Source organism: Streptomyces sp. NPDC030021 (assembly GCF_055574035.1).
Genome location: NZ_JBVIAH010000003.1, coordinates 421,913 through 478,120, shown reverse-complemented (window position 1 = coordinate 478,120; position 56,208 = coordinate 421,913). Strand labels below are relative to the sequence as shown.

Genomic DNA, 56,208 nt, shown 5'->3' with positions numbered 1-56,208 from the left:
GGGGACGGGGGCACCGGCTGGTCGGGGCCGTACTCGGCGACCAGCCCGGCGGCCGCCATGCCGAACTCCTCCAGCGACTTGGCCTCCAGCGCCTCGATGCGCAGCCGCTGCTCGGCCCCGAGCACCTCGCCCCGGTGGACCGAGTCGGTGAGCTTGTCCAGCTCCCCCTTCAGCTCCCGGCCGCGATTGCGCGCCTCGCCGAGCTCCCGCTCCCGCAGGCCCTTCGCCCGTTCGGCCGCCACCCGCTCCTCGTCGGCCCTGCCGAGCGACACCTCCACGTGCGCGAGGAGCTGCCGGGAACCGTCGGCCACCGCCCGGGCCACCTCCGCCTCATAGCGCAGCCGGGCCCGGCGGCGCTCGGCGCGGGTCCGGGCCTCGCGTTCCGCACGGGCCCCGCGGTCGAGTGAATCCGCCCGTCCGGCCAGCCCCTTGACCCGCTCCTCAAGGGTCCTCAGCTGCAGCCGGGCCTCCATCTCGGTCTGCCGGGCGTTGGCCCCGTCGGCGGCGAGCCGGTCCCGCCGGGAGCCGTCCGGCTCCTCGTCCACCGGCATCTCCTCGGCGGTCGCGAGGCGCTCCGCGCACTCCTCCACCTCGGCCAGCGCCTGTTCCAGGGCGTCCTGGGCCCTGGCCGCGGCGGCGGCGCTGCGTTCGGCCTCGCCGGCCGCGCCCTTCGCCTGCCCGGCGAGCCGCCCGAGCTGCTGGGCGACCCCGGCCCGGGCCGCTTCCGCGGCGCGCCGCCGCTCGGCGAGCTCCTCGACCAGGGCGGCCGCGTCCTGCCGGCGCGCCTGGGCGGCCGCCCGGGCGTCGGCGAGCTCCTCGCACCGGACGCCCAGCCGGGCCAGCTCGCCCGCGGCCTCGTCCACGGCCGCCTGCACCTCGATCAGACTGGGGGCTCCGGCGGAGCCCCCGTGCGCGAGGTGCGCCCCGAGCACATCACCGTCGAGGGTCACGGCCACCGCGTCGGGCCGCTCCGCGACCAGCGCCTCGGCCTCGTCGAGGGTCCCGACCACGACGTGGTCCCGCAGCACCCACTCCACGGCCCGCCGCACCTCCGCGTCCCCGCCGACCAGCCCGGCGGCCGGTACGGGAGCGCCCGCCGGTGCGCCGCCCGCGAGCGGCTCCGGGGCCGGCGCCGAGGCGGACGTACCGACGCTCGTCGGCAGGTGTGGTGCGTGCGCGGGCAGATCTCCGTCCCGGGAGGGGGCCGGACGGGGGACCGCTCCCGGGGATCCGGCGCCCCCGGCAGCCGCTCCCCCGGCCCCGTCCCCCTCCGCGGGTCCGGCCGAGGCCTGGCCCGGGAGGGCGGGTGCCGCCGGGGCGATCAGCAGGGTGGCGCGGCCCGCGTCCGCCTCACGGAGGTGACGGATCGCCTCGGCCGCCGCCCCGGGGGAGGCCACCGCCAGCGCGTCCGCGGCCGAACCCAGTGCGGCGGCCACGGCGACCTCGTACCCGGGGGCAACCGACAGCCGCTGCGCCGCCGGTCCCAGCAGCCCGGCCAGCCGCTCCCGCGCCGCGAGCAGTGCGCCCGTACCGTCCTTGCGGCGCAGCCCCAGCGCCAGCGCGTCCCGGCGCGCCGAGACGGCCGCCCGTGAGCGCTCCGCCCCGGACAGGTCCTCCCGGGCGGCGGACAGTTCCGCCTCCGCCCGCACCAGCCCTTCCCGCGCGCTCTCGTGGTCGGTGTCGGCCGACGGGTCGTCGAGGCCGCCGACCTCCTCCGCCAGTGCCTCGTACTCCTCCTGCGCGGCGGCGGCCCGGGACTGCGCCTGGTCCCGCGCCGCGACGAGCCGGTCGATCTCGGCCTGCGCCGCCCCCGCACGGGAGCGGGCCGCGCCGAGCCGCCCGGTCAGCCGGGCCAGTCCCTCGCGCCGGTCGGCGATGGCCCGCGCGGCGTCCCGCAGCCGGCGTTCCTCCTCGGCCAGCGCCCGCTCCAGCTCCGCCCGGTGCTCGGCCGTGTCCTCCAGCGCCCGCGAGGCCGCCTCCAGAGCCGCCGTCAGTTCCGCCTCCTGCTCACGGATCCGCGCCGCCTCCCGCTCCATCTCCTCGGGATCGCGGCCGCGCCGCTCCTCCTCGGCCGGAGCCGAGGCGCTCTTGACCCGCGCGTCCGCCAAGGAGGCGGTCCCCCGGACGCGTTCGGCGAGCTGCGACAGGTCGTACCAGGTCTGCTGCGCCCGCTGCAGCCGCGGTGCGAGCTCCCGTACCGTCTCCTCCAGCTCCGCCTCGCGCCGCACGGCGCCCGCGAGCTGGGCCTCGGCGGCCTCCTTGCGCTCCTTGAGCGCCGCCTCGTCCGCGATCTCCGCGTCGAGGGCGCGCCGCAGCACGACCAGGTCGTCGGCGAGCAGCCGCAGCCGCGCGTCGCGCAGGTCCGCCTGGATCACGGCCGCCCGCCGGGCGACCGCCGCCTGCCGCCCCAGGGGCTTGAGCTGGCGCCGCAGCTCGTCGCCCAGATCCTGGACGCGCGCGAGATTGGCCTGCATCGCGTCCAGCTTCCGCAGCGCCTTCTCCTTGCGCTTGCGGTGCTTGAGTACGCCGGCCGCCTCCTCGATGAAGGCGCGGCGGCCCATGGGATCGGCGTGCAGTACGGAGTCCAGCTGGCCCTGTCCGACGATGACGTGCATCTCGCGGCCGATGCCGGAGTCGGAGAGCAGTTCCTGGATGTCGAGCAGGCGGCAGGTGTCACCGTTGATCTGGTACTCGCTGCTGCCGCCGCGGAACATGATCCGGGTGATGGTGACTTCGGCGTAGTCGATGGGGAGCGCGCCGTCGGAGTTGTCGATCGTCAGGGACACCTCGGCCCGTCCGAGCGGCGGGCGCCCGGTGGTCCCGGCGAAGATGACGTCTTCCATCTTCCCGCCGCGCAGGGACTTGGCCCCCTGTTCGCCCATGACCCAGGACAGCGCGTCCACCACGTTGGACTTGCCGGAGCCGTTCGGGCCCACGACACAGGTGATTCCGGGCTCGAAGCGCAAGGTGGTGGCGGACGCGAAGGATTTGAAGCCACGCAGGGTCAGGGACTTGAGGTGCACGCCGCCGGACTCTACCTTTCGCGTTCGGTTTCACCCATGAAGGTGCTGGGCACAACTGACGCCAATGGGATCAGGCCCCCCACCTGGCCCTGTGGTACGTGGCACGGCGGTCGGGGAAAGCGGGCGGGGAAGAGGACGAGGAAAGAAAGAAGGGACGCCGGAGCGTCCCTTGCAGATCATGCGGGGCTGGAGTCGAGCGACGAGTGAAGCACGGGTCAGGTGAGCGCAGGCTCCGCCTGGGGTACGTCGATGTCGATGCTGCCGAGCAGCGAGTCTCCGTCGTGCTGAGCGGCGGCCGCGTTCAGCGCGTCATTTTCGGACTGAATCCGTACGAGCTCGGACTCGAGGTCCTGGACGCGCTGCTGAAGCCGTCGCATCTCGGCGAGGAGTCGCGGGTCAGAACCGCCGACGTAACCGAGAAGCGCCTTTGCCATGATGGATGGTCCTCCACACTGAGTGACCGACCGAAGCGGTGTGGGTCGTGAGGGAATCGCACCCGCGGATGTCCGACAGCGACTGACAGTCACTGCGCTTGCTACTGCCAACACTGCCAAACAGCTCAGGTGCGCGGGGCTTCCAGCGTCTCACCAAAAAGTTTGACGGTCAACACGATCACGCCCCGTATCGGCGCGCGCCCCGGTCCCCGCAAGGGGTGTGGAGATCATCCTCATCTTCGAGCGTTCCACGGATCGCCCTCGTCGGCAACGCGTCGACGACGAATGCGCAGTTCCGACCGTGTGCGGACGATCAGAGATGTGATGAGTGCATGATCAGTCGATCGGTCACCGCATCCCGAATCCGTCGTAGCCACCGCGTGGTGTGCCCCAGATCTCTGTCACCCCGTCCACTTGGCCGGGCGTGTCGGAGGAGCGCAACCAGTCGAGCAGCCGGTGGCAATTCTCACGTTGACCTTCGGCGACCACCTGCACTCGCCCGTCGTCGAGGTTGAGCGCGAAGCCGACGACCCCGCCGATCTCCAGGGCGTTCTCCCTGGTGAACCAGCGGAAGCCCACTCCCTGCACACGGCCGCGCACCCAGGCGGTCAGACGGACATCTTCATTCATGCGTGAACGCTAACCGGGCGGGCACTTTCGGGACACATCGCCCCCCTGGCCCCATGGCGTACAGTCGCGCACCAATGAACTCACCCATTTGGGTGGGTAAGGGATGATCTTGACCCGGCAAGGAAGGCACGCTCCGATGGGCCGTCACCGACTCCCCGCCCCGCCGCACAGCGGCGGCAAGCGCGGCACCGCCCTGCGCACCGGCCTGCTGGGCGTCTCGGTGGCCGTCGCACTCGGCACCGCGGCCGTCACCACCGGCATGATGCCGGTCGGCGGCTCCTTCCCCTATGTGGGTGTCAGCGGTACGCACGCCCCCACCACGGAGGCCCAGGCGAAGGCCAAGGCCTCGACCGGCCCCGATGCGGCACTGCAGCAGCAGAACGGCCTCGTGAACCTGTCCGGCCGCGCCTCCGCCGGCACCGGGTCGGGCAGCGCGTCTCCGAAGCCGTCGGCCCCGGCCTCCCCGTCGGCATCCGCCTCCCCGACCCCCTCGCCGAGCGCCTCGCCGAGCGCCTCGCCCTCGCCGAGCGCCTCCCCGTCGGCCACGCCGGCCCCGTCCACCAAGGCCCCGTCCCCCAAGGCCCCGCGTACGAGCCCGGCCGCGCCGGTCGCACCGACCGCCCCGGCACCCGCCACGAGCCGGGCCCCGGCCCCGGCACCCTCGAAGTCGGCCACCCCCGAGCCCCGCCCGCCCCTGGACGGCCACTCCGCGGAGGAGTCCGCCGTCGTCGAGCTGGTGAACCAGGAGCGCGCGCTGGCCGGGTGCGGCCCGGTCCGGGCCAATCCGCCGCTCGCGGCGCTGGCCGGGGCCTTCAGCCTGGACATGGCCACCCGCGGCTTCTTCAGTCACGAGGACCCCGAGGGCAACAGCCCCTGGGACCGCGCCACCAAGGCCGGCATCTCAGGCCTCGGCGGCGAGAACATAGCCCGCGGCCAGGGTGACGCCGAGGCCGTGATGAAGGCCTGGATGAACAGCCCGGACCACAAGGCGAACATCCTCAACTGCGAGTTCCGCACCCTGGGCGTCGGCGTCCAGGTCGCCGCCGGCGGCCCCTGGTGGACCCAGGACTTCGGCTTCTGAGACGAGCCCCGGGGCTCAGACCGCGGCGGCGGCCAGGGCCGCGCGGCCCGCGATGACGATGCGGGTCTGCTCGGTGACGCGGCGGCCCAGGTGCTCGGCGGTCGCGATGTCGGCCTTGTGGACCGCGTCCGCACCCTCGTCGGAGTTGGTCTGGGCGGCGGCTCCGGAGAAGAAGCCGAGACGGTTCAGGTCGTTCTCGGAAGCCGTGCTGGAGTTCCAGCCCGGCTTCAGGCCCAGGTTGATCCAGCTCATGCCGTGCTGCGCGGCCAGGATCTGGAAGAACTGCAGGGTGTGCAGCTTGTCGCCGCTCTTGGACGCGGAGTTCGTGAAGCCGGCCGCCACCTTGTCCTGCCAGGCGTCGCCGAACCAGCGCTTCGAGGAGGCCTCGGCGAAGACGTGGAAGGCGCCGGAGGCGGTGCCCATGTACGTCGGGGAGCCGAAGACGATCGCGTCGGAGGCGTCGAGGAGCTCCCACTGGGCGTCGTCGATCTCGTCGACCTTGATCAGGTGAACGGTCGCCCCGGCGTCCACGGCGCCGCTGCGGACCGCCTCGGCGACGACGGCGGTGTGGCCGTAGCCGGAGTGGTAGGCGATCGAGACGACGGGGGTGTGCGTGATTGCGGACAAGGCTGATCTCTCCCTCGGGAAAACTCTCGTCGCGGCACAGGACGTGGTGCGACGAGAGAAAGAGAATCACTAACTTTTAGAAAGCGCAACCCCCGGGTTAGCGCTGCGGGCGAGTACGCTGGCGGTATGGAGACCCCTGCCTGTACCGAAGCGGCCGAGACGGCACAACCGTTCGATGTCTTCGCGCGCGCCTGCCCGTCCCGGGAAACCCTCGAACACGTCACCGGCCGCTGGGGCAGCCTCACCGTCGGCGCCCTGCGCGAAGGCCCGTGCCGTTTCAACGAGCTCCGCCGCCGGGTGGAGGGCGTCAGCGAGAAGATGCTCTCCCAGACCCTGCACGCACTGGAGCGCGACGGCATAGTCAATCGCGAGGCGCAGCCCACGAACCCGCCGCGCGTCGACTACGAGCTGACCCCGCTCGGCGTCGAGGTCGCGGACCGGCTGCTCGCACTCATCCAGTGCCTGGAGGGGAACATGCCGGCGGTGCTGGGCGCCCGGCAGTCCTACGACGCCACGCGCGGCGGCCTCTGACAGCGCGGGCAGAAGTAGCTCGACCGGTTCATCCACGGCCGGCGGCGTATCGGCGTACCGCAGCGCCGGCAGGGTTCGTCCTCGCGCCCGTAGGCGTCGAGCGAACGGTCGAAGTAGCCCGACTCCCCGTTCACGTTGACGTACAGGCTGTCGAAGCTGGTGCCGCCGACCGCGAGGGCGGCGTTCATGACGTCCCGGGCATGGCCGAGAAGTTCCGCGCTCCGGGGGCGCGTGAGGTTGGCGGTGGGGCGCTCGTAGTGCAGCTTGGCGCGCCACAGCGCCTCGTCCGCGTAGATGTTGCCGACCCCGCTGATCAGGGACTGGTCCAGCAGCGCCCGCTTGACGGTGGTCCGCTTGGCGCGCAGCGCGAGATGGTAGGCACCCTCGTCGAACAGCGGGTCCAGGGGGTCACGCGCGATGTGCGCGATCACGTCGGGCAGCCCGTCGGTGCTGCCGGCGGCGACCTCGTGCAGCGAGAGGCCGCCGAAGGTCCGCTGGTCCACGAAGCGCAGCTCCGTCCCGGCGTCGTCGTCGAAGCGCACCCGGATCCGCAGGTGCTTCTCGTCGGGGGCGTCCTGCGGCTGCACCAGCAGCTGCCCGCTCATCCCGAGGTGTCCGAGCACGGACAGGTCCCGGCCCTCCAGCGGCAGCCACAGGTACTTCCCGCGCCGCTGCGGCACCCCGACGGTCTCCCCGCGCAGCCGCGCCGCGAAGTCGGCCCCGCCACCCGGATGGCGCCGGACGGCCCGCGGATGCAGGACCTCGACGGCCTCGACGGTCCGCCCCGCCACCCAGCGCTCCAGCCCCCGCCGCACGACTTCGACTTCGGGCAACTCGGGCACGGGGCACCTCCGGTGGGAGTGGATCTGACGCTCCCGGCGAGCGTACCGGCCGCCCGGAAACGGAACCGCCCGCCCCTGCGAGGCAGGGGCGGGCGGGTACATCCCGAAGGAAGGGTCAGGCGTCCGGCGCCGAGTCGGCGGGCGTCGGCACCCCGCCGTTCTCGGTCCCGGCCGAAGCCGGAACCTCCGCCGGACCGGCGGTTGCGGCAGCTGCCGCGGCCGCTGTCCGCTCGTCCGCGGCGGCACGGATCCCGCGCCATGCGGACTCCGCGGCCTGCTGTTCCGCTTCCTTCTTGCTGCGGCCGGTACCGGTGCCGTACGAGACACCACCGACGCGAGCGGCAGCAGTGAAGGTCTTCTCGTGGTCCGGACCGGTCTCGGAGACCAGGTACTCGGGCACGCCAAGGCCTTCGGCCGCCGTGAGTTCCTGGAGACTGGTCTTCCAGTCCAGGCCGGCCCCGAGGTTCGAGGACTTCTCGATGAGCGGGTCGAAGAGCCGGTGAACCAGCTCCGAGGCCGCGTCGAGGCCCTGATCGAGGTAAACCGCGCCGATCACCGCTTCAAGGGTGTCGGCGAGGATGGAGGCCTTGTCCCGGCCCCCCGTGCCCTCTTCGCCCCGGCCGAGCCGGATGAAGGAGCCGAGTTCGAGGCCGCGTCCGACCTCCGCCAGTGCGCGCGAGTTGACCACCGCGGCCCGAAGCTTGGCCAGCTGGCCTTCGGGGAGATCCGGGTGGGTCGTGTACAGCGTGTCCGTGACCACCAGGCCCAGCACGGAGTCCCCGAGGAACTCCAGGCGTTCGTTGGTGGGCAGACCGCCGTTCTCGTACGCGTACGAGCGGTGGGTCAGCGCACGCACCAGAAGGGCGGACTCGAGTTGATACCCGAGCCGCCCTTCCAGAAGCGTGTGGGACGAGGCCGCGTTGTTACTGTCTGCCTGCTTCTCAGCGTTGGACAGCTCAGACATTGCGCCTCTCACCAGCCGCTCAGACCTCGAGGACCTGGCGCTTGTTGTAGGTGCCGCAGCTCGGGCACGCAATGTGCTGGAGCTTCGGCTCCTGGCAACGCTCGCACGAAACCAGGGTGGGGACCGCAGCCTTCCACTGCGACCGGCGGTGGCGCGTGTTGCTGCGCGACATCTTCCGCTTCGGAACAGCCACGGCTACTTCTCCTGCTTCTCGGCGGCGCCCTGAACTCCGTCAGAGGCAGTGCCGCTCATGTTGTCCTTCTCGCCGTCCTGATCGGTCACGACGAGTCCCTGCAATGCCGCCCAACGGATGTCGACGGCGTCATGGTGGTGGTCCGGGTCGTCGTTCAGGCTGAGCCCGCAATCGGGGCACAGTCCGAGACAGTCCTCCCGGCACACCGGCTGCATGGGCAGTGCGAGCACCACCACATCCCGCAGCACGGGTTCGAGGTCGAACAAACCGTCCTCGAGGAAGAGCGTGTCCTCGTCGTCCTCGGCGTCGTCGGCCGGTTCCGCCTTGGAGCGGCTCCGGTCGTCGGCGTCAGGGTACGAGAACATCTCCTGGAAGTCCGCCTTGAGCTCGCGCTCGACGGACTCCAGACACCTTACGCACTCCCCTACGGCCGACGCACGGGCGGTGCCTGTGACAAGCACCCCTTCCATGACCGACTCCAGGCGGAGGCTGAGCTTCACCGGGGCGCCTTCCGGCACTCCGATGACGCCGGCGAGACCGAAGTCCGCCGGTGCCGCGATCTCACGGGACAGCCGCTGCATGGCACCAGGACGCCGGCCCAGCTCGTGCGTGTCGAACACGAGGGGGTTGTGGTGGTCGAGGCGGGTATTCAGGGCCGTTCCTGCTTTCACAGATCGCTGAAGATCAAAGATTCCGCCGCACTAGGGCAGCATGGATCGCGGTGCATACGCGCGACCGAACAGCCAGGATACCCGCAGCGGCGCCCAGCGCCCAATCCGGTCTAGCGCCCCTGTTCGTACTGACGCAGCTGGTCCAGGTTGATCATGCTCGTGTCGAAGAGGCTGGTCTCGTCGAGCGAGGGCTGCTGGGCCTGCGGCTGGTACGCGGCATAGGGGTCGGGCTGCTGCGCGTCGTAGTGCGCCGCGTAGGCCGCTCCGGTGGAGCCGCCCGCGGTGGAGTACGGGTCCGGCTGCTGCTGGTAGCCGCCGTACGGGGCCTGGTAGGAGTACGCGTCCTGCTGCTGGGCGGCGGGCTGGGCGGGCTGCTGGTAGCCGTACGTGTCGTACACGGGCTCCGCCTGCGCCGGGATCGGTGCCTGCGCGTGCAGCGGCTCCGGCTCCGCCAGTCCCGCCAGGAAGTCCGAGTCGCTCGCCGAGCGGGACTGCTGTCCGCCCACCGCGTCCTGGGCGGCCATGTGCACACCCAGGTCGTCCGTGGGGACTCGGCCCAGGAGCTTCTGGCGGCCGCGGCCCACGGCCTCCAGGGTCTTGGAGAGCACCGCCTCGAAGGTCGCCAGCTTGGTGTCCACGTAGGCGTCCGCCTGCTGCCGCTGCGTCTCGGGGTCGTGGCTGCGCTCGGGTGCGTCCATGTCCGGGTAGCCGAGCTCGTCCAGGCCCGGGCCGCGGCCCAGGAGCTTGTCCCGGCCGCGGTCCACCGAGCCGATGGTCTTGGTCAGCACGACCTCGAAGTTCGCGAGCTTGCTGTCGACGTAGTCGTCGGCCTCGGCCCGGATCTCCTCGGCCTCCCGGCGGGCCTCCTCCAGGATCCGGTCCGCCTCGGCCTGGGAGCGCCGCGCGATCTCGGTGTCGGAGATCAGCGAACCGCGCTGGTTGTGGGCCGCGTCGATGATCCGCTCCGCCTCCCGGCGGGCCTCCTCGACCATCTGCTCCCGGCCGCCGATGAGCTCCTGAGCCTGCGCGAGCGAGCCGGGCAGCGCCTGGCGCACCTCTTCGAGCTGCTCCAGCAGCTCGGCGCGGTTGATCACGCAGGAGGCCGACATGGGCATGGACCGGGCGCCGCCGACGGCCGCGACGATCTCGTCGAGCTTCTTCTGCACGTCCATGGGGGCTCGCACTCTCTCGGCCTCAGGCGGTTCCTGAGACGGACGGGACGACTGTAAGGCCACCGGGCGGGCCCCCGACACCGCCTGACGCCCTGTCAGTCGGTCAGCGGTTGCGCAGCCGCTCCAGGAGCGCCGCGTGGACGTGCGCCGGCAGCAGGTGGGCCACGTCGCCACCCCAGGCCGCGACCTCCTTGACCAGCGAGGAGGACAGGAAGCTGTAGGTGGGGTTGGTCGGGACGAACAGCGTCTCGACGCCCGACAGGCCCATGTTCATCTGGGCCATCTGGAGCTCGTAGTCGAAGTCGCTGACCGCGCGCAGGCCCTTGACGATGGCCGGGATGTCCCGCTGCTTGCAGAAGTCGACGAGCAGGCCGTGGAAGGCCTCGACCTGGATGTTGCCGTAGTCGGCCGTCGCCTCGCGGATCAGCTCGATCCGCTCCTCGACGGTGAACAGGCCCTGCTTCGACTGGTTGATCATCACGGCGACGTGCACGACGTCGTAGAGCCTGGAGGCGCGTCCGATGATGTCGAGGTGTCCGTTGGTGATGGGATCGAAGGATCCCGGACAGACGGCGCGGCGCAACTGAACTCCCTCGTTCATGAGTCTTCGCTGGTGAAAGCGGCGCGGCCGTACCAAAGGGTGCCCTCGCCGTACTTGCGCGACCGGAGCGGCTCGAAGCCCTCGGGCCACGGGAAGGCGCCGCTCCTGGTGCTGCGCTCCACGGTGACGAGCGCATCGTCCGTGATCCAGCCATTGGACCGGAGTGTGAGGAGGATCTCCCGCAGTTCCGCGCTGTCCACGGCGTACGGCGGATCCAGGAAGACGATGTCGTACGGGTCCCCCGCGGCCCTGGCCGCCACGATCTGCTCGGCCTTGCCCGCGCGGAACTCCGCGCCGGGCAGGCCCAGCGTCCGGATGTTGTCCCGGATCGCCTTGGCGGCCTTGGCGTCGGCCTCGACGAGCAGGGTGTGGGCGGCGCCGCGGGAGAGCGACTCCAGGCCGACGGCGCCGGAGCCGCCGTACAGGTCGAGCACCCGGGCCCCTCCGACGCCGTGCAGCGACTCCCAGGTCGAGAAGAGGCCTTCGCGCATCCGGTCCGAGGTCGGACGGGTGCCGGTGCCGGGGGGCACGGCCAGCCGTCGCCCGCCGGCGCTGCCGGCGATCACGCGGGTCATCTGGGGTCCTTCGGTACGGCGGTAGGGGGGTGCCCCGGCGCTGCCGCGGCACTCCAACGATAGGTCGTGCCGCTCAGCCCTTCTCCAGGTACTGCTCGCGCTCGGTGTCGAGCAGGGCGTCCAGCGCGGTCCGCAGGCCCGGCAGGTGTTCCAGCGCGGGGTCCTCGGCGACGACGCGGGTGGCCTCCTCCCGCGCCTGGGCGATGACCTCCTCGTCCTCGATGACGGCGAGCATGCGCAGCGAGGAGCGGACTCCGGACTGGGCCTGGCCGAGCACATCGCCCTCGCGGCGCTGTTCCAGGTCGATCCGGGAGAGTTCGAAGCCGTCCAGGGTGGCGGCGACGGCGGCCAGCCGGGCCCGGGCGGGGCTGGCCTCGTGCATCTCGCTGACCAGCAGGCACAGACCGGGCGCGGTGCCTCGGCCGACGCGGCCGCGCAGCTGGTGGAGCTGGGAGACGCCGAACCGGTCCGCGTCCATGATCACCATGACGGTGGAGTTGGGGACGTTCACCCCGACCTCGATGACGGTGGTGGCGACCAGCACCTTGACCTCGCCGGCGGCGAACCGGCGCATGACGTCGTCCTTGTCGGCCGGGTCCATCCGGCCGTGCAGCACCTCGACGGCCATCCCGGCCAGCGGTCCGCGCGTGAGCTGCTCGGCGATCTCCACGACCGCGAGCGGCGGCCGCCTGTCGCCGTCGTCCTCGGCGGACTTCTTCTTCGGATCGTCCTCCCCGTCGCCGATGCGGGGGCAGACCACATACGCCTGGTGCCCCTTCTCGACCTCCTCGCGGACCCGTTCCCAGGCCCGCGCGAGGAAGTGCGGCTTGTCCTTCGAGGGCACCACGTGCGTCGCGATCGGGGAGCGCCCGGCCGGCAGCTGGTCGAGGACGGAGGTCTCCAGGTCGCCGAAGACGGTCATGGCGACCGTGCGCGGGATCGGGGTCGCCGTCATCACCAGCAGGTGCGGGGGCTGCTTCCCCTTGGACCGCAGCGCGTCGCGCTGCTCCACCCCGAAGCGGTGCTGCTCGTCCACGACGACCAGGCCGAGGTCGTGGAACTGCACCTTGTCCTCGATCAGCGCGTGCGTGCCGATCACGATCCCGGCCTCGCCGGTGACCAGGTCGAGCAGGGCCTGGCGGCGCGCGGGCATCCCCATGGAGCCGGTGAGCAGCACCACCTTGGTGCCGTGGTCGGAGCCGCCGAGCATGCCCCCCTCGGCCAGTTCGCCCATCATCTCGGTGATGGAGCGGTGGTGCTGCTGGGCGAGCACCTCGGTGGGCGCGAGCATGGCCGCCTGCCCGCCGCTGTCCACGACGGCGAGCATCGCCCGCAGCGCCACCATGGTGTTGTGCGTCACGGTGAAGTTGTCGGTCACATAGGCGTGGCTCGGATGCTCGACCCTGATGCACTGGACCGGCTTGGGGCCGACGTGCTCCACCGTCCTAATGCCGCGCCGGAAGGTGTTGTATTTCGGCCTCGGCCGCATCCGTGCCACCTTGCGCGGCAGCCGGAACGGCTCGAACTCCTCGGGCAGCGCGACGGACACGTTGAAGGCCGTTTTCTTGGGCAGCACACGAGCACGTCCACCGAGAGACCGCACGAGCCAAGCCACGTCCTGCGCCAACCGGAGGGAGGCGGAGCAGAACGAAATACTCATTCCGTTCGCGTGAAGCGTCCCGTCCGTGTCCATGAGCCCTTGAAGGACCGCCAAGCGGTCCTTGACCGGTGCGTTCTTGTAGATGTCCGGAACGAACTTGTCATGTGAGGTCGCACCCCACAGCCCCAGATCGCGCAGCGCCTGGATGACGGGATTCCGTCGGCCGCCGACCCTCGGCCCGCTCATCCGGATCGTGTAGTCGCAGGCGGATCCGGGCACACCGGCCATCTCGCAGTGCGGGGCGACCGCTGCCTCGACCGCAGACAGGATCTCGTCGTCCGCGGTGGACAGTCTCAGGTTGTGCCGGAAGGAGCCGTCGCCGATGAGCACGCCCATCAGGTAGGGATCAAGTGGTTGACGGTCACCGGTCCCTAGGTCCACGGGGACCGCTACCGGCAGGTACCACTTGGAAGATCCATTGGCCTTGTACAGGTCCGACCTGATCTCCCGTGTGGTCATTACCTTGGGCTCCTGGCCACGGTGCCATCCGCAGCTCGTGCCTACGATCCACAGGTGTTCGTCATCGCACTCGACAGCGCTCCCGTCCGAGAGAACGACCCGCCACACATCGCGCTCTCCTTGCGGGAAGACGCCCCCCACGAGTGCGATCTCGCCGGATGGCACCACCACCTCGTCCCCCACCTCGATGTCTCCCATGGGTCGGAAACCCGTGGGTGTCAGCACCAGTGAATCGAGAGGCTGAGCCTTGCCCGAGCCGACCTCTCCCTGGAGGAGGCGGTGCATGGGGTGTTCGGTGGCCAGGTCGTCGAAGATCTCCTTCGAGACGGTCTGCTGGCCCTGGGTGAGGGTGAAGGGCAGTTTCGCGTCGAAGGAGTCGAGCAGGCCGCCGGGGACCGGGCGGCGCGGGACGGCCGGGAGCTGGGAGTCGGCGTGCCGGCGGCGGGCCAGGGCGACCTGGAGGACGAAGGCCTCGTCCCACTTGAGGCGCTGGCGGGCGTCCTCGATGTCGGCCTTGGTGCCCGGGCGGTGGATCTTCAGCAGGGCCTCGGTGAGCGGGACCAGTCCACGGCCCTCGCGCAGGGCGGGCGGCAGCGGGTCCACGGCGTCCTGGGCGCTGGGCAGCACCGCGTCCACGCACTTGGCGATCTTCCAGGACTCCAGCTTGGCGCAGGCCGGGTAGATCGGGATGAGCTGACCGGCGAAGGCGGCCGCGGCGTCCCGGTCGGAGGCATCGCCGCCGAGCGGCTCGTAGGCCGGGTGCGCGAGCTGGAGCTTGTGGTTGAACTTGGAGACCTTGCCGGCGAACATCGCGCGGCTGCCGGGCAGCAGGTCCTTGTGCGGCTTGTGGACGCCGGCGCCGAAGAAGACCAGCTGGAGGCGGCCGCTGCCGTCGGTGATGGTCACCTCCAGGCGCTTGCCGCGGCCCCCGTTGAAGGTCAGGATCCGGGCGTCGGCGACCTGTGCGACGACGGTCACGTGCTCGTCGATCTGGTCGGCGAGCTCGGCCAGGGAGGTCAGCTCACCGCGCTCGGCGTACCGCCGCGGGTAGTGGTGGAGCAGGTCCAGGGCCGTGTGCAGGCCGAGCTGCTCGGCCAGCACCTTGGCGGTGGCGGGACCGAGCGTCTTCTTGAGGTCTTCGTCGAGCGCGGGCACGTGTTCCATTGCACACCATGGCGCTGACAAGCCCGCTATTCCACCCCGACGAGGAGCGGCGCCGAGTACCGGCCGCCCCGGTAGGTGACGGTGTCCACGGCGAGGTGGCCCTGCTGGACGTAGGCCTCCAGGCGCTCGGCGACGGCGTCCGGTACGTCGGGTCCCAGGACCAGGGTGACGAGTTCGCCGCCGGAGCCCAGCATCCGGTCCAGGACGGCCTCGGCGGTCTCGGCCAGGCCGGAGCCGATCACCGCGACGTCCCCGTCGATGAGGCCGAGCACGTCGCCGGCCTGGCAGATGCCGGCCGAGGTGAAGGACTGCCGTTCGGCGACGGCCAGTTCCCCGTACCGGGTGGCGCCGGCCGCCGCCGTCATGGCGACCACGTCCTCGTCGAAGCTGCCCTCGGGGTCGTGCACGGCGAGGGCGGCCAGGCCCTGGACCGCGGAGCGGGTGGGGATCACGGCCACCCGTACGCCCTCGGCGCGGGCCTGTTCGGCCGCCGCGGCCGCGGCGGCGCGCAGTTCGGCGCCGCCCGGCAGCAGCACCACCTCACGGGCGTGCGCGCGGCGGACGGCGTCGAGCAGTTCGGCCACGGCCGGCGGCTCCCCGGGGCGTACGAGCACGGTGGTCGCTCCCGCCTCCCCGCACAGCCCGGCCAGTCCCTCGCCGGGGACGACGGCGACCACGGCCCGCTGGGCGCGCTCGCCCCGCGCCCGGCGGCGCTCGTCCCCGAAGTGGGTGATCCGTATCCGGTAGGGCCGTCCGGCCACGACTCCGGCCTCCACGGCCGCGCCGGGGTCGTCGACGTGGACGTGGACGTTCCACAGTCCGTCGCCGCCGACCACGACCAGTGAGTCGCCGAGTCCGTCGAGACGTTCGCGCAGTTCGCCGACGGCCGCCTCGGAGGCCTCCAGTAGGTAGATCACCTCGTACGCGGGCCCGTCCTCCTCCTGCGCGCAGGGGTCCGGCGACTGCGGTACGGGCACCGCGCGGCCGCGTACGGGTTCGGCGGCCGCCTCCTGGCCGGACAGTGCCTGCCACAGGGCGCCGAAGACGACGACCAGCCCGCAGCCCCCGGCGTCGACCACTCCGGCCCGGCCCAGCGCGGCGAGCTGCCCGGGGGTCTCGGCCAGGGCGGCGCGGGCCCCGTCGTAGGCGGCCCGGGCCACCTCGGCCGCGGTCCCGGCGGCGGCTCCGGCCGCCTCGCCGGCCCGGGCGGCGGCGCCGGCGACGGTGAGCATGGTGCCCTCCACCGGGTGCGCGACGGCCGCGTACGCCTCCTCCGCGGCCCGGGTGAGCGCGCGGGCCAGCAGCCCGCCGGGGCCCTGTCCGGCCTGCTGTGCCCGCTCGGCCGGCCCGGCCTGCTCGCCGCCGAGTACGTCGGCCACTCCGCGCAGCAGCTGCGCCAGGATCGTCCCGGAGTTCCCGCGGGCTCCCACCAGGGCTCCGTGCGCCCAGGCCCGTACGGCCTCGGCCAGGGAGATCCGCCCTGTGCCGTCGGTCACCTCGGGGAAGGCCTCGGCAAGGCCGCGGTCGGCCGATTCGGCGGTGAGGTAGAGGTTGGTGCCGGTGTCCGCGTCGGCGACCGGGTAGACGTTGATCGCGTCGATGTCCTCGCGGGCCCGGCCCAGTGCGGCCAGGGCCAGGGAGCTCCAGGTGCGCACCGCTTCGGCGTCGAGCTCGTCAGGGTGCTGCGGCTGCGACTCGTGCGGCACCGGGCGTTCCTCCTTGTGCGGGCCAGGGTTCACCGCAGGGTAACGAAGGACCGCCCGGGCGGCGGGACCGCGGGGCGGGGGCAGCGGCGGCCATGGTAGTTTTCTTGGACGGACGCAGTCGTTGTATGCTGCTCCGGTTGCCCGGCGAGAGTCGGGCCATTTCCCCCGGCAAACCACTTCAGACCTCTGAATCCGGTGCGCCGGTTTCACTGTAATTGCATCTGAAGTCTTGGAGTGACCTGTGGCTGCCAACTGCGACGTTTGCGCCAAGGGGCCGAGCTTCGGCAACAACATCTCCCACTCGCACCGCCGCACCTCGCGTCGCTGGAACCCGAACATCCAGCGCGTCCGTGCCGTGGTCAATGGGACGCCGAAGCGCCTCAACGCCTGCACCTCGTGCATCAAGGCCGGCAAGGTCTCGCGCTGACGCCTCCCGTCGTAGCGCAGCCCTTTCCGGTTGCCAAAAAGGCCGGTTCACCTCTGGTGAACCGGCCTTTTGCCTTGTCCGGGGGCCCGGCCGGAGGGCCGGCCGGGCTGTCGCAGCGGGTTCAGCGCCACTGCCAGGCGTGATCCACCGGGCCGATGCCCCCGCCGAGCGCGAAGCCGGCGGCGATGGCGCCCGTGACGTACTCCTTGGCCGCCGTGACGGCCTCCGGGACGGCCAGTCCCCTGGCCAGGCCCGCCGCGATCGCGCTGGCGAGGGTGCAGCCGGTGCCGTGAGTGTGCCGGTTGTCGTGACGCGGGGCGCGCAGCCACCGCTCCTCGGTGCCGTCGGTGAGCAGGTCCACCGCCTCGTGGCCGTGCGCCGCGAGGTGTCCGCCCTTGATCAGCGCCCACCGCGGCCCGTGGCCGAGGATCGCGTCGGCGGCCCGCCGCATGTCGTCCTCGGTCTCCACCACCACACCCGTGAGCTGGGCCACCTCGTCCAGGTTGGGGGTGGCCACCGTGGCCCGCGGCAGCAGCTCCTTGCGTACGGCGTCCAGCGCCGAGGCGGCGAGCAGCGCGTCCCCGTGCTTGGAGACCCCGACGGGGTCCACGACGGCCGGGGCCCGGGTGTCCGCCAGCAGTGCGGCCACCGTCTCCACCAGGGCGGCGGAGGAGAGCATCCCGGTCTTCACGGCCTGGACCCCGATGTCGTCCACGACGGCCCGGTACTGGGCCGTGACGGCCTCGGCGGGCAGTTCCCAGACTCCCCGTACCCCGAGCGAGTTCTGCGCCGTCACGGCGGTCACCACGCTCATGCCGTGGACCCCGAGCGCCAGCATGGTCTTGAGGTCGGCCTGGATGCCCGCGCCGCCGCCGGAGTCGGATCCGGCGACGGTCAGGCACAGCGGCGGGGCGGAGCTCACAGCGCGCCGTCCTGGGCGGTCGGGTCGGCCCCGAAGTGGTCCCAGCCGCCGGTGCTGGTCCAGGGCGCGCCGTCGACGGTCACCTGGGGCAGCGCGGAGCGGTTGAGCACCTCGCCGATGACCTTCCAGCGGGCGGGGAGCTTCACGTCGGGCGGGAAGGTCGCCACGATCGCGTGGTCCTCTCCCCCGGTGAGCACCCACTGCAGCGGGTCCACGCCGACGGCCTGCCCGATGTCGTGCATCTGGGTCGGGATGTCGACGGCCGCCGAGCGCAGGTCGATCCGTACCTTGCTGGCGTCGGCGATGTGCCCGAGGTCGGCGATCAGGCCGTCGCTGACGTCGGTCATGGCGGTGGCGCCGAGTCCGGCGGCGGCGGGGCCCGCGTGGTACGGCGGCTCGGGGCGCCGGTGCGCCTCGACGAAGGCCCGCGGGGAGCGGAAGCCGCGCGAGAGCACGGCGAAGCCGGCCGCGGACCAGCCGAGCCAGCCGGTGACGGCGACGACGTCGCCGGGCTGGGCGCCGGAGCGCAGGACGGGCTCGTGGTTGCGCAGATCGCCGAGGGCGGTGATGGCGACGGTGATGACGTCCCCGCGGACGACGTCCCCGCCGACCACGGCCGCGCCGGCGACCTGGCACTCGTCGCGGATCCCGTCCATCAGCTCGGTGGGCCAGGTGACCGGCAGTTCGGCGGGGACGACGAGGCCGAGCAGCAGCGCGGTCGGCACCGCGCCCATGGCGGCGATGTCGGCGAGGTTCTGCGCGGCGGCCTTGCGGCCGACGTCGTAGGCCGTGGACCAGTCGCGCCGGAAGTGCCGGCCCTCCAGCAGGATGTCGGTGCTCGCCACGACCCGCCGGTCGGGGGCGGACACCACCGCGGCGTCGTCGCCCGGCCCGAGCCGGACCGCCGGGGTGGTGGTGAGCCGTGAGGTGAGCTCCCTGATCAGCCCGAACTCCCCCAGCTCGCCGACAGTGCCCTTCATCGCTGTGCCCCTTCTTGCCCAGTCCGCTTGCGGTCGCGAGCCGTCTCAGCTCTGGGTACCGTCAACAGATACGTCAACTTCTGCTCTCCGTACGCCCCGCTGTGCGTGGCGCCGGGCCCGCGGGTCTCCCCGCGGCGCACGGCGACGCGGTACCGTGGCGTCCCTTCTTCCCCCGGCCCGTTCAATCGTGTGGGGCCCACCCGAAGGTTAGGGGAAATGATCCTCGTGGCCGCCCTGGAGGTTCCGTGGTACAGGCGTACATCCTTATCCAGACCGAAGTGGGCAAGGCGTCGTTCGTCGCCGAGTCCATCGGCCAGATCCCGGGGGTGATCCAGGCCGAAGACGTGACGGGCCCGTACGACGTGATCGTGCGTGCCCAGGCCGACACCGTGGACGACCTCGGCCGTATGGTCGTCGCCAAGGTCCAGCAGGTGGAGGGGATCACCCGCACCTTGACCTGCCCGGTGGTCCATCTGTAGCCCCCGTCTACTCTTGGCCGGTGATGTCCCTCCACCACCGGCCCCTGCGTGTCCGCGCCCTGTCCGCCCTGCCCGCCTCGATGGCCGTCCTGGCCGCCGCGGCGTGCTCCCCGGGCGGATCCGAAGCCCGGGTGGACCCACCGCTCACGCCGCCCGCCGCCGTCGCGGGACTCTGTGCGGCACTGCACAAGGAGCTCCCGGAGACGGTGGCCGGCCTGGCGCGGACCAGAACCGAACCGGAGTCCGATCTGACCGCCGCGTGGGGCGGTTCGGCGATCGTACTGCGGTGCGGTATCCCCAAGCCCCCCAAGATGCTCGATCCGAAGCAGGAGGGCGTCCACGTGAACGGAGTGGCCTGGCTGCTGGAGAAGCTCGACGACGGTTCCGGCGGGGGGTTCCGGTTCACCACCGGGCTGCGGCTGGCCTACACCGAGGTCCAGGTCGACAAGGAGCATGCCACGGATGCGGGGATGCTGGTCGGTCTGTCCACGGCCATCACCGCGACCGTGCCCGAGGGCATCGCCTCCTACTGAGTACCCCGCTCCGCGTAGCGCGCACGCGGTACCGGGCACACCGCCGCCCGCCGACCGCCTTCGAAGGCGGTCGGCGGGCGGTCGGCTTTTCGGACGACTGTCAGCGCAGGCCGGTGGAGCGGCGCAGGGCCGCCTGGATCAGGCTGTCCACCAGCTCCGGGTACTCGATGCCCGTCTTCTGCCACATCAGCGGGTACATGGAGATCGGCGTGAAGCCCGGCATCGTGTTGATCTCGTTGATGACGAAGGTGCCGTCCTCGGTGAGGAAGAAGTCGGCGCGCACCAGACCCTCGCAGGACGCGGCCTCGAACGCCTCGATCGCGAGCCGCTGCACCTCGGCGGTCTGCTCCGGGGTGAGCGGGGCGGGCACGATCCCGGAGGCGGAGTCGATGTACTTCGCCTCGAAGTCGTAGAAGTCGTGGCTGGACACCGGCGGGATCTCGGCGGGGACGCTCGCGCGCGGCCCGTCCTCGAACTCCAGGACCCCGCACTCGATCTCGCGGCCGCGCAGCAGCGCCTCCACGATGATCTTCGGGTCGTGGCGCCGGGCCTCCTTGACCGCGGCGTCCAGGCCGGAGGCGTCGTCGACCTTGGTGATGCCGATGGAGGAGCCGGCCCGGGCGGGCTTGATGAACAGCGGCCAGCCGTGCTCGGCGGCGAAGTCCAGGATCTTGCCCGTGGCCGCGTCCCGGTCGGCCTCCCACTCGCGGGGGCGGATGGTCACGTACGGGCCGACGCGCAGCCCGAAGGACGTGAACACCCGCTTCATGTAGTCCTTGTCCTGACCGACGGCCGAGGCGAGGACGCCGGAGCCGACGTACGGGATGCCGGAGAGCTCCAGGAGGCCCTGGAGGGTGCCGTCCTCGCCGTACGGGCCGTGCAGGACGGGGAAGACGACGTCGACCTCGCCCAGGGCCTTGGGGACGGCGCCCGGTTCGGTGTAGACGACCTGGCGGCTGGCGGGGTCGACCGAGAGCACGACGGCGCCGTCCTCGGAGTCGGCGAGCTCCTCGACACTCGGGAGCCTGCGGTCGGCGATGGCCATCCGCTCGGGCTCGTCGGCGGTCAGCGCCCATCGGCCGTCCGTGGTGATGCCGATGGGCAGCACCTCGTACTTGGAGCGGTCGATGGAGCGCAGCACGGCGCCCGCCGTGACGACCGAGATGGCGTGTTCCGAGCTGCGGCCGCCGAACACGACGGCCACGCGGGGCTTGCGGCCCTGCTGCTCAGGGGTCTGGGGGAGGTTCTCGCTGCTCATATCGCCACGAGAGTACCCGCTCATGCGTCCGGAAAGGAGCTAGCGACGTTCCGGTTTGGCGCTGCGGCCCATCAGGTCCTTGAGTGCGACCAGGGTCGGCTTGCCGTGGTGGACGATGTCCACCACCGTGTCGGTGATCGGCATGTCCACCCCGTGGCGGCGGGCCAGATCCGCCACGGACTGGCAGGACTTGACCCCCTCGGCGGTCTGCTTGGTGACCGCGATGGTCTCTTCCAGGGTCATCCCGCGGCCGAGGTTGGTGCCGAAGGTGTGGTTCCGGGAGAGCGGCGAGGAACAGGTGGCGACCAGGTCGCCGAGGCCCGCGAGGCCGGAGAAGGTGAGCGGGTCGGCGCCCATCGCCACGCCGAGGCGGGTCGCTTCGGCGAGTCCGCGGGTGATGAGCGAGCCCTTGGTGTTGTCGCCCAGGCCCATGCCGTCCGCGATGCCGACGGCGAGGCCGATGACGTTCTTGACGGCGCCGCCGAGCTCGCAGCCGGTGACGTCGGTGCTCGTGTACGGGCGGAAGTACGCGGTGTGGCAGGCGGCCTGGAGGCGCTGGGCCACGCTCTCGTCCACGCAGGCGACGACGGAGGCGGCCGGCTGGCGCGCGGCGATCTCGGCGGCCAGGTTGGGGCCGGTGACCACGGCGATGCGCTCGGCGGGGACCTTGGCCACCTCCTCGATGACCTCGCTCATCCGCTTGGCGGTGCCGAGTTCGATGCCCTTCATCAGAGAGACGAGCACCGTGTCGGGGGCCAGCAGGGGCGCCCACGCGGCGAGGTTCTCGCGCAGGGTCTGGGACGGGACGGCCAGGACGGTGAAGTCCGCGCCGGCCGCGGCCTCGGCCGGGTCGGTGGTGGCCCGGAGGTTCGCGGGGAGTTCGACGCCGGGGAAGTAGTCCGGGTTGGTCCGGCCGGTGTTGATGGCGTCGACCACCTCCTGGCGGCGGCCCCACAGCGTCACCTCGCAGCCGGCGTCGGCGAGGACGATGGCGAAGGCCGTGCCCCAGGAGCCTGTTCCGAAGACGGTCGCCTTCACGGGACGTGTCACTTGTTGCCCTCCCCTGCGGCCTTGCGCCGCTGTTCCGCCCTGGCGTTGCGATGGTCGTACGGCTGCTCGGGCGCGGTCTCGCCGCGCACCTCCTCCAGCAGCGCGGTGATGGCCGCCATGATGACCTCGGTGACCTCCCGGAGGGCCTCCGGGGTGGGTTCCCGGTCGTAGAAGGCGGAGAGGTCCACCGGCGGTCCGGCGAGCACCTGGAGGGTCTTGCGCGGGAAGAGCCGGACCTTGTTCTCCTTGGCGTAGGGCGGCATCGCCAGGTTCGCGCCCCACTGGGCCACGGGGATGACGGGCGCCCTGGTGATCAGCGCCACGCGGGCGGCGCCGGTCTTGCCGGCCATGGGCCACATGTCGGGGTCGCGGGTGAGGGTGCCCTCCGGGTAAAAGGCCACGCATTCGCCCCGCTCGATGGCGTCCACGGCGGCCCGGAATGCGTCCAGGGCGTTGGTGGACTCCCGGTAGACGGGGATCTGTCCGCTGCCGTGCAGGATCGACCCGACAATAGGGACCTTGAAGAGGGCGGCCTTGGCGAGCAATCGGGGCACCCGGCCGGTGTTGTACTGGAAGTGCGCGTACGAGAGCGGGTCCAGATACGAGTTGTGATTGACGGCGGTGATAAAGCCGCCCTCGGCCGGAATGTGCTCCATTCCCCGCCAGTCCCGCTTGAAGAGCACTACCAGCGGCGGTTTTGCGATGACCGCCGCCAGGCGGTACCAGAAGCCGATTCTGCGGCGGGACACTCGGACACCTTCCTCTAGGACCGGTGCGCGGCTTGGGCACCTCGTCGGCCGGACAAGTGTCACCCCACGCCCGGTCTCTGTCGAGAACACCGTACGCCCCGCTCACCCCGCCGGACTCCCGGGTTGCCCGGGCGGAGGTGACAATGGGCCGACGCATGACCCGGCCGTGACCCGACCATGGCCGAAGGATGTGCCGGAGCGCACCGGAGGGAAGGGGTCCGTCACGAACGCCGTCTGGAGTCTGGTGGTCCCGCTGAAGCCTCTGGCGGTGGCGAAGAGCCGTCTCGCGCGGGCCGTGGGCGCCTCTCGTCCGGGTCTTGCCCTGGCCTTCGCCCAGGACACCGTCGCGGGGGCCCTGGCCTGCGCGGCGGTCGCCGATGTGGTGGTCGTCACGGACGACGCCGCGGCCGGTGCGGAACTGGCGCGGCTCGGGGCGCGGATCGTCCCGGACGCCCCGGCGGCCGGGCTCAACGCGGCCCTGGACCACGGGGCACGGGCGGTGCGGTCGGGTCGGCCGGGCGCTGCGGTGGCCGCGCTGAACGCCGATCTTCCGGCGCTCCGGCCCCCGGAATTGCAACGCGTGCTCGAAAACGCTTCGGTATTTCCGCGGGCATTTCTGGCGGATGCGGCCGGAATCGGGACGACCTTGCTTTCCGCCGCGCCGGACGTGGAATTGGCCCCCTCCTTCGGCGGGCCGTCACGGGCCAGACATTCGGCCTCGGGAGCGGTGGAAATCGCCCTGCCGGACGTCGACAGCGTGCGCCGGGACGTGGACACGGCGGCCGATCTGCGCACCGCGCTCACCCTCGGCGTGGGGCGCCACACCGCCCGATACAGTGCCCGTATGCAGGCGACCGCGTACACGTACGACTCCGAGACCCGCAGCGGCAGTGTGCTGCTGGACGACGGCACTCCGGTGCCCTTCGAGGCCCCGGCCTTCGACGCGGGCGGCCTGCGGCTGCTGCGGCCCGGGCAGCGGGTCCGGATCGAGACGGACGGCGCGGGCGCGAGCCTGCGGATCACCCTGGTGACGCTGCAGACGTTCTGACACACGGCCGCCGCGGCCCCCGCGCGGGGCTCGCCGGCGCGCCGAACGCACCGCGGGCCGGCTCCCCCACATGGGGAAAGCCGGCCCGGCCTGTGTGACGCGTGCCCCTACTTCTTGCGGGCGGTGGTCTTCTTCGCGGTGGCCTTGCGCGTCGCCGTCTTCTTGGCGGGCGCCTTCGTCGCTGCGGTGACCTTCTTGGCCGCCGGCGCGGTCTTCTTCGCCGCGGCGGTGGTCTTCTTCGCGGCGGCCGTGGTCTTCTTGGCCGCGGTGGTGGTCTTCTTGGCGGCCGCGGTGGCCTTCTTGGCCGTGGCGGTGCTCTTCACCGCCGCCTTCTTGGCGGTCGCCGTGGCCTTCTTGGCCACGACCTTCTTTGCGACCGCGGTCTTTGCCGCGGCCTTCTTGGCGGTGGTGGCCTTCTTCGCCACGGCCTTCTTGACCGTCGCGGAGGCACCACCCGTAAGGCTGCCCTTGGGCGCCTTCTTCACGGAGACCTCGCCGCCCTTGGGGAGCTTCTTGGTGCCGCTGACCAGGTCTTTGAAGCCCTGGCCGGCACGGAAGCGGGGCACAGAGGTCTTCTTGACCCGGACGCGCTCCCCCGTCTGCGGGTTGCGGGCGTAACGGGCCGGACGGTCGACCTTCTCGAACGAGCCGAAGCCCGTGACCGAGACCCGGTCGCCCGCGACGGTAGCGCGGACGATCGCGTCCAGTACCGCGTCGACAGCATCCGCGGCCTGCTGGCGGCCGCCCAGCTTGTCGGCAATCGCTTCTACGAGCTGCGCCTTGTTCACGTCTTCCCCTTCGGAGACTTCGCCAGAACGAATGTGTTCAAGCTTATTTCGCACGTTAGGCGGATATATACCGCAAATCAAACACGAAACGGGCTAATCACCCTAGTGCCGCAACGCTGTAGGCCGTTACGGAGTTCCTTCGCATCAGTCGCCTTCAGGGAATCGACCCTCGTCGAGGTCCTTCATCAACCTGTCCAGGCGCCTTGCCGCATCGGCGAGATCATGCTTCGCCGCGGCCGTGACGACCAACAGCTTCCGGGACAGCGCCATCCTTACGCCCTCCGGGACTTGCAGTGAGCGCACCCGTGTGTGTGCTTCTTTCAACCGGTCCGCGACGAGTTCGTAGAGCTCGAGTTGACTGTCGCGTTCCATGCACAGATTGTGCCATCTGGGGCGAGTTGTCGCCTCACGGGGCCTCAACAAACGGCTGTGCCCCCCGCCGGAGGGCGGGGGGCACAGTGTTGTCGATGTGATCACCCGAAGGTGAATAAGCGCTGATCAGGCAGGAATCAGGCCTGAATCGTGCGCGGCTTGAAGGTGGGTCGGGCGCTTTCGTACGTGGCGATGTCCGCTTCGTTCTGAAGGGTGAGCGAGATGTCGTCCAGGCCCTCCAGCAGACGCCAGCGGGCGTTGTCGTCGAGTTCGAACTCCGCGACGACGCCTTCCGCTCGCACCTGGCGGTCGACCAGGTCGACCGTGATCTCGGCGGTCGGGTCGGCCTCCGTCAGCTTCCACAGCTGCTCGACGGTCTCCTGCGGGAGGACGACGGTCAGCAGACCGTTCTTCAGCGAGTTCCCGCGGAAGATGTCGGCGAAGCGGGAGGAGATGACCGTCTTGAAGCCGAAGTTCTGCAGGGCCCAGACGGCGTGCTCGCGCGAGGAACCCGTACCGAAGTCGGGGCCGGCGACCAGGACGGTCGCGCCGGCGCGCTCCGGGCGGTTCGTGACGAACTCCGGGTCCTTGCGCCAGGCCTCGAAGAGCCCGTCCTCGAACCCGTCGCGGGTGATCTTCTTCAGCCAGTGGGCCGGGATGATCTGGTCGGTGTCGACGTTGCTGCGGCGCAGCGGGACGGCCCGGCCGGTGTGGGTGGTGAAGGCTTCCATGGTTCAGACTCCGGCGGTCGCGTCGGCGGCGGACAGGTCGGCGGGCGAGGCCAGATGGCCCAGCACCGCGGTGGCGGCGGCCACCTGCGGGGAGACCAGGTGGGTGCGCCCGCCCTTGCCCTGCCGGCCCTCGAAGTTGCGGTTGGAGGTGGACGCGGAGCGTTCACCGGGAGCCAGTTGGTCGGGGTTCATGCCCAGACACATCGAACAGCCCGCGTGCCGCCACTCGGCGCCGGCCTCCTTGAAGACCTTGTCCAGACCCTCTTCCACGGCCTGGAGGGCGACCCGGACCGAGCCCGGGACGACCAGCATCCGTACGCCGTCGGCGACTTTGCGGCCCTCGATGATGCCGGCGACGGCGCGCAGGTCCTCGATGCGGCCGTTGGTGCAGGAACCTACGAAGACGGTGTCGACCTTGATGTCCCGCAGCGGCTGTCCGGCGGTCAACCCCATGTACTCCAGGGCCTTTTCGGCGGCCAGGCGCTCCGAAGCGTCCTCGTACGAAGCCGGGTCGGGGACGTGGGCCGAGAGCGGTGCACCCTGGCCCGGGTTGGTGCCCCAGGTGACGAAGGGGGACAGCGCGGCGGCGTCGATGACGACCTCCGCGTCGAAGACCGCGTCGTCGTCCGTGCGCAGGGTCTTCCAGTACTCGACCGCCGCGTCCCAGTCCTTGTCCGTGGGGGCGTGGTCACGGCCCTGGAGGTAGTCGAAGGTGGTCTGATCAGGGGCGATCATGCCCGCGCGGGCACCGGCCTCGATGGACATGTTGCAGATGGTCATGCGGGCTTCCATCGACAGCTTCTCGATGGCCTCGCCCCGGTACTCCAGGATGTAGCCCTGGCCGCCGCCGGTGCCGATCCTGGCGATGATCGCCAGGATCAGGTCCTTCGCGGTGACGCCCTCGGCCAGCGCGCCGGTGACGGTGATCGCCATCGTCTTCGGGCGGGCCAGCGGCAGCGTCTGGGTGGCCAGCACGTGCTCGACCTGGCTCGTACCGATGCCGAAGGCCAGCGCGCCGAAGGCGCCGTGCGTGGAGGTGTGCGAGTCGCCGCAGACCACGGTGGTGCCGGGCTGGGTCAGACCCAGCTGCGGTCCCACGACGTGGACGACGCCCTGCTCGACGTCACCCAGCGAGTGCAGGCGCACGCCGAACTCGGCGCAGTTCGCCCGCAGCGTCTCCAGCTGGGCGCGGGAGACCGGGTCGGCGATCGGCTTGTCGATGTCGATGGTGGGGGTGTTGTGGTCCTCGGTCGCGATGGTGAGGTCGAGGCGTCGGACCTTGCGGCCGGCCTGACGCAGTCCTTCGAAGGCCTGCGGGCTGGTCACCTCGTGCAGCAGGTGCAGATCGATGAAGAGGAGGTCGGGCTCGCCTTCGGCGCGCCGGACGACATGGTCGTCCCAGACCTTCTCCGCGAGTGTCCTACCCATCGCTTTCCCTCCGGCCGGCCGGTTGTGCCGGCGCTTCATAGAGATCTTGTGCGCCGTGCCGCCCGTACCCCACGTCCCGGACGACGGCTCGGACCCAGTGGTTCGTGGACCCGCACATACAGACTCGCTGGTTCTTGGAAAAATTGAACTTGCGTTTCACAGTGTGAGACGCGAATATCGTTTCATGGACAACTCTAGCGGCGTCGGCGTTCTCGACAAGGCAGCTCTGGTATTGAGCGCACTGGAGTCCGGTCCGGCCACCCTCGCCGGGCTGGTCGCGGCGACAGGGCTCGCACGACCCACGGCACATCGCCTTGCCGTGGCACTGGAACACCACCGGATGGTGGCGAGGGACATGCAGGGCCGGTTCATCCTCGGACCGCGGCTGGCGGAGCTCGCCGCCGCGGCCGGCGAGGACCGCCTGCTGGCTACGGCGGGACCGGTACTCACCCACCTCCGTGACGTGACGGGAGAGAGCGCGCAGCTCTACCGCCGTCAGGGAGACATGCGCATCTGCGTGGCGGCCGCGGAGCGGCTGTCGGGTCTTCGGGACACCGTCCCGGTGGGCTCGACGCTTCCGATGAAGGCCGGGTCGGCCGCGCAGATCCTGATGGCCTGGGAGGAGCCCGAGCGGCTCCACCGCGGTCTTCAGGGCGCGCGCTTCACGGCGACGGCGCTCTCGGGCGTCCGGCGTCGCGGCTGGGCGCAGTCGATCGGCGAGCGGGAGCCCGGCGTGGCCTCCGTGTCGGCGCCGGTGCGCGGGCCGTCGAACCGCGTGGTGGCCTCCGTATCGGTCTCCGGACCGATCGAGCGGCTGACCCGTCACCCGGGGCGGATGCACGCCCAGGCCGTCATCGACGCGGCCGCAAGGCTCACGGAGGCCCTGCGCCGCTCCGGCTGAGCCCCTTTCGGCCCACAGGGTCCTCTTCCCCCGCCCATCCCCCGGGTCCGGGGGCGCGTACGACGCCGCACACGTCCTGACACGCGCCTTCGGGCCCGCACTTATCTGCGCGTCGGCACATACGAAAGAGGCCCTCCGCGATGAACGCGGAGGGCCTCTTCGATGCGTACCCCCGACCGGATTCGAACCGGCGCTACCGCCTTGAGAGGGCGGCGTGCTAGGCCGCTACACAACGGGGGCTAGCTGGTGCTGCTGTTACTGCGCTGGGCTACCAGGACTCGAACCTAGAATAAGGGAACCAGAAACCCTCGTGTTGCCAATTACACTATAGCCCAAAGTGGTCTAGACCAGACCCACAGTACCCCCGACCGGATTCGAACCGGCGCTACCGCCTTGAGAGGGCGGCGTGCTAGGCCGCTACACAACGGGGGCCCTAGCGATCCTGCTTCGAGACGTCCGGGTGCGACCCAAGAGATCTCGCGGGAAGGATCTGTACCCCCGACCGGATTCGAACCGGCGCTACCGCCTTGAGAGGGCGGCGTGCTAGGCCGCTACACAACGGGGGCAAAGCACTGCGTTACTGCTGCACTGCGCTGGGGTACCAGGACTCGAACCTAGAATAAGGGAACCAGAAACCCTCGTGTTGCCAATTACACTATACCCCACCAAAAGTCAACCCCTTGCGGGGGCTTTTCTTTGGGTGGCGCCTCCGTTCGGCCTCTCGGCCCGCTCCGGCGGCGCAGAAAGAACATTACCGGATGCCTGACCGTGCTCCAAAACGGGTATCCCGTGCCAGCAGCTGAGGGAGCTGGTCAAGGCCCTCGATGCGGTGCGCGCCGCCGGGCCCGGGGCCGCGGCCGCCGTCGCGGTCGATCCAGACGGCCGTCAATCCGGCGTCACGCGCTCCCCGTGCGTCGATCTCCGGCTGGTCCCCCACGTACGCCACCTCGCCGGGCGGCAGCCCGAGCGCCTCGCACGCGGCCAGGAAGGCCCCCGCCTCGGGCTTGCTGATCCCGAGTTCGACGGCGCAGACCAGCACCTCGAAGCGGTCGCGCAGCCCGAGGTCGCGCAGCTTCGGGTCCTGGTTGGCGAGGGACGAGTTGGAGAGCACTCCGTGCCGGTAGTCGGCCGCGAGGGCGTCGAGGGCGGGCACCACGTCGGGGAAGACGGTCCAGCCGGCCTTGTAGTGCTCCACGTACTGGTCGAACCAGGCGTCGGCCTCGTCCGCGGTCATCCCGGGCTCCTCCAGGAACTCCCGCACCCGCTCCTGCCGCTGCCCCTGGAAGGTGCCCTCGCCGGCCGCGAAGCGCGCCCAGTGCCGGTCGGTGATCTCCCGCCACAGCGCGAGCGCCTGCGCGGGGGTCCCGTAGCGGTCCGCCAGACCCGCGGCCTCCACCTGCCGGGCCAGCCCGGCGGCGTCGGCCCCCGTGTAGTCGAACAGGGTGTCGTCGATGTCCCAGAGAACCGCTCGGATGGCCATGTCCCCAGTATGCGAAACCCCTGCGGACCATGTCTCACGGACGCAGGAAATGGAATTCAGCGCTCCATTTCTATTGCCTTCGGTGTGGCCCCACCCAGGCCGCCAGCGGTAATGGCATCTGGTGCAACAGCCACCACGCCAACTGTGGCACCTTCTACTGCAACTCCAACCTGAGCAGCTGCACGTACCCGGAGTCGGGCAAGGCGGGATACGGCCAGCCCGTCAAGAACAACGCCGCCTCCTTCTCCATCGGCAGCCGCGGCCGCGCGCGGGGCCCGCACGGAAAGCATGACGATGAGACGAGTGGCAACTGCCGTGCTCGCCGCGTTCGTTCTGGCCGGCTGCTCGGCACAGGGCGCGCCGCAGGAGGACGCGGCGCGACCCGCGGACGCCGGCACCGCACAGCCCCGGGCCGCGAAGCCCTCCTCCGCGCCCCCGGGCTGCGCCTTCCGGCTTCCCATGGCCGTGTACAGCCACACCGCCGACGAGTACGCCACGATCGAAGCCGCCGAACAGGTGCTGGCGAAGCGGTGCATGGCCGGCCACTCGCTCGCCTACCGGCCGCCCGAGGCGGCGCCGCGGCCCCCCGGGGTCGACCGCCGGTACGGCCTGTCGGAGCAGGACTCCGCCCCTTGCCCCCGGCTACCGCCTCCCGCCCTCGCAGCCCCCGGCGCAGGCCGGAGAACTCAGCAGGGAACAGATATTCGTGCTGTACGACAGGCGGGGATCGGAAGGGAAAACGGGCCGCTCGAATACGGGGGAAAGGCGATCCCCGAAGAGGGCTGCCTCGGGCAGTCGATTCTCGATTTCCGCAAGGATTACGAGCACCCGCAGGAGTTATCAGGACTCCCTCGCCCGCTCCGAGGTGCAGGCAGCTTTCCAGAAATGGTCCGCCGGCATGAAGGGAAAGGGCTACTCGCACGCGTCGCCGATGGAGCTGCACCTGAAGAAGGTCGCCGCGGCCCGGACCATCCGCACGGAGGGCTGATCCTCCTCACCGCTCAGACCACAGAGCTCAGGCCCGGACCCCTGGCAACTGCCTCGGGGTCCGGGCCTGGTCTTCGTACGGGAGCGGCTACGCGGCGAGCTTGGCCAGCGCCGCGTCGATACGGGCCAGCGAGCGCTCCTTGCCCAGGATCTCCAGGGACTCGAAGAGCGGCAGGCCGACCGTGCGGCCGGTCACGGCCACGCGGACCGGGGCCTGGGCCTTGCCGAGCTTGAGGCCGTGGGCCTCACCGGCGGTCAGGACGGCCTGCTTGAGGGACTCGGGGTCGGCCCAGTCCGCCGACTCCAGGTTGGCGCGCGCCGTGGTGAGCAGCGCGGCCGGCTCGCCCTTCATCGCCTTGTCCCATGAGGCCTGGTCCTCCACCGGCTCCTTCAGGAACAGGAAGTCGACGTTGGCCGTGATGTCCGACAGGACGGTCACCCGGGTCTGGGCGTACGGGGCGATCCGCGCCCAGGCCTCGGCGTCGAAGTCCTCGGGGGCCCAGTTGGCGTGCGGGGCCTGCAGCCACGGGGCGCAGGCGTCCGCGAAGGCCTTCGGGTCCAGCAGGCGGATGTGGTCGCCGTTGATCGACTCGGCCTTCTTCAGGTCGAAGCGGGCCGGGTTCGCGTTCACGCCGTCGATGTCGAACTTCGAGACCATCTCCTCGATCGAGAAGACGTCCTGGTCCTTGGAGAAGGACCAGCCGAGGAGCGAGAGGTAGTTCAGCAGGCCCTCGGGGAGGAAGCCGCGCTCGCGGTACAGGTTGAGCGAGGCCTCGGGGTCGCGCTTGGAGAGCTTCTTGTTGCCCTCGCCCATCACGTACGGCAGGTGGCCGAAGGCGGGGGTGCTCTTGGCGACACCCAGCTCGATCAGCGCCGCGTAGAGGGCGATCTGCCGGGGGGTCGAGGACAGCAGGTCCTCGCCGCGCAGGACGTGCGTGATCTCCATCAGCGCGTCGTCGACCGGGTTGACCAGCGTGTAGAGCGGGGCGCCGTTGGCCCGGACGATGCCGAAGTCCGGCACGTTCTCCGGGGTGAAGGTCAGCTCGCCGCGGACGAGGTCGGTGAAGGTGATCGGCTCGTCGGGCATCCGGAAGCGGACGATCGCCGGGCGGTGCTCGCCCTGGTACGCCTCGACCTGCACGGGGGTGAGCTCGCGGCAGTGGCCGTCGTACCCGGAGGGCTTGCCGGCGGCGCGGGCGGCCGCGCGGCGGGCGTCGAGCTCTTCGGTGGAGCAGTAGCAGTGGTACGCGTAGCCGCCGTCGAGCAGCTTCTTCGCGACGTCCGCGTAGATGTCCATGCGCTCGGACTGGCGGTACGGGGCGTGCGGGCCGCCGACCTCGGGGCCCTCGTCCCAGGTGAAGCCGAGCCAGCGCAGCGAGGCGAGCAGCTGGTCGTAGGACTCCTCGGAGTCACGGGCCGCGTCGGTGTCCTCGATGCGGAAGACGAACGTACCGCCGTGGTGGCGGGCGAACGCCCAGTTGAAGAGTGCGGTCCGGACCAGGCCCACGTGGGGGTTGCCGGTCGGGGAGGGACAGAAACGTACGCGGACAGGTCCGTTAACCACGCTTGATCACCTTGTTGGTGAGAGTGCCGATGCCTTCGATGGTGACGGCGACCTCGTCGCCGACGTTGAGGGGGCCGACTCCGGCCGGGGTCCCCGTGAGGATGACGTCGCCGGGCAGCAGCGTCATGGCCTCGGAGATGTGGACGATCAGGTCCTCGATGGAGCGGACCATGTCGCTGGTGCGGCCGAGCTGGCGCTGTTCGCCGTTGACCGTGCACTGGATGGTCAGGTCGCTCGGGTCCAGGTCGGTCTCGATCCAGGGGCCGAGGGGGCAGGCACTGTCGAAGCCCTTGGCCCGGGCCCACTGCTTCTCCCGCTGCTGGACGTCGCGCGCGGTGACGTCGTTGGCGCAGGTGTAGCCGAGGATGACGTCCTTGACGCGCTCCTTCGGGACCTCGCGGCACATACGGCCGATGACCACGGCGAGCTCCGCCTCGTGGTGGAGGTCCTGGGAGAAGGAGGGGTACGTGATCGGGTCGCCCGGGCCGACCACCGAGGTGGAGGGCTTGAAGAAGGTGATCGGGGCGTCGGGACGGCCTTGATCGTCGAAGATGGCGTGGCCGAGCTCCGCCGCGTGCTCCGCGTAGTTGCGGCCGATGGCCACGACCTTGTTCGGGAGCACGGGCGGCAGCAGCCGGACCTTGCTCATCGGGACCTTCGTGCCCGAGAGCTCGAAGTCCGCGAAGGGGATGCCCTTGATGATGTCGAGAACGAGCGTGGAGTCGTCGCCGGGGGCGCCGTCGCCCTCGACCGCGCCGAACGCGACGTTGCCGTCGATCGAGAACCTGGCGATGCGCACCTGTTGCGTCTGCCCCTCTGTATTTCCGCTGGCTGGAGTCTGCGGACCCCAGGCTAACGCGGCGGGCAGCGGCGCTTCACGTTCCTTGAGGGGTGGCTACTCCGCGGCGGCGGCGACCGGCACGTTCATCAGGACGGTGCGGCGCGGGTTCGCGGTCTGCGTCGGCAGCTCGACGGCGTGCTCCGGGGTGGCCGGTGCCGCCTGCAGTTCCTCGGCGTCCTTGAGGTGCGCGAGGGTCGTGCGGCGGGGGTTGGCTATGTTGCGGAACATCGTCGTCGTCTTCATCGGAGTTCGGGGTCCTCGGTTCGATCTATGGGTGTCGGTTGTCGCATGCACCAACCCTGGCGCCAACCCTTTAAGGGGCAAGGCTAAACATCTGAATCCCCCGGCGAACCAGGAAGTAATGGCCACGGCTGTGTGAGTTTGCTCACCCTTGACCCGACATTACCGGCATAATGGACAGTCAACTTCACCCCCCGAAACGGACATTGCGCCACTGAATGCGCCATTCCGCTCCTGATCATCTCGACTGGGACACCTTGACAGCCAGGTTATTTGGGTGGCGTAAGTCCGTTTTCTACCGAATGCAGTCGCACATCGCGTAGCCCATCTGTCACAAGCCGTAACCGACTCTCCGGGCCGGTACTCGCACCTTGTTGGAGATCCTCCACTGTGCTGGAATTCGCGGGACCGCCGCGGGAATCAGCCGGCGCGCAGGTGGCGCGACACCGCGCCGAGCGCGGTGGCAAAGAGAGGAAGACGCGCCGGTCACCGACGACCACCATGGGGCGGCAAGTGCCCCACGACTCGACACCGTCCCACCGGTCTCCCGGCGGGACGCCTGGTCCAGAGGTTGCGACGCTAGTGCAGGGACGATTCAAGAGGGATGGCAGCGCTGCGGCGGAGCAGGAGCCGCGCGGCGGGACCGACCGTGGCTCCTCGCCCCAGCACGCCCAGAACCGCGGGCCGGCTGTCGAAGGCGCAGGCCCCGACACCTCCGCCGCGGTGAAGGCGAAGGGCCGTGGGAAGTCCGTGAAGGCCAGGGTCAAGGCGAAAGCCGTGCCCGCCGCGCCCGCCGGACCGGCTGAGCAGGACGAGGCGATACCGAAGGCCCAGAACGGGCCCGGTTCTCGTCTCGCCATGCAGAACTGGCGCATCAGTACGCGACTGGTGTCGCTGCTGACCCTGCCGGTCGTCGCCGCCACCACGCTCGGTGGTTTCCGTATCAACGACTCGCTCAACGACATCGCGCAGCTGGAGCACATGCAGCTGCTGACGACGATGACGCGACAGGCCACCAACCTGGCCGCCATGCTCCAGGAGGAGCGCGACCTCTCCGCGGGTCCGCTCTCCCTCTCCAGGGGCAAGACGACCAGCAGTGTCGATGTCGTCCGTCAGCAGACGGACACCGCTGCCAAGGCCTTCGCCGCCGCGACCGACAAGGTCGACAGCACGGGCGTGAAGGACGACACGCTCAGGTCGATCCGTAACAACGTCCTGCAGATCGGCCGTCAGCTCACCAACATCGAGACGATCCGCACCCGGGCGTACGTCAACGGCGCCCAGCAGACCGTCAGTGAGTACAACGCGGTCATCGTCTCGCTGCTCTCGCTCTCCCAGGACATGGCGCAGGCCACCTCCAACCCGGAGATGATCAAGCGTACCCGTGCTCTGGCCGCGTTCTCCGCCGCCAAGGAGTACGCCTCCATCCAGCGCGCGATCATCGCCGCCTCGCTCCCCGACACCAACGAGCGCCAGGGTGAGCTGAAGGAGAACGACCGGCTGTACGCCCTCTCCGCCCAGAAGGGCGAGCAGCAGGCGAAGACGACCTTCGGACTCGTCTACCAGGGCCGGACCGAGGAGCTCCTCGCGGGTCTGGGCGACAGCAACTCCGAGATCTCCACCGCCGACGGCTACTCCCGCCGCGTCCTGGCCAGCCAGGACGCGTTCCTCCGGGAGAAGAACCGCTCCTGGCTCGACTGGTACGACGCCGACGGCACCAAGCTCCAGGCCATGAAGGTCATCGAGCTGACCCTGCTCGAGGAGATGGAGCAGAAGGCCCGTGAGCTGAAGAACGAGGCCCAGCAGGACGCCATCATCAACGGTGCCCTGATCCTCCTCGTCCTCGGTGTCTCCCTCGTCGGCGCCTTCGTCATGGCCCGCTCGATGATCCGCTCGCTGCGCCGCCTGCAGGACACCGCGACGCGCGTCGCGCAGGACCGGCTGCCCGAGCTCGTCAAGCAGCTCTCCGAGTCCGACCCGCAGGACGTGGACACGTCCGTGGAGTCGGTCGGTGTGCACACCCGCGACGAGATCGGCCAGGTGGCCGCGGCATTCGACGACGTGCACCGCGAGGCCGTCCGACTCGCCGCCGAGCAGGCCCTCCTGCGAGGCAACGTCAACGCGATGTTCACCAACCTCTCGCGCCGCTCTCAGGGCCTCATCCAGCGTCAGCTCTCGCTCATCTCCGAACTGGAGTCGCGCGAGGCCGACCCGGACCAGCTGTCCTCGCTCTTCAAGCTCGACCACCTCGCGACCCGCATGCGCCGTAACGGCGAAAACCTCCTCGTCCTCGCGGGCGAGGAGCCGGGCCGCCGGTGGACCCGCCCCGTCCCGCTGGTCGACGTGCTCCGTGCCGCCGCCTCCGAGGTGGAGCAGTACGAGCGTGTCGAGCTGGCCTCGGTGCCCGGCACCGATGTCGCCGGCCGCGTGGTCAACGACCTCGTGCACGTCCTCGCCGAGCTGCTGGAGAACGCCACCTCGTTCTCCTCCCCGCAGACCAAGGTCAAGGTCACCGGTCACGCACTGCCCGACGGCCGCGTGCTCGTCGAGATCCACGACACCGGTATCGGCCTCTCCCCCGAGGACCTCGCCGCGATCAACGAGCGGCTCGCGTCGCCGCCGACCGTGGACGTCTCCGTCTCCCGCCGCATGGGTCTGTTCGTGGTCGGCCGTCTGTCCCTGCGACACGGCATCCGGATCCAGCTGCGCCCCTCCGACTCGGGTGGTACGACGGCCCTCGTCATGCTGCCGGTGGACGTCGCCCAGGGCGGCAAGAAGCCGGCTCCGATGCCGGGCCAGGGTGGTCAGGGCGGCCCCGGTGGCGCTCCGGGTGCTCCCGGTGCGCAGGGTGCCGTGGGCGGTCCGGCCGCACGTCCGTCCGTGGGCTCGGGCCCGCAGCGCGGTCAGGTCGCCGGTGGCGGCCAGCGCGCCGCTCTGCCGGGCCGCGACGGTGCCGGCCAGCGTCCGCAGGGCCCGCAGGGCGGTCGCCCGCAGCAGGGTGGTCCCGGTGGCCGTCCGCAGCAGGGTCCGACCACCGCGGGTCAGGGCCAGGGGGCCTTCGGTTCCGGTGCGCCGCTGCCGGCCCGCGGTCCGGTCGCCAGTGCCGGATTCGGCGGTGGCCCGCAGGCCCGTCCGGCTTCCGGTCCGACCGGATACCCGCAGGGCAACGGCTTCGAGCGACCCCAGCAGGCTCAGCAGCAGCCGCAGCAGCAGTCCCAGCAGCCGGCCCCGCCCGCGGCACCGGCTTCGAACGGACCCCGGCCGCAGCTGCCGCCGCGCGGTGGCGCTCCTCGTGCGGAGCTCCCCGGCCCGCAGACCACCAGCTGGGGCAGCGACCAGGCGCGCGGTCACGACGAGCTGTCGGGCCCCGGCTCGACGGCCGAGTTCGCCCGCCCGGACTTCAACGCCCCGATGCCCCAGGCGGACGGCGGCAACAGCACGACCGGACAGTTCGAGCGTCCGGACGTGCGGGGCCCCATGAACCCGTCCTCCACCGGACAGTTCGAGCGCCCGGGCTACCAGCCCCAGCGCCCCGGCGGCCCCGGTGTGGGCGGCTACGCCCCCCAGCAGCCCCAGGCTCAGGCTCCGCAGGCCGGCAACGGGTACGCACCCGCACCGCCCGCGCGTCCCGAGACCCCGCGGCTGCCGCAGGCCCACCGGCCGGAGGCGCTGCCCCCGGCCCAGAGCTCCGGTGACGCCCGCAGCCCGATCTTCGACACCCTGGAGTCGAACTGGTTCCGCGAGGAGGGGCAGCAGCCCCCCGCGCAGGGACCGGGCACGGCGATCCCCCAGCAGGGCCAGCAGTCGCAGCAGTCCGCTCCGGCAGCCCCGCAGCAGCAGCCGCTGCCGCAGCGCGGCCAGGAGCAGGCGGCCGAGTCCGCCGCCACGGCGACCGGCACCACGCCGACCGTCAGCTGGCGGTCCTCGCCGAACGACGAGCTGATGCGGCAGGCCGAACGCGTGCGTCAGCCCGCCGCAGGCGGCATCACGACCTCGGGGCTGCCCCGCCGGGTCCCGCGGGCGAACCTCGTGGCCGGCACCGCGCAGCAGCAGACCGAGGCGCAGGCGGGTCCGCAGGTCTCGCGGGCGCCGGACGACGTCCGCGGCCGTCTGACCAACCTCCGACGCGGTATCCAGCAGGGCCGTCAGGCCGGCAACAACGGACCGGCGACCGGCAGTTACCACATCGACCCCACTTACCAGCAGGAGCGTTAGTTGAGTTCGATGAGCCAGGCGGCACAGAACCTGAACTGGTTGATCACCAACTTCGTGGACAACACCCCCGGGGTGTCCCACACGGTGGTGGTCTCCGCCGACGGACTCCTTCTGGCGATGTCCGAAGGATTCCCCCGCGACCGCGCCGATCAGCTGGCGGCCGTGGCTTCCGGACTGACCTCGCTGACCGCCGGTGCCTCCCGTATCTTCGAGGGCGGCGCCGTCAACCAGACCGTGGTCGAGATGGACCGGGGTTTCCTCTTCCTCATGTCCGTCTCGGACGGATCCTCGCTGGCCGTACTGGCGCACCCCGAGTGCGACATCGGCCTCGTGGGCTACGAGATGGCTCTTCTGGTGGATCGCGCGGGCAGTGTCCTCACCCCGGACCTGCGCGCCGAACTGCAGGGAAGTCTGCTCGGCTGACTTCCCACTCTCCCGGCCGGACGGTACTACCGGCCGGGAGATCGGGGCCCCGCCCCGGAATCCAGTACGCCCGCCAGGCCGTCATCCCGTTCCCCCCACCGGCCGCCCCGTAAGACGGCACGCTGACCACTGCTGTCCAGCCCGGAGGATCAATGACCCCGCCCCCCGCCTACTCCGATTCGTACGGAGACTCGTACTCGGAAGGCGATCAGCCGCTGGTGCGTCCGTACGCGATGACCGGCGGCCGGACCCGGCCCCGCTACCAGCTCGCCATCGAGGCTCTGGTCAGCACCACCGCGGATCCGATGCACCTGTCCGGCCTGCTCCCGGAGCACCAGCGCATCTGCACGCTGTGCCGCGAGGTCAAGTCGGTCGCCGAGGTCTCCGCACTGCTGTCGATGCCGCTCGGTGTCGCCCGGATCCTCGTCGCCGACCTGGCGGAGGCCGGAATGGTGGCCATCCACCAGCCGGGCAATGGAGAGGCCGGCGGCACGCCGGATGTAACGCTGCTCGAAAGGGTGCTCAGTGGCCTTCGGAACATCTAGCGGAGCGGCTCCTGCTCGCTCCACCACCTCCGCGAAGATCGTGGTGGCGGGCGGCTTCGGCGTGGGCAAGACCACGTTCGTCGGAGCCGTGTCGGAGATCAACCCGCTGCGCACCGAAGCCGTGATGACCAGCGCCTCGGCCGGGATCGACGACCTCACCCACACCGGTGACAAGACGACCACCACCGTCGCCATGGACTTCGGCCGCATCACGCTCGACCAGGACCTGATCCTGTACCTCTTCGGCACCCCGGGCCAGGACCGCTTCTGGTTCATGTGGGACGACCTGGTCCGCGGCGCCATCGGTGCGATCGTGCTCGTCGACACGCGCCGCCTCGCCGACTGCTTCCCCGCCGTCGACTACTTCGAGAACAGCGGCCTGCCGTTCGTCGTGGCCCTCAACGGCTTCGAGGGGCACCAGCCCTACACCCCGGAGGAAGTCCGCGAGGCCCTGCAGATCGGCCCCGGTGCTCCGATCATCACCACCGACGCCCGCCACCGTGCGGACGCCAAGAGCGCACTCATCACGCTCGTCGAGCACGCCCTCATGGCGCGGCTCAAGTAACACGGTTTCAGTTGTCGTGCGGGAGGGGCGGGCTGTGTCTTACGACACGGCCCGCCCCTGTCGTTCATAACGTTTCGACAGAGAATTGCAGCCATTTGGCAACGGGGTGCGGTCGCCTGGTACCACTGCGCGCACAACTGTCCCCGTTTTTGCCGCAGGACGCTCTTTATGTCCGGTTTATGTAGGGCATAAGCTTCTGGGTACGGCCGGATTCAACTGTTTGGAACACGGCCGTTAACCGTGCTGGAATTCAACGAACTAGCTAGTAGCACCGCCGAGAGGTTGTTGGTCGAGTGAGGCGAAGCATCGCAAGCCCCGCGGATGAACCCGCGCGCGGCAACTTCACCCCGCCGCCGCGAGCGGCCGCGTCGCCCGTCGACGTGCCCGTGGACCCGCCCGCGAGCAGCGGGAGCAGCAGCAGGTTCTCGCCCCGCAACTGGCGTGTGCCGACCCGTCTGAACGCCATCCTGCTCGTGCCGGCCCTCGTGGGTCTGGTCATGGGCGGCTTCCAGGTGAAGGGCTCCATCGACACCTGGAACGAGGCCAAGGACGCCGAGAGCATAGCCATGGTCGTCCAGGCGGCCTCGGGCTACAGCCAGGCACTGCTCAACGAGCGTGACCTGACCGCCGAGCCCCTCCTGAACGGCCAGACGAAGGACCCGAAGGTCCTCAAGGCCTACGCGGACACCGTCGCGGCCAAGGAGAAGTTCGACAAGGCCGTCAAGGACATGCCGAAGAACCTCGGCCTGGAGCGGCGCCTGGACCTCTTCCGCGCGGAGGAGCCCAAGCTCGACGCCGTACGCGACAAGGCGTACTCGGCGGCGATTGAGAGCCCCAAGAAGAATCTGCCCAACGCGGCCGGCCCCATCCCGACCGAAGAGGGCTATGTGCTGGTCCAGCACTACCTCATGCAGTTCGCGAACGAGCTCGGTCTCGGCACCGGCAACGTGACCTCGTACGGCCGCATGGTCTACGCGATCCAGCTGGCCAAGGCGGCGAACTCGCTGCAGCGCGCCGTCGGTACGCACCTGCTGGTGCGTCCGAGCACCGACGAGAACACCCGCAAGGCTCAGCTCGTCGCCTTCTCCTCCTACGCCTACCTCGAAGACATCGCCATCGGCGAGTACGTCGCGGCGGGTACCGAGGACGACGTGAACCGCCTCAAGGCGGTCATGGCCAAGAAGTCCGAGGAGGGCAAGGCCAAGATCGCCGACGCGAAGCACCAGGCCGAGCAGGCCGGTGTCCGCTTCACGCCGCCGCCGACGATCAACGACTCCGCGCTCCTCGGCATGACCGACGCGATCGCCAACAGCGAGAGCAAGAAGAAGCTCTCCGAGACCGGGGCGACCCCCGCGTTCTGGCAGGCCGCCGCCACCGCGAAGTTCGATGGTTACGACGAGGTCGAGAAGGAACTCCTCGACAAGGCCGTCAAGGACGCCGTCGCGGTCTCCGACGACGCCCGCACCGACGCCATCGTCAACGGCGCCATCGTGGTCGTGGCCCTGCTCGCCGCCTTCATCCTCGCCGGCATGATGGCCCGCCAGATGGGCCGCGCGATGGCCCGCCTGCGCACCGCCGCCTTCGACATCGCCGAGCAGCGCCTGCCGATGCTCGTCGACCAGCTCTCGCGCACCGATCCCGGCAAGGTGGACACCCGTGTCCACCCCATCCCCATCGACTCCCAGGACGAGATCGGCGAGGTCGCCCGCGCCTTCGACCAGGTCCACCGGGAAGCGGTACGGCTCGCGGCCGAGCAGGCGCTCCTGCGAGGGAACGTCAACGCGATCTTCACGAACCTCTCCATTCGCAACCAGTCGCTGATCGAGGGCCAGCTGACCCTGATCACCGACCTGGAGAACAACGAGGCCGACCCGGACCAGCTGGAGAACCTCTTCCGCCTGGACCACCTGGCCACCCGTATGCGCCGCAACGGCGAGAACCTCCTCATCCTCGCGGGCGAGGAGCCGGGCCGCCGCTGGGACCAGCCGGTCCCGCTCGTCGACGTGCTGCGCGCCGCCTCCTCCGAGGTGGAGCAGTACGAGCGCATCGAGCTCTCCGGTGTCTCGGAGGCCGAGATCCACGGCCAGGCCGTGACCGACCTCGTGCACCTGCTCGCCGAGCTCCTGGAGAACGCCACCACGTTCTCCTCCCCGCAGACCAAGGTCCGCGTCAACGCGACGCGTCTGCCCGACGGCCGCGTGATGGTCGAGATCCACGACAAGGGCATCGGCCTCACCGCCGAGGACTTCGCGGACATCAACCACAAGCTGGCCAACCCGCCGACCGTGGACGCCGCGATCTCGCAGCGCATGGGTCTGTTCGTGGTCGGCCGGCTGGCGGACCGCCACAGCATCCGCGTCCAGCTGCGCCCCTCGGGCGAGGCTGCCGGTACCACCTCGCTGGTCATGCTCCCCGACGCCATCACCCACGGTGGCGGTGGCGAGGGCATCCCGGACGACGACTTCACGGTCTCCCAGATCATCCCGGAGCAGCAGGCCCAGCAGGCCGCCCCGCTGCGCACCGCCGCCGAGCTCGGCTTCGACGACTCGCGGTACGAGCAGCAGGGCCCCGACGGCCTCACCGCCGACCCGGTCGGCCGGTCCCTGGGACAGCAGGAGCGCCGGGCCGCGCTGGCGGCCCAGGTGGGTTACCCGCAGGACCAGCAGCAGTACTCCGCCCAGGAGTATCCGGAACCTCAGCCGGAGCACGGGTACCAGGAGTACCAGGGCTACGAGCAGCAGTCCGAGCAGGCCTACGACACCTCCTACGAGGCCCAGCAGGCCCAGCAGGGCTACGAGGCGTACCCGCAGCAGGACTACGGCTATACGGAAGACGGTTACCCGGACCAGCAGCCGGCCACCCAGGGCTACGACAATGGTTTCGAAGCCGGGTCGGGGCAGGCCGAATGGCCCGAGCAGAACACGTATCCGGCTGCCTACCAGCAGGATTACGGGACTGAATCGGAATCCCAGGCCGTCCCCGAACCGGCTCCGGAGCGCGTAGGCTTCGACCGTCCGGGTGCCGCTGCCGACACCGGTCACGCGATGACCGGAGCGGGCCTGCCGCGACGCGGCAGCCAGCAGCAGTGGCCGCCCGGGAAGCAGGAAGCGGAGTCCACCGGATCCCTCTTCGAACAGCGGTCGCCGCGTCAGCAGCAGCCCGCCGAAACGGAGCGGGCGCCGGAGGGAACTGAAGGCACCGCCGCCTGGCGTTCGCGCAACGACGAACGCTGGCAGCAGGCCGGAAAGCTCCGTGAGCCGAAGGCGGGCGGGGTCACCCCGTCCGGTCTCCCTCGGCGCGTGCCCAAGGCCAACCTGGTCGAGGGCGCAGCGGAGACGACCCCGCAGGGCGGCCCCCAGGTCTCCCGCGCTCCTGAGGACGTCCGCGGCAGGTTGAGCAACCTGCGGCGCGGTGTCCAGCAGGGACGCAGCGCGGGTTCTGAGCAGTCAAGTAACAGCTATGACCAGGAGCGTTAGTGTGAGCCCGATGAGCCAGGCGGCACAGAACCTGAACTGGTTGATCACCAACTTCGTGGACAACACCCCCGGGGTGTCCCACACGGTGGTGGTCTCCGCCGACGGCCTTCTTCTGGCGATGTCCGACGGATTTCCGCGCGACCGCGCCGATCAGCTGGCGGCCGTGGCCTCCGGACTGACCTCGCTGACCGCCGGTGCCTCTCGCATCTTCGAGGGTGGCGCCGTCAACCAGACCGTGGTCGAGATGGACCGGGGATTCCTCTTCCTCATGTCCGTCTCGGACGGTTCGTCCCTCGCGGTGCTCGCGCACCCGGAGTGCGACATCGGCCTCGTGGGCTACGAGATGGCTCTTCTGGTGGATCGCGCGGGCAGTGTCCTCACCCCGGATCTGCGCGCCGAGCTGCAAGGAAGTCTTCTCAACTAGCAGACAGGCAGTGCGTTTCGCGCCATCGCACCATAGGGTGCGGTGGCGCGGTTCCACAGGGAGTACTGCGTACTTGGAGTCGGAGGAGGAAACGTGACAACACCCGGAGGACATCCTTATGGCGGCGCGCAGCAGCCGCAGGGTGGGCACGACCAGAACCGCTTCAACTTTCCCTCCGCACCGAGCCGGCCCGTGCCGGAGCAGAACCCCTACCAGCAGCAGCCGTACGGACAGCCCCAGCAGCCCCAGTACCAGATGCCTCAGCAGCAGCCTCCGCGCGCCGCGCGGCAGCCGGCGCCGAAGGCCCACAACCCGCTGGTGCGCCCGTACGCGATGACCGGCGGCCGTACTCGGCCGCGCTACCAGCTCGCCATCGAGGCGCTGGTCAGTACCACGGCGGATCCCGCGCGTCTGCAAGGGCAGTTGCCCGAGCACCAGCGCATCTGCCGCCTGTGCCAGGAGATCAAATCCGTCGCGGAGATCTCGGCACTTCTCTCCATTCCTCTTGGTGTCGCCCGCATCCTCGTCGCCGACCTGGCGGAGGCGGGCCTTGTCGCCATTCACCAGCCCGGCGGCGACGAGTCTGCCGGTGGCCAGCCAGATGTGACACTGCTCGAAAGGGTGCTCAGTGGACTTCGCAAGCTCTAACGGCGGAGCGGCTCCTGCTCGCTCCACCACCTCCGCGAAGATCGTGGTGGCGGGCGGCTTCGGCGTGGGCAAGACCACGTTCGTCGGCGCGGTCTCCGAGATCAACCCGCTGCGCACCGAAGCCGTGATGACCAGCGCCTCGGCCGGGATCGACGACCTCACCCACACCGGTGACAAGACGACCACCACCGTCGCCATGGACTTCGGCCGCATCACGCTCGACCAGGACCTGATCCTGTACCTCTTCGGCACCCCGGGCCAGGACCGCTTCTGGTTCATGTGGGACGACCTGGTCCGCGGCGCCATCGGTGCCGTCGTGCTCGTCGACACGCGCCGCCTCGCCGACTGCTTCCCCGCCGTCGACTACTTCGAGAACAGCGGCCTGCCGTTCGTCGTGGCCCTCAACGGCTTCGACGGGAACCAGGCCTACACCCCGGAGGAAGTCCGCGAGGCCCTGCAGATCGGCCCGGACGCCCCGATCATCACCACCGACGCCCGCCACCGCGCGGACGCCAAGAGCGCGCTCATCACGCTCGTCGAGCACGCCCTCATGGCGCGCCTGCGGTAGCAGCCCTGCCGCATCCGACAGGCCCCCGTGTCACACGACGCGGGGGCCTTCGCCATGGGGCGTTCCTGCGTCTCCCGGGCGCCTTCGGGGCCTCGCGCGTACGGCGCCCCCGCGGGGGTACGCGGAAGGCCCCGCACCCTGGACGGGTGCGGGGCCTTCTGGGCTCGGGAACTCAGCCCTGCCAGCTGTGCGGGGCGCGGAAGCCGGGCGTGCGCTCCAGGCGGCGCCAGCCGGCCTGGCCGGGCACGCGCACCGGGGTCTCCTCGGGCGTGGCGGCGGCGCGGGCGAGGAGGATCGCGGTGATCGCGGCCAGTTCCTCGGGCGCGGCGCTGCCCTTCTCGACCTTCAGCAGGGTGTCGGCGGTGATGCTCATGTGGTGGCAGGTCTCCTTCGCGGTTACTGCGGCGGGTTGCCGTGCTTGCGGGACGGCAGATCGGCGTGCTTGTTGCGGAGCATCGCGAGGGCGCTGACGAGGATCTCGCGGGTCTCGGCGGGGTCGATGACGTCGTCGACGAGGCCGCGTTCGGCCGCGTAGTACGGGTGCATCAGTTCGGCCTTGTACTCCTTGACCATGCGCACGCGCATGGCCTCGGGGTCCTCGGCGTCCGCGATCTGCTTGCGGAAGATGACGTTGGCCGCGCCCTCGGCGCCCATCACGGCGATCTCGTTGGTCGGCCAGGCGTAGGTGATGTCGGCGCCGATGGACTGGGAGTCCATGACGATGTACGCGCCGCCGTAGGCCTTGCGCAGGATCAGCGAGATCCGCGGGACGGTGGCGTTGCAGTACGCGTACAGGAGCTTGGCGCCGTGGCGGATGATGCCGCCGTGTTCCTGGTCGACGCCCGGCAGGAAGCCGGGGACGTCCAGGAGGGTGATGATCGGGATGTTGAAGGCGTCGCACATCTGGACGAAGCGTGCGGCCTTCTCGGAGGCCTCGATGTCCAGGACGCCGGCGAGGTGGCCGGGCTGGTTGGCGACGATGCCGACGACCTGGCCGTTCATCCGGGCGAGGGCACAGATGATGTTGCGGGCCCAGCGCTCGTGGATCTCCAGGACGTCGCCTTCGTCGACGAGTTCCTCGATGACCTTGAGCATGTCGTACGGGCGGTTGCCGTCGGCGGGGACCAGGTCCAGCAGGACCTCGCTGCGGCGGTCGGCCGGGTCGGCCGTCTCGTGGACGGGCGGGTTCTCGCGGTTGTTGGAGGGCAGCATCGAGATGAGGTAGCGGACCTCGGAGATGCAGGTCTCCTCGTCGTCGTACGCGAAGTGCGCGACGCCGGAGGTCTCGGCGTGGACGTCGGCGCCGCCGAGGCCGTTCTGGGTGATCTCCTCGCCGGTCACCGCGCGGACCACGTCCGGGCCGGTGATGAACATCTGCGAGGTCTCGCGGACCATGAAGACGAAGTCCGTCAGGGCCGGGGAGTACGCGGCGCCGCCGGCGCAGGGGCCGAGCATGACCGAGATCTGCGGGATGACGCCCGAAGCCTTGGTGTTGCGCTGGAAGATGCCGCCGTAGCCGGCCAGCGCCGAGACGCCCTCCTGGATACGGGCACCGGCGCCGTCGTTCAGGGAGACCAGCGGGGCACCGGCCGCGATGGCCATGTCCATGATCTTGTGGATCTTCGTGGCGTGGGCCTCGCCCAGCGCGCCGCCGAAGATGCGGAAGTCGTGCGCGTAGACGAAGACCGTGCGGCCCTCGACCGTGCCCCAGCCGGTGATCACACCGTCCGTGTAGGGCTTCTTGTTCTCCAGGCCGAACCCGGTCGCCCGGTGCCGGCGCAGCTGCTCGACCTCCCGGAAGGAGCCCTCGTCGAGCAGCAGCGCGATGCGCTCACGGGCGGTCAGCTTGCCCTTCGCGTGCTGCGTCTCGGTCGCACGGTCGCTGGGGCCGCGCCTGGCCTGCTCACGCAGGGAGTGCAGCTCGGCCACGCGCCCTCGGGCGTCCGTCGGCTCGCTCGGGGTCTGGTCCACAACGGTCATGTACCGACCTTACGAAGATCGCGATGAAAAACCTCCGTTCATTCCTCACAGTCTCGGAAGACTTCCGCTGTCCGGCCCGCACAGTACGCCCAGTGGATGTACGGACTCCGCCAGACGAGGCGCTCGCTCGTTGTGGGACCTTCACAAAACTGCCTGACACGCCGCCTAGATGTTGAAATTTAAACGGAATGGGTCTAGCGTCATTCTCGTTGAAGTCGTTGAAGATTCAACAGATTCTTCAGACCGAGCAGCACACTACCGAGGAGCAAGTCATGGGTCTCTTCACCCGCCGCAGCCAGAACGTGAACGTCCAGGACGGCGCCGCCGTCGCCACGCTGGAAGTGGACCCGGCGCTCGCCGCGCTCACCGGTCACTACGTCATCGACCCCGCACACAGCAGCATCGGCTTCACCGTCCGCCACGCCATGGTCACCAACGTCCGCGGGGCCTTCACCGAGCACGAGGGAACCCTGCACCTGGACGGCGCCGACCCGGCCCGCTCCACCGCCTCCATCGACGTGAAGATCGCCTCCGTCGACACCGGCATCGCCGACCGCGACGGCCACCTGCGCAGCGGCGACTTCTTCGACGCCGAGACCTTCCCGCTGATGACCTTCCGCTCCACCGAGGCGCGTCAGCTCGGCGGCGACACGTACCGCATCACCGGCGAGCTGACCATCAAGGACGTCACGCGCCCGCTCTCCATCGACCTGGAGTTCAACGGCTCGGCCACCGACCCCTACGGCAACGAGCGCGTCGGCTTCGAGGGCTCCACCGAGATCCTGCGCTCCGACTGGGGCCTGACGTGGAACGCCGCCCTGGAGGCCGGCGGTGTGATGGTCAGCGACAAGGTGAAGCTGACCTTCGACATCTCCGCCATCAAGCAGGCCTGACGGGCGGGCTCCCCGACGGCCGGAACTGGGGGCGGCTAGAAGCCGCCCCCGCCGTCGAAGCCGCCGCCCCCGTCGAACCCTCCGCCTCCGAAGTCCCCGCCTCCGAAGTCGGACGGGTTGAAGTCGGCCCCGGAGACGTCCCCGCCCTCGAAGCCGCTGCCCATGCCGCCACCGAAGTCCGAGGCGTAGGCGGGGCTGGACATCATCGAACCGAGCATCGTGCCCACCAGCAGGCCGGGCAGGATGCCGCCGCCGAAGTACCCGCCGGCCCAGGGACCGTACGCCGGGCCGGCGTCGTAGTACGGCCGCGGCCCGTGCTCCGTCTCGACCGTGCGGACCGCCGGGTCCAGGCCGTCGCGCAGCCGCACGGCGTCCGCCGTGCAGACCGGCACGCTGCGGGCCGCCCCGCCGGCCGGAGCCCAGGTGGCGTCCTCGGCGCTCGGCCCGTGGCGCGGGTCGAAGAAGCAGGGCGAGCGGCGCTCGGGAAGCGGCCTGCCCTGCCGGCGCGCATCGAGGGTGGCCAGCGCGAAGCGGCCGTCCTCCAGTGCCTGGGTGGCGCCCTTGACCTCGTCGGGGCGCTGGACCGAGGCCATGATCTGCTTGGCCTTCTCGTACGAGTCGAGCCCCTGCTCGTAGTCCTTGCGCATGGCGTCGTCGGCGCCGGGCTCGCCGGGGTGGAAGTCGAGCCGTTCGAGCTCCTCGCCGAAGGCCGTGATGTCCTCGTCGACGACCACGGCCAGCCGGGCGACGGCCTCGCGCCGGATCTGTTCCTTCTGCTTCCGGTTGCGGCGGACCAGCGCGTACGCACCGCCGCCGCCCACCACGGCCACCGCGCCGAGGGCGATCAGTCCGCCGACCGGGGCGCCCTGGTCGGCTCCGGTCGTGCCCCAGGAGGCGGGGGCGCTGCCCTTGACCTGGGTCAGGGCCTGGTCCACGAAGTTGTTGAGCTGTGTGTTCGCATTGACCGGTGCGCCGGTCTTCACGGCCTCGGTCAGGTTGCGCACGGCCTGGTTCGGCATGACCACCCTGTCGGCGCCGGCATCGAAGCCGTCGCCGAGCCGGATCGCGTAGAGCCCGGTGATCCCGGTCTCGGCACGGACCGCACCGAGCACCTTGTCCGGCGGGAACTCGGCGGTGGCCGGCAGCACGGCCACGAACACCGGCTTCCCCGCATCCTTGATCTTCTTCGCGAGCGCGTCCGCCTGGGCCGTGGACAGCTGCGCCTCGGCCCCGGGGGCGACGTAGACCGGGCCCTCCTTGAGGGCCTCCCCCACGGCCGCGACCCCGGTGGCCGCCGACGCCTGCGGCGCGGCGACGAGGGCGGTCGCCGACAGCCCCAGCAGCAGACCGGCCAGCAGCGATCCGAAGCGTATGGACATCAGCCTGGTCTTCATATCCAAGACGCTACCGGAACCGGTACTTTCCCGTGTGAGCAGGACATAAGGGCCCCCGCCGGGCCGAAGCCCGGCGAGGTGAGGTCCGGCGGACGCGGGCCGACGACACGGACCTGGCGGGCTACTCGGCGGGTTCGACGCCCGCGTGCAGCAGGCCGTAGGTGAACGCGTCCTCCAGGGCCTGCCAGGACGCCGCGATCACGTTCGGGGCCACGCCGACCGTGGACCACTCGCGTTCACCGTCCGTCGTGGCGACCAGCACGCGGGTCGTGGACTCCGTGCCGTGCGTGCCCTCCAGGATGCGGACCTTGTAGTCGACGAGCTCGAACTTGGCGAGCTGCGGGTAGAACCGCTCCAGCGCCACCCGCAGCGCCCGGTCCAGCGCGTTGACCGGGCCGTTGCCCTCCGCCGTGGCGACGATCCGCTCGCCCTTGGCCCACAGCTTGACCGTGGCCTCGTTGGCGTGGGTGCCGTCCGGGCGGTCCTCGACGATCGCCCGCCACGACTCGATACGGAAGTACTTGCGGGCGCGGCCCTCGGCCTCGGCGCGCAGCAGCAGCTCGAAGGAGGCGTCGGCCGCCTCGTAGGTGTAGCCCCGGAGCTCCCGCGCCTTGACCCGCTCCACGACCCGGGAGATGAGCGCGCGGTCCCCGCCGAGGTCGACGCCGAGCTCCTTGCCCTTGAGCTCGATGGAGGCGCGGCCGGCCATGTCGGAGACCAGCATCCGCATGGTGTTGCCGACCCGCTCGGGGTCGATGTGCTGGTAGAGGTCCGGGTCGACCTTGATGGCCGAGGCGTGCAGGCCCGCCTTGTGCGCGAAGGCGGAGACGCCGACGTAGGGCTGGTGCGTGGAGGGGGTGAGGTTCACGACCTCGGCGATGGCGTGCGAGATCCGGGTCATCTCGGCGAGCGCCCCGTCGGGGAGCACCTTGCGCCCGTACTTGATCTCCAGGGCGGCGACGACGGGGAAGAGGTTGGCGTTGCCGACGCGCTCGCCGTACCCGTTAGCCGTGCACTGGACGTGGGTGGCGCCCGCGTCCACCGCGGCCAGGGTGTTGGCGACGGCGCAGCCGGTGTCGTCCTGGGCGTGGATGCCCAGGCGGGCGCCGGTGTCGGCGAGGACGGTGGCGACGGTGGCGGTCACCTGGGCGGGCAGCATGCCGCCGTTGGTGTCGCAGAGGATGACCACGTCGGCGCCGGCCTCGTGGGCGGCGCGTACGACGGACTTGGCGTACTCCGGGTTGGCCCGGTAGCCGTCGAAGAAGTGCTCGCAGTCGACGAAGACACGGCGGCCCTGGGCGACCAGGTGGGAGACGGTGTCACGGACCATCTCCAGGTTCTCGTCGAGGGTGGTGCGCAGGGCGAGCTCGACGTGGCGGTCGTGGGACTTGGCGACGAGCGTGATGACCGGGGCGCCGGATTCCAGCAGGGCCCGCACCTGCGGGTCCTGGGCGGCCGAGCCGCCCGCGCGCCGGGTCGCGCCGAAGGCGACCAGCTGGGCGTTCTTGAAGGCGATCTCCGCGCGGGCGCGGGAGAAGAACTCGGTGTCACGGGGGTTGGCGCCGGGCCAGCCGCCCTCGATGAAGCCCACTCCGAAGTCGTCCAGATGCCGGGCGATCGTCAGCTTGTCGGCGACGGTGAGGTTGATGCCCTCGCGCTGGGCGCCGTCACGCAGGGTGGTGTCGAAGACGTGGAAGCTGTCGTCCAGGCCCTCTGACAGCACGGTTGCCGCCTCTGGTGTCGTCGTCATGCTGATCTGACTCCTGTCGGATGAGTGGTTCCGGATATGCCCGGCATCCACTGCCCCCATCATCGCGCGCGGTCCGGTCCCGGCAGGGATGGTCCGGGAAACGAAAAGACCTCTCGCGGGTAGCGAGAGGTCTGCGCGCGGGTCCGAGGCACGGTGGCCGCTTCCGCGAAGTTCTTCCACGGTTCAGCGGCCACTGGGGACCGGCGCGCTGCTGGCGATAATCATGAGCTGAGCAGGCACGCTGGCAGTGTGCCACACCGCTCGCCGTGGATGGACAGGCATCTCAGCATGCGGGCAACGCCGCGACGGGCTGAGACGCGCGCTCCGGCTAGGGCCGTGGGGAGAGGGTCTCCGTCAGGAATTCCCTCACGTGGGTGAGGATCGCCGTGCGGTCCAGCGTCGGCAGGCCCACCGCCAGCTGGATGCTGAATCCGTCGAGCAGGGCGCGGACGCGGGTCGCCACTCGCTCGGCGTCCACCGGGCGGAACTCCCCGCGCGAGATGCCCTCGGCGAGCAGCGCGACCAGGTCGCGGTGCCAGGCACCCTCGATGGCCGCCTGCCGGTCGCGCTCCTGGGGGCCGGCGTTCTGGGAGCGGTTCCAGACCTCCAGCCACAGCGTCCAGTGCGGGTCCCGGGCGCGGGTGGGGACGTACAGGTCCACGTACGCCTGCAGGCGCTCGCTCACCGGACCGCGGCGGGCGAGCAGGGCCCGCCGCTCGCCGCCCAGTTCCGCCTCGCTCCACTCCAGGGTCTGCAGCAGGAGCTCGTCCTTGCTGCGGAAGTAGTAGAGGAGGTGGCCGCTGCTCATGCCGACCTCGCGGCCCAGTCCGGCCATGGTCAGGCCTTCCAGGCCGCGCTCGGCGATCGTGGCCATGGCGGCGACGAGTACGTCCTCGCGCGGCGGCGCGTTCTTCCGCGCCGCGCGTACCGGCACTCCACCCGCCACCATGGACCCACTCCTTGTCGGTCGGCTGCCGGCCGTCTGCGGATCAGACCTTCGGCTGCTGCTGGGTGATGCAGTGGATACCGCCACCCCCGGCGAAAATCGTACGTGCGTCAACGAGGGTCACGGTCCGCTCGGGGAACAGTCCGCGGAAGATCTCGGCGGCCTCCTCGTCGCGCGGGTCGTCGAACGCGCACAGCACGACACCGCCGTTGCACAGGTAGTGGTTGATGTACGAGTAGTCCACCCACTCCCCGTCCTCCTCCAGCACGGTCGGCGCCGGGACCTCCACGACCTCCAGCCGCCGGCCGCGGGCGTCGGTGGACGCGCGCAGGATGGCCGCGATGGTCTTGCAGCGCTCGTGGTCCGGGTGGGCCGGGTCGGGCTGGCTGTGGACCATGACGACGCCGGGGCGGGCGAAGGCGGCGACGATGTCGACGTGGCCCTGGGTGCCGTAGGTGCCGTAGTCGCCGGCCAGGCCGTACGGCAGCCAGATCGCCTTGGTGGTGCCGAGGTGGGCGTGGATCTCGGCCTCCACCTGCTGGCGGGTCCAGCCGGGGTTGCGGCCCTCGCCCAGCTGGACGGTGTCGGTGAGGAGCACGGTGCCCTCGCCGTCGACGTGGACGGCGCCGCCCTCGTTGACGAGCTCGGTGCTGTACGTGCGGGTGCCGGCCACGTCCGAGACGTGCCGGGCGATCTTCGAGTCGTGGTCCCAGCGGGCCCACTCCTGGGCGCCCCAGCCGTTGAAGGTCCAGTCGACGGCGGCGAGCTCGCCGGCGGCGTTGGTGACGAAGGTCGGGCCGATGTCGCGCATCCAGGCGTCGTCGAGCTCCTGCTCGACCAGCTGTACGTCGTCGCCGACGTGTCCACGGGCGCTGTCCGCATCGCCGGGCGAGACCACCAGGGTCACCGGCTCGTACGCGCGGACCGCGCGGGCGACGGCGCCCCAGGCCGCGCGGGCCTCGGCGAGCTCCTGCTCGTTGGTGAAGGTGGGGTTGGGGCTGGGCCAGGCCATCCAGGTGCGCTCGTGGGGCGTCCACTCGGCGGGCATCCGGAATCCGGCGTCGACCGGCTTGGCGGGCTGATGGGCGGTCATGGCAGGCAGGTCCTTACGGGCTGTGCTGACTTACAGGAAGTACAGGCGGTTGAGGGAGACCGATTCGGCGGCTTCGGAGCGCAGCGGTTCCCCGTCGAGGGAGACCAGTCCGCTGCGCGCGTCCACATCGACCGCGCCCACCCGGGAGTTGAGCAGGAGGTCCTCGGGGCCGATCCCCCGGGTACCGCGGACGGCGACGCGGCGCCGTCGGGTCGGCATCTCGTCGCTGCCGAGGGCCGCGGCCGCGGCGGAGACGAAGGCGACGGAGATGTCGGCGGGCGTGGCCCCGTACGAGCCGAACTGCGGGCCGAGGACGAGTGGTTCGCAGGTGTCGGTGGCGGCGTTCGGGTCGCCGGTGACGCCGTAGGCGGGGAAGCCGGACTTCAGGACGAGTTGTGGCTTGGCGCCGAAGAACTGCGGGCGCCACAGCACGATGTCGGCGAGCTTGCCGATCTCGATGGAGCCGATCTCGTGTGCGAGTCCGTGGGCGATGGCCGGGTTGATGGTGAGTTTGGCGATGTAGCGCAGGACGCGGGCGTTGTCGTCGCCCTCGCCGTCGCCGTCCATCGGGCCGAGCTCGCCCTTCATCTTGGCGGCCATCGCGAAGGTGCGGCGGATGGTCTCGCCCGCGCGGCCCATGCCCTGGGCGTCAGAGGAGGTGATGCCGATCGCGCCCAGGTCGTGCAGGACGTCCTCGGCTCCCATCGTCCCGGCCCGGATCCGGTCCCGGGCCATGGCGGCATCGCCGGGCAGGTCGGGCTTGAGGTCGTGGACGGAGACGATCATGCCGTAGTGCTCGGCCACCGCGTCCCGGCCGAAGGGCAGCGTGGGATTGGTCGAGGAGCCGATCACGTTCGGCACGCCCGCCATCTTCAGAACATTGGGCACGTGCCCGCCGCCGCAGCCCTCGATGTGGAAGGCATGGATGGTCCGGCCGTCCAGGACCCGCAGGGTGTCCTCGACGGAAAGGCACTCGTTCAGCCCGTCACTGTGCAGGGCGACCTGCACGTCATGCTCCTCGGCCACCCGCAGCGCCGTGTCCAGGGCCCGGGTGTGCGCGCCCATGTCCTCGTGCACCTTGAACCCGCACGCACCGCCCTCGGCGAGCGCCTCCACCAGCGGGGCATCATCCGAGGAGGAGCCGCGGGCGAGGAAGCCGATGTTGACGGGCCAGGCGTCGAAGGCGCTGAAGGCGTGCTTCAGCGCCCACGGGGAGTTGACGCCGACGCCCCAGACGGGGCCGAACTCCTGGCCGATGACCGTGGTCACACCGCTCGCGAGCGAGGCCTCCATGATCCGCGGGGACAGCAGATGGACATGGGTGTCGACGGCCCCGGCGGTGGCGATCAGCCCCTCGCCCGACACGATCGAGGTGCCGGTGCCGACGACCACGTCGACACCGTCGAGGGTGTCGGGATTCCCGGCCCGGCCGATCGCATGGATCCGGCCCCCGCGGATACCGATCGACACCTTGCGGACACCGAGAACGGCATCGATGACCAGCACATTGCTGATCACCACGTCACAGGTCTCCCGCACCGCGGCAGCCTTCAGATGCAGACCGTCACGGGCCGTCTTCCCGAAACCCGCCAGGAACTCGTCACCCGGCCTCTGCGCATCATGCTCCACCCGGACGGTCAGCCCGGAATCACCCAGCCGCACCCGGTCCCCCGCCCGCGGGCCGAACACCGACGCATACTCGTACGGATCGATATGCCGGCTCCCCGGCGCACAGTGATCGCTGTGCGGGATCTTCTTGCTCACGCCCGGCCTCCGTCCCCGTGTTCGGCGGTGACGCCGAGGTAGCCGCAGGCCGCCGCGCGGCGCAGGGCCTCGTCCCTGGCTCCGGGTGCATCCAGGGGCCCGTCGACCAGACCCGCGAAACCGATCGCGATCCGGTCCCCGCCGATGGGCACGAGGCCTACCTCGCCCTCGCCGTGGGGGTCGAACCGTACGGACGACCCCGCCGGCACGCACAGCCGCATCCCGTAGGCCGCGGCCCGGTCGAAGTCGAGCCGCGGGTTCGCCTCGAAGAAGTGGAAGTGCGAGGTCACACTCACCGGCACGGCGGCGGTGTTGCGCACGTGCAGGTGCAGGACCGGCTCCGGCTGGGGGGCGCCGGGTCCGGGAACGACCGCGCCCGGGGCGTCGTCGCCGAGCGGGACCGCGCCCTGGATGGGGGACGAGACCACCGCGAGACGGGATCCGTCGTCGAAGACGGCCTCCACGTGCACCTCGGCAACCACGTCGGCGACGCCCGGCAGGACATCGCCCGGGCCCAGCACGCTGCGGGCCTCCTCGATGGCCTCCGCGAGCCGCTTGCCGTCGCGCGCCGCCTCGCAGACCGTGTCCGCGATCAGCGCGGTGGCCTCCGGGACGTTCAGTTTCAGGCCACGGGCCCGCCGGGCCCTGGCCAGCTCCGCAGCGCTGCGGAGCAGCAGCCGGTCGCGCTCCGTAGGGGTCAGCCGCACGCCGATCCACCACCTCTTGAGTCGATGGGTTAGAGCATCACTCTAACTCTTCATTTCGACGGAGGGAATCATTGACCTGAGGGCCGGCCTTGAGTCACATTGAGTGTCGCTCAAACAAAGCGCAACCACCCCCCGCCCTGCCAAGGGAGTCCCCCCATGCCCATCGAACAGCGCGGAGTCGACACCATCCCCGAGGACGAGCGGACGAGCGGTCCCCGTGACCTGATCTCGATCCTTCTCGGGTCCAACCTCTGCCTCGGTGTGATCGTCTTCGGCTGGCTGCCCCCGTCCTTCGGACTGGGCCTGTGGCCCTCGGTCACCGCCATCGTGACCGGCACGCTCGTCGGTATCGCCTTCACCGCGCCGCTGGCGCTCGTCTCCCTGCGCACCGCGACCAACCTCTCGACCTCCAGCGGCGCACAGTTCGGCGTCCGCGGCCGGCTCGTGGGCTCGGTGGTGGGTCTGCTGCTCTCGCTCGGCTACACCGCGCTCACCCTGTGGATCGGCGGCGACGTGATGGTGGGCGTCCTCTCGCGGCTCACCGGGCTGCCGGACACCGGCGCCACGCGCGGCATGATGTACGGCGTACTCGCCGCGTGTACCGTCGTCGCGGCCGTCTTCGGCTACCGGCTGCTGCTGCGCATGAGCAAGATCCTGGCCATCGGCATGGTGGTGCTGCTCGCCATCGGCGTCTTCGCCTACTCCGGGGACTTCACCACCGTCGCCCCGCCGGACACCGCGTACCTGCTCGGCTCCTTCTGGCCGACCTGGATCCTCGCCGCCGTCGCCGCCGGACTCAGCGGCCCGGTCGCCTTCATCACGCTGCTCGGCGACTACACCCGTTACATCTCCCCGCACCGGCACAGCTCCCGCAAGGTGCTCTGGGCCACCGGGTTCGGACTGCTCTTCGGCCTCCTGATCCCGCAGCTGTTCGGCACCTTCACGGCACTCGCCGCCCGGGCCGGAGCCGAGTACGCCGGCCCGCTGGTGGCGGCCTCGCCCGTCTGGTACCTGATCCCGCTGCTCGCCGCCGCCGCGGCCGGCTCGGTCGGCAACGCCGGGCTGATGCTCTACTCGATGGGCCTCGACCTCGACGCCATCGTGCCCAAGGCCACCCGGACCACGGCCACCCTGGTCGCCGCGGCGGTCTCCACCGCCTTCGTCTTCATCGGCTCCTTCGAGTGGGACGTGCAGTCCGCGATGACCTCGTTCGTACTGCTGCTGACCGCGATCGGCACCCCTTGGGCCGTGATCACCCTCATCGGGTACGTGCGCTGCCGCGGGCGTTACGACGCCGACGCGCTCCAGGTCTTCAACCGCCGCTCGGTGGGCGGGATCTACTGGTACCGCTCCGGCTGGAACGTCGCGGCCACGGCCTCCTGGGCGATCGGCGCGGGCATCGGCCTGCTCGCCGTGACCACCCCCTTCTACGAGGGCCCGCTGCTCGCCCTCACCGGCGGCGTGGACTGCTCCTTCGTCCTGTCCGGCCTGACGGGCGGCCTCGTGTACGCCGCCCTCACCGCCCGCCGCTCCCCCGCCCCGGTCCTGGCGGTCGCCGCCGCCGAGGAGCCGGCGAACGCCTGAGGTCCCCCCGTACGCGCACGGGCCCGGGGGGGGGGGGGGGGGGGGGGGGGGGGGGGGGGGGGGGGGGGGAGGGGGAGGGGGGGGGGGGGGGGGGGCGAGGGGGGGGGGGGGGTGCGGAAGCT

At 70.7% G+C, this 56,208-nt stretch carries 50 protein-coding genes, 5 tRNA genes and 1 pseudogene (1 of these 56 running past the window's edge); 17 read left to right on the top strand and 39 right to left on the bottom strand.

Going from position 1 to position 56,208, the window contains the following annotated elements; translation table 11 throughout:
* The 3 genes from ACZ4YL_RS08245 to ACZ4YL_RS08235 all read right to left on the bottom strand — a co-directional run.
* Nucleotides 1-3,023 carry the 5' portion of an AAA family ATPase gene (locus ACZ4YL_RS08245; RefSeq protein WP_468114664.1) on the bottom strand. 712 nt of this gene lie to the left of the window's left edge, so only the first 3,023 of its 3,735 coding nucleotides appear in the window; the start codon lies at nucleotides 3,021-3,023; its stop codon lies beyond the left edge, outside the window.
* A gap of 215 nt (nucleotides 3,024-3,238) precedes the next feature.
* Nucleotides 3,239-3,457 carry a hypothetical protein gene (locus tag ACZ4YL_RS08240; protein ID WP_030012524.1) on the bottom strand — a complete coding sequence of 73 codons (219 nt, stop codon included), beginning with the start codon at nucleotides 3,455-3,457 and terminating at the stop codon, nucleotides 3,239-3,241.
* A gap of 348 nt (nucleotides 3,458-3,805) precedes the next feature.
* Nucleotides 3,806-4,087 (bottom strand): acylphosphatase, encoded by a 282-nt coding sequence (locus ACZ4YL_RS08235; RefSeq protein WP_369475854.1) that lies wholly within the window; start codon nucleotides 4,085-4,087, stop codon nucleotides 3,806-3,808.
* Between the two features lie 136 nt (nucleotides 4,088-4,223).
* On the opposite strand from ACZ4YL_RS08235, the gene ACZ4YL_RS08230 reads away from it, so the two are divergent.
* The gene (locus ACZ4YL_RS08230; RefSeq protein WP_468114662.1) at nucleotides 4,224-5,168 is read left to right on the top strand and encodes a CAP domain-containing protein; all 945 of its coding nucleotides are present in this window, start codon (nucleotides 4,224-4,226) and stop codon (nucleotides 5,166-5,168) included.
* A gap of 15 nt (nucleotides 5,169-5,183) precedes the next feature.
* Here ACZ4YL_RS08230 and ACZ4YL_RS08225 read toward each other — a convergent pair whose 3' ends face one another.
* Nucleotides 5,184-5,786, bottom strand: a complete 603-nt coding sequence (locus ACZ4YL_RS08225; protein WP_468114846.1) for a flavodoxin family protein — start codon at nucleotides 5,784-5,786, stop codon at nucleotides 5,184-5,186.
* A gap of 135 nt (nucleotides 5,787-5,921) precedes the next feature.
* Between ACZ4YL_RS08225 and ACZ4YL_RS08220 the strand changes: the two genes are divergently transcribed.
* On the top strand, nucleotides 5,922-6,326 hold the full coding sequence (locus ACZ4YL_RS08220) for a winged helix-turn-helix transcriptional regulator (RefSeq protein WP_468114660.1): 405 nt from the start codon (nucleotides 5,922-5,924) through the stop codon (nucleotides 6,324-6,326).
* Here the strand turns inward: ACZ4YL_RS08220 and mutM are convergent.
* From mutM to ACZ4YL_RS08175, 9 genes are all read right to left on the bottom strand, one after another.
* Nucleotides 6,299-7,168, bottom strand: coding sequence for a bifunctional DNA-formamidopyrimidine glycosylase/DNA-(apurinic or apyrimidinic site) lyase (mutM, locus tag ACZ4YL_RS08215; protein ID WP_468114658.1), 870 nt, complete (start codon nucleotides 7,166-7,168; stop codon nucleotides 6,299-6,301). The genes ACZ4YL_RS08220 and mutM overlap by 28 nt on opposite strands.
* A gap of 115 nt (nucleotides 7,169-7,283) precedes the next feature.
* Nucleotides 7,284-8,132 carry a ribonuclease III gene (gene rnc / locus ACZ4YL_RS08210; protein ID WP_314244359.1) on the bottom strand — a complete coding sequence of 283 codons (849 nt, stop codon included), beginning with the start codon at nucleotides 8,130-8,132 and terminating at the stop codon, nucleotides 7,284-7,286.
* Between the two features lie 19 nt (nucleotides 8,133-8,151).
* Complete coding sequence (gene rpmF, locus ACZ4YL_RS08205) at nucleotides 8,152-8,325, bottom strand: 50S ribosomal protein L32 (RefSeq protein WP_003965982.1); 174 nt, start codon at nucleotides 8,323-8,325, stop codon at nucleotides 8,152-8,154.
* A gap of 2 nt (nucleotides 8,326-8,327) precedes the next feature.
* Entirely contained in the window at nucleotides 8,328-8,978 is a 651-nt protein-coding gene (locus tag ACZ4YL_RS08200; protein ID WP_468114845.1) for a YceD family protein, read from the bottom strand.
* 128 nt (nucleotides 8,979-9,106) lie between these two features.
* A complete protein-coding gene (locus ACZ4YL_RS08195) occupies nucleotides 9,107-10,168 on the bottom strand; it encodes an ATP synthase subunit B family protein (protein ID WP_468114656.1) in 1,062 nt (353 codons plus the stop codon).
* A 103-nt stretch (nucleotides 10,169-10,271) separates the two neighbouring features.
* Nucleotides 10,272-10,751, bottom strand: a complete 480-nt coding sequence (gene coaD, locus ACZ4YL_RS08190) for a pantetheine-phosphate adenylyltransferase (protein ID WP_301374460.1) — start codon at nucleotides 10,749-10,751, stop codon at nucleotides 10,272-10,274.
* Between the two features lie 14 nt (nucleotides 10,752-10,765).
* Nucleotides 10,766-11,344, bottom strand: a complete 579-nt coding sequence (gene rsmD / locus ACZ4YL_RS08185; RefSeq protein ID WP_301366279.1) for a 16S rRNA (guanine(966)-N(2))-methyltransferase RsmD — start codon at nucleotides 11,342-11,344, stop codon at nucleotides 10,766-10,768.
* Nucleotides 11,345-11,417: 73 nt separating this feature from the next.
* Entirely contained in the window at nucleotides 11,418-14,627 is a 3,210-nt protein-coding gene (locus ACZ4YL_RS08180; protein WP_468114653.1) for a helicase-related protein, read from the bottom strand.
* A gap of 26 nt (nucleotides 14,628-14,653) precedes the next feature.
* Nucleotides 14,654-16,333, bottom strand: coding sequence for a DAK2 domain-containing protein (locus ACZ4YL_RS08175; RefSeq protein ID WP_468114652.1), 1,680 nt, complete (start codon nucleotides 16,331-16,333; stop codon nucleotides 14,654-14,656).
* 241 nt (nucleotides 16,334-16,574) lie between these two features.
* Between ACZ4YL_RS08175 and rpmB the strand changes: the two genes are divergently transcribed.
* Nucleotides 16,575-16,760, top strand: coding sequence for a 50S ribosomal protein L28 (rpmB, locus tag ACZ4YL_RS08170; protein ID WP_007266795.1), 186 nt, complete (start codon nucleotides 16,575-16,577; stop codon nucleotides 16,758-16,760).
* A gap of 121 nt (nucleotides 16,761-16,881) precedes the next feature.
* Here rpmB and thiD read toward each other — a convergent pair whose 3' ends face one another.
* Nucleotides 16,882-17,682, bottom strand: coding sequence for a bifunctional hydroxymethylpyrimidine kinase/phosphomethylpyrimidine kinase (gene thiD / locus ACZ4YL_RS08165; protein WP_468114650.1), 801 nt, complete (start codon nucleotides 17,680-17,682; stop codon nucleotides 16,882-16,884).
* Nucleotides 17,679-18,662, bottom strand: a complete 984-nt coding sequence (locus ACZ4YL_RS08160) for a thiamine-phosphate kinase (protein ID WP_468114648.1) — start codon at nucleotides 18,660-18,662, stop codon at nucleotides 17,679-17,681. The genes thiD and ACZ4YL_RS08160 overlap by 4 nt, the downstream gene beginning before the upstream one ends.
* 245 nt (nucleotides 18,663-18,907) lie before the next feature.
* On the opposite strand from ACZ4YL_RS08160, the gene ACZ4YL_RS08155 reads away from it, so the two are divergent.
* Together ACZ4YL_RS08155 and ACZ4YL_RS08150 are read left to right on the top strand one after the other, a co-directional pair.
* Nucleotides 18,908-19,141 carry an Lrp/AsnC family transcriptional regulator gene (locus ACZ4YL_RS08155; protein WP_030011290.1) on the top strand — a complete coding sequence of 78 codons (234 nt, stop codon included), beginning with the start codon at nucleotides 18,908-18,910 and terminating at the stop codon, nucleotides 19,139-19,141.
* 23 nt (nucleotides 19,142-19,164) lie between these two features.
* Entirely contained in the window at nucleotides 19,165-19,674 is a 510-nt protein-coding gene (locus tag ACZ4YL_RS08150; protein ID WP_468114843.1) for a DUF3515 domain-containing protein, read from the top strand.
* Between the two features lie 100 nt (nucleotides 19,675-19,774).
* Here the strand turns inward: ACZ4YL_RS08150 and ACZ4YL_RS08145 are convergent, their stop codons facing one another.
* The 3 genes from ACZ4YL_RS08145 to ACZ4YL_RS08135 are packed head-to-tail and all read right to left on the bottom strand — an operon-like array spanning nucleotide 19,775 to nucleotide 22,731.
* Entirely contained in the window at nucleotides 19,775-20,932 is a 1,158-nt protein-coding gene (locus tag ACZ4YL_RS08145; protein ID WP_468114646.1) for a D-alanine--D-alanine ligase family protein, read from the bottom strand.
* A 39-nt stretch (nucleotides 20,933-20,971) separates the two neighbouring features.
* Nucleotides 20,972-21,982, bottom strand: coding sequence for an NAD(P)H-dependent glycerol-3-phosphate dehydrogenase (locus ACZ4YL_RS08140; protein ID WP_351153696.1), 1,011 nt, complete (start codon nucleotides 21,980-21,982; stop codon nucleotides 20,972-20,974).
* The gene (locus ACZ4YL_RS08135) at nucleotides 21,979-22,731 is read right to left on the bottom strand and encodes a lysophospholipid acyltransferase family protein (RefSeq protein WP_468114644.1); all 753 of its coding nucleotides are present in this window, start codon (nucleotides 22,729-22,731) and stop codon (nucleotides 21,979-21,981) included. The genes ACZ4YL_RS08140 and ACZ4YL_RS08135 overlap by 4 nt, the downstream gene beginning before the upstream one ends.
* A 190-nt stretch (nucleotides 22,732-22,921) precedes the next feature.
* Between ACZ4YL_RS08135 and cofC the strand changes: the two are divergent.
* Nucleotides 22,922-23,572: pseudogene (cofC, locus tag ACZ4YL_RS08130) on the top strand (2-phospho-L-lactate guanylyltransferase); the annotation flags it as partial.
* A 314-nt stretch (nucleotides 23,573-23,886) separates the two neighbouring features.
* Here cofC and ACZ4YL_RS08125 read toward each other — a convergent pair.
* The 4 genes from ACZ4YL_RS08125 to leuC form a co-directional block, all read right to left on the bottom strand.
* Entirely contained in the window at nucleotides 23,887-24,567 is a 681-nt protein-coding gene (locus ACZ4YL_RS08125) for an HU family DNA-binding protein (protein ID WP_468114642.1), read from the bottom strand.
* Nucleotides 24,568-24,711: 144 nt separating this feature from the next.
* The gene (locus ACZ4YL_RS08120; RefSeq protein ID WP_030009267.1) at nucleotides 24,712-24,939 is read right to left on the bottom strand and encodes an SCO5555 family protein; all 228 of its coding nucleotides are present in this window, start codon (nucleotides 24,937-24,939) and stop codon (nucleotides 24,712-24,714) included.
* A gap of 137 nt (nucleotides 24,940-25,076) precedes the next feature.
* Nucleotides 25,077-25,670 carry a 3-isopropylmalate dehydratase small subunit gene (gene leuD, locus ACZ4YL_RS08115; RefSeq protein WP_030386442.1) on the bottom strand — a complete coding sequence of 198 codons (594 nt, stop codon included), beginning with the start codon at nucleotides 25,668-25,670 and terminating at the stop codon, nucleotides 25,077-25,079.
* Between the two features lie 3 nt (nucleotides 25,671-25,673).
* A complete protein-coding gene (leuC, locus tag ACZ4YL_RS08110) occupies nucleotides 25,674-27,098 on the bottom strand; it encodes a 3-isopropylmalate dehydratase large subunit (RefSeq protein ID WP_390800771.1) in 1,425 nt (474 codons plus the stop codon).
* Nucleotides 27,099-27,282: 184 nt separating this feature from the next.
* Between leuC and ndgR the strand changes: the two genes are divergently transcribed.
* Nucleotides 27,283-27,999 carry an IclR family transcriptional regulator NdgR gene (ndgR, locus tag ACZ4YL_RS08105; RefSeq protein ID WP_007266782.1) on the top strand — a complete coding sequence of 239 codons (717 nt, stop codon included), beginning with the start codon at nucleotides 27,283-27,285 and terminating at the stop codon, nucleotides 27,997-27,999.
* Nucleotides 28,000-28,166: 167 nt separating this feature from the next.
* Here the strand turns inward: ndgR and ACZ4YL_RS08100 are convergent.
* The 9 genes from ACZ4YL_RS08100 to ACZ4YL_RS08060 form a co-directional block, all read right to left on the bottom strand.
* Nucleotides 28,167-28,239, bottom strand: a tRNA-Glu gene (locus ACZ4YL_RS08100).
* A gap of 23 nt (nucleotides 28,240-28,262) precedes the next feature.
* Nucleotides 28,263-28,334, bottom strand: a tRNA-Gln gene (locus ACZ4YL_RS08095).
* Between the two features lie 24 nt (nucleotides 28,335-28,358).
* Nucleotides 28,359-28,431, bottom strand: a tRNA-Glu gene (locus ACZ4YL_RS08090).
* Between the two features lie 61 nt (nucleotides 28,432-28,492).
* Nucleotides 28,493-28,565 (bottom strand) — tRNA-Glu (locus tag ACZ4YL_RS08085).
* Between the two features lie 27 nt (nucleotides 28,566-28,592).
* Nucleotides 28,593-28,664, bottom strand: a tRNA-Gln gene (locus ACZ4YL_RS08080).
* 86 nt (nucleotides 28,665-28,750) lie between these two features.
* Entirely contained in the window at nucleotides 28,751-29,479 is a 729-nt protein-coding gene (locus tag ACZ4YL_RS08075; RefSeq protein ID WP_468114640.1) for an HAD family hydrolase, read from the bottom strand.
* A gap of 1,075 nt (nucleotides 29,480-30,554) precedes the next feature.
* The gene (gene gltX, locus ACZ4YL_RS08070; protein WP_468114638.1) at nucleotides 30,555-32,030 is read right to left on the bottom strand and encodes a glutamate--tRNA ligase; all 1,476 of its coding nucleotides are present in this window, start codon (nucleotides 32,028-32,030) and stop codon (nucleotides 30,555-30,557) included.
* The gene (locus ACZ4YL_RS08065; protein WP_468114636.1) at nucleotides 32,023-32,829 is read right to left on the bottom strand and encodes a fumarylacetoacetate hydrolase family protein; all 807 of its coding nucleotides are present in this window, start codon (nucleotides 32,827-32,829) and stop codon (nucleotides 32,023-32,025) included. Before ACZ4YL_RS08065 ends, gltX begins: the two co-directional genes overlap by 8 nt.
* 96 nt (nucleotides 32,830-32,925) lie before the next feature.
* Nucleotides 32,926-33,114 carry a hypothetical protein gene (locus ACZ4YL_RS08060; RefSeq protein ID WP_150259656.1) on the bottom strand — a complete coding sequence of 63 codons (189 nt, stop codon included), beginning with the start codon at nucleotides 33,112-33,114 and terminating at the stop codon, nucleotides 32,926-32,928.
* A 579-nt stretch (nucleotides 33,115-33,693) separates the two neighbouring features.
* On the opposite strand from ACZ4YL_RS08060, the gene ACZ4YL_RS08055 reads away from it, so the two are divergent.
* The 8 genes from ACZ4YL_RS08055 to ACZ4YL_RS08020 all read left to right on the top strand — a co-directional run bounded on the left by ACZ4YL_RS08055 (nucleotide 33,694) and on the right by ACZ4YL_RS08020 (nucleotide 43,975).
* Complete coding sequence (locus ACZ4YL_RS08055; protein ID WP_468114634.1) at nucleotides 33,694-37,326, top strand: sensor histidine kinase; 3,633 nt, start codon at nucleotides 33,694-33,696, stop codon at nucleotides 37,324-37,326.
* A gap of 9 nt (nucleotides 37,327-37,335) precedes the next feature.
* Nucleotides 37,336-37,749 (top strand): roadblock/LC7 domain-containing protein, encoded by a 414-nt coding sequence (locus ACZ4YL_RS08050; protein WP_030708442.1) that lies wholly within the window; start codon nucleotides 37,336-37,338, stop codon nucleotides 37,747-37,749.
* Nucleotides 37,750-37,901: 152 nt separating this feature from the next.
* Entirely contained in the window at nucleotides 37,902-38,294 is a 393-nt protein-coding gene (locus ACZ4YL_RS08045) for a DUF742 domain-containing protein (RefSeq protein ID WP_030014827.1), read from the top strand.
* Entirely contained in the window at nucleotides 38,275-38,859 is a 585-nt protein-coding gene (locus tag ACZ4YL_RS08040; RefSeq protein WP_266605322.1) for a GTP-binding protein, read from the top strand. The genes ACZ4YL_RS08045 and ACZ4YL_RS08040 overlap by 20 nt, the downstream gene beginning before the upstream one ends.
* 293 nt (nucleotides 38,860-39,152) lie before the next feature.
* Nucleotides 39,153-42,335 (top strand): sensor histidine kinase, encoded by a 3,183-nt coding sequence (locus ACZ4YL_RS08035; protein WP_468114632.1) that lies wholly within the window; start codon nucleotides 39,153-39,155, stop codon nucleotides 42,333-42,335.
* Between the two features lie 10 nt (nucleotides 42,336-42,345).
* Nucleotides 42,346-42,759, top strand: coding sequence for a roadblock/LC7 domain-containing protein (locus tag ACZ4YL_RS08030; protein ID WP_030037347.1), 414 nt, complete (start codon nucleotides 42,346-42,348; stop codon nucleotides 42,757-42,759).
* A 93-nt stretch (nucleotides 42,760-42,852) separates the two neighbouring features.
* Entirely contained in the window at nucleotides 42,853-43,407 is a 555-nt protein-coding gene (locus tag ACZ4YL_RS08025; RefSeq protein ID WP_030016788.1) for a DUF742 domain-containing protein, read from the top strand.
* On the top strand, nucleotides 43,388-43,975 hold the full coding sequence (locus ACZ4YL_RS08020) for a GTP-binding protein (protein ID WP_215149809.1): 588 nt from the start codon (nucleotides 43,388-43,390) through the stop codon (nucleotides 43,973-43,975). Before ACZ4YL_RS08025 ends, ACZ4YL_RS08020 begins: the two co-directional genes overlap by 20 nt.
* Nucleotides 43,976-44,147: 172 nt before the next feature.
* Here ACZ4YL_RS08020 and ACZ4YL_RS08015 read toward each other — a convergent pair whose 3' ends face one another.
* Both ACZ4YL_RS08015 and ACZ4YL_RS08010 read right to left on the bottom strand, forming a co-directional pair.
* On the bottom strand, nucleotides 44,148-44,348 hold the full coding sequence (locus ACZ4YL_RS08015) for an acyl-CoA carboxylase subunit epsilon (protein ID WP_468114630.1): 201 nt from the start codon (nucleotides 44,346-44,348) through the stop codon (nucleotides 44,148-44,150).
* 23 nt (nucleotides 44,349-44,371) lie between these two features.
* Nucleotides 44,372-45,955, bottom strand: coding sequence for an acyl-CoA carboxylase subunit beta (locus tag ACZ4YL_RS08010; RefSeq protein ID WP_468114628.1), 1,584 nt, complete (start codon nucleotides 45,953-45,955; stop codon nucleotides 44,372-44,374).
* A 272-nt stretch (nucleotides 45,956-46,227) separates the two neighbouring features.
* Between ACZ4YL_RS08010 and ACZ4YL_RS08005 the strand changes: the two genes are divergently transcribed.
* On the top strand, nucleotides 46,228-46,848 hold the full coding sequence (locus ACZ4YL_RS08005; protein ID WP_468114626.1) for a YceI family protein: 621 nt from the start codon (nucleotides 46,228-46,230) through the stop codon (nucleotides 46,846-46,848).
* 35 nt (nucleotides 46,849-46,883) lie between these two features.
* Here the strand turns inward: ACZ4YL_RS08005 and ACZ4YL_RS08000 are convergent, their stop codons facing one another.
* From ACZ4YL_RS08000 to ureA, 6 genes are all read right to left on the bottom strand, one after another.
* Nucleotides 46,884-48,242, bottom strand: a complete 1,359-nt coding sequence (locus ACZ4YL_RS08000; protein ID WP_468114624.1) for a hypothetical protein — start codon at nucleotides 48,240-48,242, stop codon at nucleotides 46,884-46,886.
* A gap of 121 nt (nucleotides 48,243-48,363) precedes the next feature.
* Entirely contained in the window at nucleotides 48,364-49,992 is a 1,629-nt protein-coding gene (cimA, locus tag ACZ4YL_RS07995) for a citramalate synthase (protein ID WP_468114622.1), read from the bottom strand.
* A 328-nt stretch (nucleotides 49,993-50,320) separates the two neighbouring features.
* Entirely contained in the window at nucleotides 50,321-50,941 is a 621-nt protein-coding gene (locus ACZ4YL_RS07990; RefSeq protein WP_468114620.1) for a TetR/AcrR family transcriptional regulator, read from the bottom strand.
* A gap of 40 nt (nucleotides 50,942-50,981) precedes the next feature.
* Nucleotides 50,982-52,031: an agmatine deiminase family protein gene (locus tag ACZ4YL_RS07985; RefSeq protein WP_468114618.1), complete on the bottom strand. Its 1,050-nt coding sequence runs from the start codon at nucleotides 52,029-52,031 to the stop codon at nucleotides 50,982-50,984.
* Between the two features lie 30 nt (nucleotides 52,032-52,061).
* Nucleotides 52,062-53,744 (bottom strand): urease subunit alpha, encoded by a 1,683-nt coding sequence (locus tag ACZ4YL_RS07980; protein ID WP_468114841.1) that lies wholly within the window; start codon nucleotides 53,742-53,744, stop codon nucleotides 52,062-52,064.
* 47 nt (nucleotides 53,745-53,791) lie between these two features.
* Nucleotides 53,792-54,502 (bottom strand): urease subunit gamma, encoded by a 711-nt coding sequence (ureA, locus tag ACZ4YL_RS07975; RefSeq protein ID WP_468114616.1) that lies wholly within the window; start codon nucleotides 54,500-54,502, stop codon nucleotides 53,792-53,794.
* A 156-nt stretch (nucleotides 54,503-54,658) separates the two neighbouring features.
* On the opposite strand from ureA, the gene ACZ4YL_RS07970 reads away from it, so the two are divergent.
* A complete protein-coding gene (locus ACZ4YL_RS07970; protein ID WP_468114614.1) occupies nucleotides 54,659-56,086 on the top strand; it encodes a cytosine permease in 1,428 nt (475 codons plus the stop codon).
* The last annotated feature ends 122 nt before the right edge of the window (nucleotides 56,087-56,208 follow it).

What these genes read in the sequence shown, in the direction of transcription:
- ACZ4YL_RS08240 (WP_030012524.1), bottom strand. Translation starts at nt 3,457, where the DNA reads ATGGCAAAGGCGCTTCTCGGTTACGTCGGCGGTTCTGACCCGCGACTC.
- ACZ4YL_RS08235 (WP_369475854.1), bottom strand. Translation starts at nt 4,087, where the DNA reads ATGAATGAAGATGTCCGTCTGACCGCCTGGGTGCGCGGCCGTGTGCAG.
- ACZ4YL_RS08230 (WP_468114662.1), top strand. Translation starts at nt 4,224, where the DNA reads ATGGGCCGTCACCGACTCCCCGCCCCGCCGCACAGCGGCGGCAAGCGC.
- ACZ4YL_RS08220 (WP_468114660.1), top strand. Translation starts at nt 5,922, where the DNA reads ATGGAGACCCCTGCCTGTACCGAAGCGGCCGAGACGGCACAACCGTTC.
- rnc (WP_314244359.1), bottom strand. Translation starts at nt 8,132, where the DNA reads ATGTCTGAGCTGTCCAACGCTGAGAAGCAGGCAGACAGTAACAACGCG.
- ACZ4YL_RS08195 (WP_468114656.1), bottom strand. Translation starts at nt 10,168, where the DNA reads ATGGACGTGCAGAAGAAGCTCGACGAGATCGTCGCGGCCGTCGGCGGC.
- rsmD (WP_301366279.1), bottom strand. Translation starts at nt 11,344, where the DNA reads ATGACCCGCGTGATCGCCGGCAGCGCCGGCGGGCGACGGCTGGCCGTG.
- ACZ4YL_RS08180 (WP_468114653.1), bottom strand. Translation starts at nt 14,627, where the DNA reads ATGGAACACGTGCCCGCGCTCGACGAAGACCTCAAGAAGACGCTCGGT.
- ACZ4YL_RS08160 (WP_468114648.1), bottom strand. Translation starts at nt 18,662, where the DNA reads ATGAAGGGCACTGTCGGCGAGCTGGGGGAGTTCGGGCTGATCAGGGAG.
- ACZ4YL_RS08150 (WP_468114843.1), top strand. Translation starts at nt 19,165, where the DNA reads ATGTCCCTCCACCACCGGCCCCTGCGTGTCCGCGCCCTGTCCGCCCTG.
- ACZ4YL_RS08145 (WP_468114646.1), bottom strand. Translation starts at nt 20,932, where the DNA reads ATGAGCAGCGAGAACCTCCCCCAGACCCCTGAGCAGCAGGGCCGCAAG.
- ACZ4YL_RS08120 (WP_030009267.1), bottom strand. Translation starts at nt 24,939, where the DNA reads ATGGAACGCGACAGTCAACTCGAGCTCTACGAACTCGTCGCGGACCGG.
- leuD (WP_030386442.1), bottom strand. Translation starts at nt 25,670, where the DNA reads ATGGAAGCCTTCACCACCCACACCGGCCGGGCCGTCCCGCTGCGCCGC.
- leuC (WP_390800771.1), bottom strand. Translation starts at nt 27,098, where the DNA reads ATGGGTAGGACACTCGCGGAGAAGGTCTGGGACGACCATGTCGTCCGG.
- ndgR (WP_007266782.1), top strand. Translation starts at nt 27,283, where the DNA reads ATGGACAACTCTAGCGGCGTCGGCGTTCTCGACAAGGCAGCTCTGGTA.
- ACZ4YL_RS08075 (WP_468114640.1), bottom strand. Translation starts at nt 29,479, where the DNA reads ATGGCCATCCGAGCGGTTCTCTGGGACATCGACGACACCCTGTTCGAC.
- ACZ4YL_RS08060 (WP_150259656.1), bottom strand. Translation starts at nt 33,114, where the DNA reads ATGAAGACGACGACGATGTTCCGCAACATAGCCAACCCCCGCCGCACG.
- ACZ4YL_RS08050 (WP_030708442.1), top strand. Translation starts at nt 37,336, where the DNA reads ATGAGCCAGGCGGCACAGAACCTGAACTGGTTGATCACCAACTTCGTG.
- ACZ4YL_RS08045 (WP_030014827.1), top strand. Translation starts at nt 37,902, where the DNA reads ATGACCCCGCCCCCCGCCTACTCCGATTCGTACGGAGACTCGTACTCG.
- ACZ4YL_RS08030 (WP_030037347.1), top strand. Translation starts at nt 42,346, where the DNA reads ATGAGCCAGGCGGCACAGAACCTGAACTGGTTGATCACCAACTTCGTG.
- ACZ4YL_RS08015 (WP_468114630.1), bottom strand. Translation starts at nt 44,348, where the DNA reads ATGAGCATCACCGCCGACACCCTGCTGAAGGTCGAGAAGGGCAGCGCC.
- ACZ4YL_RS08010 (WP_468114628.1), bottom strand. Translation starts at nt 45,955, where the DNA reads ATGACCGTTGTGGACCAGACCCCGAGCGAGCCGACGGACGCCCGAGGG.
- ACZ4YL_RS08005 (WP_468114626.1), top strand. Translation starts at nt 46,228, where the DNA reads ATGGGTCTCTTCACCCGCCGCAGCCAGAACGTGAACGTCCAGGACGGC.
- ACZ4YL_RS08000 (WP_468114624.1), bottom strand. Translation starts at nt 48,242, where the DNA reads ATGAAGACCAGGCTGATGTCCATACGCTTCGGATCGCTGCTGGCCGGT.
- cimA (WP_468114622.1), bottom strand. Translation starts at nt 49,992, where the DNA reads ATGACGACGACACCAGAGGCGGCAACCGTGCTGTCAGAGGGCCTGGAC.
- ACZ4YL_RS07990 (WP_468114620.1), bottom strand. Translation starts at nt 50,941, where the DNA reads ATGGTGGCGGGTGGAGTGCCGGTACGCGCGGCGCGGAAGAACGCGCCG.
- ACZ4YL_RS07985 (WP_468114618.1), bottom strand. Translation starts at nt 52,031, where the DNA reads ATGACCGCCCATCAGCCCGCCAAGCCGGTCGACGCCGGATTCCGGATG.
- ACZ4YL_RS07970 (WP_468114614.1), top strand. Translation starts at nt 54,659, where the DNA reads ATGCCCATCGAACAGCGCGGAGTCGACACCATCCCCGAGGACGAGCGG.